This is a genomic window from Alistipes finegoldii DSM 17242 (genome assembly GCF_000265365.1).
In the GTDB taxonomy this organism is placed as follows: domain Bacteria; phylum Bacteroidota; class Bacteroidia; order Bacteroidales; family Rikenellaceae; genus Alistipes; species Alistipes finegoldii.
In genome coordinates, this window is sequence record NC_018011.1 from 1612356 (window position 1) to 1670026 (window position 57671).

The window sequence follows — 57671 nt, forward strand, 5'->3', positions numbered from 1 at the left end:
TGGTCAGCTCGGCCGACAAGGGCGCCGTACGCATCGTCGATGAAGAATAAGTAAAACAGCAGCAATCATGGATACGACGCAAACAAACATGTCCGAACCGCAGCCCGGTCCCTCCGTCACGGGAGCGCAGGCCCTGATCGAATCGTTCCTGCGCGAGGGCGTCGATACGATTTTCGGCTACCCCGGCGGGGCGATCATCCCCGTCTACGACGCACTCTACGACTACCGCGACCGCCTGCGCCACATCCTCGTGCGGCACGAACAGGGCGCCGTACACGCCGCGCAGGGCTACGCCCGCGTCAGCGGCCGCGTGGGGGTCTGTCTGGTCACCTCCGGCCCCGGCGCCACCAATACCGTGACGGGACTCGCCGACGCGCTGATGGACTCCACGCCGCTGGTGCTCGTAACCGGACAGGTCGGTTCGTCGCTGCTGGGCACCGACGCCTTTCAGGAGACCAATTTCGTGGGCATCACGCAGGCCGTCACCAAATGGAACTGTCAGGTCAAGCGCACCGAAGAGATTCCGGGCGCCATCGCCAAGGCGTTCTACATCGCCCGTTCGGGCCGCCCCGGCCCCGTGGTCGTGGACATCACCAAGGACGCCCAGTGCGGAACGGCCCCGTTCAGCTACGAGAAAGTGGCTTCGATCCGCAGCTATGTCCCCGCATCGGTTCCCTCCGAAGAGCGCATCGCCGAAGCGGCAAGGCTGATCGACGCCACACAGCGGCCGCTGGTCATGGTCGGGCAGGGCGTGATCCTGAGCGGCGGCGAAGCGGAGCTGCGCGCCTTCCTCGACAAGAGCGGCATGCCCGCCGCATCGACCCTGCTGGGGCTTTCGGCCCTGCCGACCGACTCGCCGCAGTACGTCGGCATGCTGGGCATGCACGGCAACTACGGTCCCAACATCAAAAACCGGGACTGCGACCTGCTCCTCGCCGTGGGCATGCGCTTCGACGACCGCGTGACGGGCAATCCGGGCTGTTTCGGGGCGAACGCCAAGATCATCCACCTCGAAATCGATCCCGCCGAGATCGGCAAGATCGTCCCGGCCGACGTTGCGCTGGTCGGCGACGTGAAACAGACCCTTCCGCTGCTCACCGGGCGCATACAAGCCCGCAGCCACCGGGCATGGATCGACGAATTCCGCGCCTGCGACAAGATCGAATACGAGAAGGTGATCCGCCGGGCGGTCCATCCCGCCGAAGGCCGTATCCGCATGGGCGAAGCGGTCGCCGCCGTGGCCCGCGCCTACGACAACGACGCGGTGCTGGTGACCGACGTGGGTCAGCAGCAGATGTTCGCGGCCCGTTATTTCGGGTTCCGCCGCAGCCGGAGCATGGTGACTTCGGGCGGGCTGGGAACGATGGGTTTCGGGCTTCCCGCGGCCATCGGGGCCAAGCTGGGCGCCCCCGACCGCGAAGTGTGCCTTTTCGTGGGCGACGGCGGTCTGCAGATGACCATTCAGGAGCTGGGCACGATCTTCCAGTCGCAGGTGGCCGTGAAGATCGTCCTGCTGAACAACTCGTTTCTGGGCATGGTCCGCCAGTGGCAGGAGCTTTTCTACGACCGCCGCTATTCGTTCACCGAGCTGAAAAACCCCGATTTCGGGCTGATCGCCCGCGGCAACGGCATCGCCTACCGCTGCGTCGAGCGGCGCGGGGAGCTTTCCGACGCCATCGCCGAGATGCAGGCCTGCCGGGGCGCATACCTGCTCGAAGTGCGCGTCGAGGGCGAAGACAACGTATTTCCCATGGTGCCGGCCGGCGCGCCCGTCGCAGCGATCCGGCTGGAGTAAAACCCGAACGAGAATGGAAGAACAAGAGTATATCATCACCGTATTTTCGGAAAACAAGGTGGGTCTGCTGAACCAGATCACCACGGTTTTCACCAGCCGCGACGTCAATATCGAGAGCCTCACGACCTCCGAGTCGGCGCTGGCGGGCATCCATAAGTTCACGATCGTCGTCCGCACCGGACCGGACCGGGTCGAAAAGCTGGTGCGGCAGATCGAAAAGAAGATCGACGTGCTGAAGACTTTCGTCTACACCTCCGACGAAGTGGTGCAGCAGGAGATCGCCCTCTACAAGGTGACGCGCAGCCGCAGCGTCGAGCGCCTCGTGCGCCAGCACAACGTCCGTATCCTCGAAATCGACGACGACTACATCGTGGTCGAGAAGACGGGCCACAAGGCCGAGACCAAGGAGCTGTTCTGCCTGCTGCAGCCCTACGGCGTGCAGCAGTTCGTGCGCAGCGGCATCGTAGCCATCATCAAATCGCGGCGCGAACTGCTCAACGAGTACCTCGAAGAGCTGGAACGCAGCCGACGGCAGACGAATTCAAATCACTTTTAAATCATACTAATTATGGCAAAGATCAATTTCGGCGGAGTCGAAGAAAATGTTGTTACGCGCGAGGAGTTCCCCTTGGAGAAGGCCCGCGAAGTCCTGAAAAACGAAACCATCGCCGTCATCGGCTACGGCGTGCAGGGTCCGGGGCAGTCGCTCAACCTCAGGGACAACGGCCTGAACGTCATCGTCGGCCAGCGCGAGGGCAGCAAGAGCTGGGAGAAGGCCGTCGCCGACGGCTGGGAGCCGGGCAAGACGCTCTTCGGCATCGAAGAGGCCGCCGAGCGCGCGACGATCATCCAGTACCTGCTGTCCGACGCGGGTCAGATCGCCGTATGGCCCACCATCGAAAAACACCTCACGCCGGGCAAGGCGCTCTACTTCTCGCACGGCTTCGGCATCACCTACAAGGAACGCACGGGTATCGTGCCCCCGGCCGACGTGGACGTGATCCTGATCGCCCCCAAAGGTTCGGGCACCTCGCTGCGGCGCATGTTCCTGCAGGGCCGGGGACTCAATTCGAGCTATGCGGTCTTCCAAGACGCCACGGGCCGCGCCTTCGAGCGCGTGGTGGCGCTGGGCATCGGCGTAGGTTCGGGCTACCTGTTCGAAACCGACTTCAAACGCGAGGTCTACTCCGACCTGACGGGCGAGCGCGGCACGCTGATGGGCGCCATTCAGGGCATTTTCGCCGCCCAGTACGAGACGCTTCGCGCCAACGGCCACACCCCCTCGGAAGCCTTCAACGAGACGGTCGAGGAGCTGACGCAGTCGCTCATGCCGCTGGTCGCCGAGAACGGCATGGACTGGATGTACGCCAACTGCTCGACCACGGCCCAGCGCGGCGCGCTGGATTGGTGGAAACGTTTCCGCGACGCCACGAAACCCGTCTTCGAGGAGCTTTACCGCGAAGTCGCCGCCGGCAACGAGGCCCAGCGTTCGATCGACCTCAACAGCAAGCCCGACTACCGCGAGAAGCTCGACGAAGAGCTGCGCCAGATGCGTGAGAGCGAGATGTGGCAGACCGGCGCCGTGGTGCGCAAGCTGCGCCCCGAAAACAACTGACGCAATGCGGGCGACGCCGGGGAGGTGCGGCACAAAGTACGTCCCCGGCATCGGCCCGCCCGCCGGCGGCGCACGCCCGGCTTATCCTATTGACAAACCCCGGAACCGCCTATTCCAAGGGAGGGTTCCATGACAACAAACGAACAGAAAATGTGTGGATTCGTAGGACTGTTTGACATCCGGCAGAAATCGGATGCGCTGCGCACGCAGGTGCTGAAAATGTCGAAAAATATCCGCCACCGGGGACCCGACTGGTCGGGCGTCTACTGCGGCGAACGGGCGATTCTCTCCCACGAGCGGCTTTCGATCGTCGATCCCCAGTCGGGCGGACAGCCCCTTTTCAGCCGCGACGGGAAACTGGTGCTGGCTGTCAACGGCGAGATATACAACCATCGGGAAATCCGCGACGAGCTGGCCGGGGAGTACGATTTCCGGACAGGCTCGGACTGCGAGGTGATCCTGCCACTTTACCAAAAAATGGGCGTCGGACTGCTCGAAAAGATCAGCGGCATCTTCGCTTTCGCGCTGTACGACATCGAAAACGACGAATACCTGATCGCCCGCGATCCGATCGGCGTCATCCCGCTCTACATCGGCTGGGACCGCGACGGGCAGTTCTACGTGGCCTCGGAGCTGAAAGCCCTCGAAGGGGTCTGCACCACGATCCAGCCCTTCCTGCCGGGCCACTACTGGTCGAGCAAAGAGGGAAAAATGGTCCGCTGGTACGACCGCGACTGGTTCGAATACGACGCCGTGAAAGAGACCGGCGCCGACATTCCGGCCCTGCGCGCCGCCCTCGAAGCGGCCGTCAAGCGGCAGCTGATGTCCGACGTGCCCTACGGCGTGCTGCTGTCGGGAGGTCTCGACTCGTCGATCATCTCGGCCGTGGCGCGGAAATTCGCCGACCGGCGCGTCGAATCGCACGACCGCGACCGGGCGTGGTGGCCCCGGCTCCACTCCTTCGCCATCGGACTCGAAGGCTCCCCCGACCTCGCGGCGGCCCGCAAGGTGGCCGACCGGATCGGCACTGTGCACCACGAAATCCACTATACTATTCAGGAGGGTCTGGACGCCTTGCGCGACGTGATCTACTTCATCGAGACGTACGACGTGACCACCGTGCGGGCGTCTACGCCGATGTACCTGCTGGCGCGCGTCATCAAATCCATGGGCATCAAGATGGTGCTTTCGGGCGAGGGCGCCGACGAAGTCTTCGGCGGCTATCTCTATTTCCACAAGGCCCCGAACGCCCGCGCATTCCACGAGGAGACCGTGCGCAAGGTCGGCAAGCTCCACCTCTACGACTGCCTGCGGGCCAACAAATCGCTCTCCGCATGGGGCGTCGAGGGACGCGTGCCGTTCCTCGACAAGGAGTTTCTGGACGTGGCCATGCGCATCGATCCCGAAGCGAAAATGGCTAAGGACGGGCGTATCGAGAAGTGGATTCTGCGCAAGGCTTTCGAGGATCTGCTTCCCGAAGAGATCGTCTGGCGGCAGAAGGAGCAGTTCTCCGACGGCGTGGGCTACGGCTGGATCGACACCCTGAAACGAATCACCTCCGAAGCGGTCTCCGACCGCGAAATGGAACACGCCGCCGAGCGGTTCCCGATCAATCCGCCCCGCAACAAGGAGGAGTACTATTACCGCACGATCTTCGAAGAGCACTTCCCGTCGCAGACCGCGGCCCAGTGCGTTCCTTCGGTGCCCTCCGTGGCGTGCAGCACCGCCGAGGCGCTGGCTTGGGACGCGGCGTTCCGCGACAGGAACGACCCGTCGGGCCGCGCCGTGCTGGGCGTCCACAACACCGACCTGACGCACGGTTAGCACCGCATACGCTTAAAACACTTCACCGACCGAACCTTCCGAAAACTTCAGCATGTTTTAAGCAGAGGGAGGCCCCGGAATCCGGGGCCTCCCTAAATTTATCCGAAAGCACGCTTGCGAAGCACTCCCGGCAGCTTTCGCCGCCGAAACGCAGCGCCGCGGTCCGGCATGCCGGAGGCGGTTATTCGATGCCGCGGATATGCTTCTCCCATTTCCACGCCGCAGCCAGCGTCTGGTCGAGCGAACGTTCGGCCTTCCAACCCAGTTCGTCGTTGGCATACGACGGATCGGCCCAGATCGCCACGATGTCGCCCGCACGGCGGCCCACGATCTTGTAGTTGAGTTTCAGGTTGTTCACCTCTTCGAACTTACGCACCAGTTCGAGCACCGAAACGCCGCGTCCCGTGCCGATGTTGAAGATTTCGTACTTCTCCCTGTTCTTGCCCTCGATCATGCGCGCGATCGCCGTCACATGGGCTTTGGCGAGGTCCACCACGTCGATATAGTCGCGGATGTTCGAGCCGTCGGGCGTCGGATAGTCGTCGCCGAAGACCGAAAGGCATTCGCGGAGTCCGGCGGCCGTCTGCGTGATGTAGGGGACCAGATTCTGCGGCACGCCGCGCGGCAGTTCGCCGATCAGGGCCGAAGGATGCGCGCCGATGGGGTTGAAATAGCGCAGGGCGATGCCCTTCATGCCCTCGTAGGCCGCCAGCGAATCGCGCAGGATGTCCTCGCACATCTGCTTGGTGTTGCCGTAGGGCGAGGTCGCAGGCTTGCGGGGCGTCTGCTCCGTCACGGGCAGCTTGTCGGCCTCGCCGTAAACCGTACACGACGACGAGAAGACGATGTTGTGACGTCCGAACTCACGCATGAGGTCGATGACGTTCATAAACGAAACGAGGTTGTTGCGGTAGTATTCCAGCGGCTTGCCGACCGACTCGCCCACGGCCTTCGACGCCGCGAAATGAATCACCGAGTCGAAGTCGTACTTTTCGAACACTTTGCGAAAAGCGTCGCGGTCGCAGCAGTCCGCCTTTTCGAACGGCACTTCGACGCCCGTGATCCTGCGGACTCCCTCGACGGCGTCCATGTCGCTGTTCGAGAGATTATCGACGATCACCACGTCGTAACCGGCGCCTATCAGTTCCACGGCGGTATGCGAACCGATATAACCGGCGCCGCCGCTGACTAAAACACACGATTTTTTCATAAGTTGAGGTTTTTATTTGAGTCACAAATATAACAAGAAAAAGCGGTTATCCCTCAAAACCGCCCGAAATCCTGAACCTCCGGCGCGAAAAAACCCGCTCCGGGACTTCTCGCCGAAGTCCGGAGCGGGCCGTATAAATCCGGAAGGGGTCCCGAAAGCCGCCGGAAAAATTTGCCGGACGCCGCCCAAATGTGTGCCGGACACCGCCCCAATGCGCGCCGACCGCCGGAAAAATTTGCCGGGTCAGAATTTTTCGCCCAGCTCGCGCGGCAGGTAGAACGTGTCGTTGCGGTCGATATAGACCACTGCCGAGCGCAGTTTCAGGGGCTTGCCGTCGAGGTAGGCGACCGAACCGTAGGCCGGTACGCGTAGCGTACGGCGCCCCTTGCGAACCGTCAGGCAGGGCATCTGCCCTTCGGCCGCCGAAATCGAGCACTTCGCGCCGCGGAACACCTCGGTATGCGGTGCGAACAGTTCGCCGGTCAATTCAGCCAACGGACGCTCCAAACCGAGCAGGTCGGCCATGTAGGCATGAATCTCCGTATTGGTATTGCGCCCCACGGGCAGGTCGCCCTCCGGGTGGTAAGCCGCCAGAAAGACGTCTTCGGCGGTATGGCTGCCGCTGAGGAACCCGAAATGGGTGCGGGAGGTCACGATGCGGGCAATGCTCGATACCATGTTCACGCTGTTGGCGACCTTCATGTAGTCGGCCTCGGTATAGTTGCGCGAACTCCGGAGCAGGGCCACTTCATCGTCCGTAAGCTCGATGCCCGTGTATTCGCGGAACAGGGGCCGGATCTGTTCCGGCCGCGCCTTGAGCAGTATTTTTTCGAGTCCCGAAGCCGTGCGGCGCACCTTCGAGATATTCATATAGGCCGAATCGAGTCCCTTGGAGGCGTAATCCTTATAGGCCCCGTCGCCGAAACTCAGCCCCGAAGTGCCGTGGTCGGGCATGATGACAACGGCCGTCCGCCCGTCGCGGCGGGCGAAATCGAGCGCCACGCCCACGGCCTTGTCGAAGGCCAGCATCTCGGTAATCACCCCCACGGGGTCCTTGGCATGCGCCGCCATATCGACGCGGCTGCCCTCAACCATCAGGAAAAAGCCGTTTTCATGCCTGTCCAGCACCTCCAGCGCCTTGGCCGTCATCTCGGCCAGCGACGGCTGTTCGGCATCGTTCCGGTCGAGGTCGTAACTCATGTTCCCCTGCGCGAAGAGCGACCACACGGGGCCTTTGCCGTCGTAGGCGCGGAACGCCGCGGCATCCTGCTCGATAAGCGTCGCGCCGCTGCCGCGCAAATACGCCCGCATGGCGTCCGAGACCTGCTTCCGGCCGCCGCCGAACATCACGTCCAAGTCGTTGCCCGCCATCTGCGCCGCCAGCGCGGAATAGGCGTGGCGGGAGTAGTGGTGCGAAGCGCAGGCGGCGGGCGTCGCATGGCAGAAATCGACCGTCACGACGAGTCCCGCAGCCTTTCCCCGGTCGTGCTTGGCCGCTTCGAGCAGCGTCGCCAGCGGCTGACAGGCCCGTCCGGATTCGACCTCGACGATATCCTGCGCGGGATTGGCCGCCGGATAGACCGAAACGTTGCCCGCCTGCTGGGGCATGCCCGTCATGTAGGCCGACATGGCCGGGGCCGAGCAGGGAATCGGCGAATCGGACGAGAAGCTCCCGACCAGCCCGCAAAGGCAGGAATCGAGGTTGAGCGTCCGCTGCGAAGGGTCGTTGTAGAATTTATACCAGCGCGCCGCGGCGAGGACGCTCGTGGAGGTCCCGTCGGGAATCATCACGATGACGTTGCGCACCGGGGCGACGGGTTTGCGGTAGAAGGGCTGCGCCCCGGCCGCCGGCGCGGCGAAGAGCAGAAGCAGCAGAATTGCACTTTTTTTCATCATTGTATATTTGTAATTAGTTAATTAAATTTGAATAGTTAAGACATCAGAGTATGGAATAAGTCCGATCTCTCATTGGTTTTCTAAACCGGGAATTATGTTCTGACCCCATACTCTTTACATCAGAATCCGGATAGTTCGTAAGGTGTCTGAGCCCGTATTCGCAATGAAGGACCAAGATGTAAGCGATGTCGTTAAAACCAAAAAATGAACGGCCATGAGGTACATTGGAATCGACGTGAGCAAGGCTACATTCGTGGTAGCTTACTCCTCCGACAAAGGCGGGGAGATCCGTACTTTTAACAACACGACCGCTGGTATCAGACAGTTTATCGGGACTCTCCCCAAAGACGGCAGTATCCACTGTGTTATGGAGGCGACAGGGAATTACAGCGCCTTGCTGCTGTATATGCTCAATGTCGCCGGAATTACTGTCAGCATGGAGAATCCGCTGAAGGTAAAGAACTTCGCCAAAGCCTTGCTCTCTACGGTCAAGACCGATAAGAGCGATGCACGACTCATTACCTTGTACGGAGAGAAGATGAACCCGCGTCCTTTCAAGGTACAGGGAGAGGCCATCCTGCGGCTCCGACAGAAAAGAACCGTCATTCGCCAACTTACTAAGCAGATTACCGCCATGTCGAACCTTCGTGGCTCTCTTGCATGTCTGCCTGTCCCGGACAAAGGTGCAACTCATACCGTAGACGAAACTATCAAGTTCCTTGAAAAGAAGCGTGACAGGCTCCAGGCGGAACTCACGGATCTTGTCGAAGTGGAGTTCAGCCGACAACTCGCGCTGCTGACGACCATCAAAGGGATAGGCATAACGCTTGCCACGGCGCTCATCATCACTACTGGAGGCTTTACCTACTTCCAAAATGCCAAGCAGGTGTCCCGGTATCTCGGAATTTGTCCCACTTACGAACAGTCCGGAACTTCGGTAAACATCAAAGGGCATATCAACCGAAACGGAGACGCATACACTAGAGGACTTCTCTATATCGCCGCTTGGCCTGCCAGTAGGTTCAATGCCCAATGCAAAGAGACCTATACGAGGCTCAGGCAAAACGGAAAATCGGGAAAACTCGCTATGATCGCTGTCGCAAACAAGCTCATCAGGCAGGCTTTTGCTGTTGTCGCGCACGATAAAGAGTATATCGACGGATTCGTCTCCAACAGACCTTAGTAGGAACCATTCTCCGATATTATTACTCTTTTTCCGCATTTTTTAATATAGTTCGTAATTCATTGCGGTTTTACGGGCGTTGACCGGACGGCGAACGACGGCGAAGGTGTCTCGCATCATTGGAATCGGCCTGTCGGGCAAAAACGGTAGTAAAGGTACGAAAAAACAAGAGAACGGGAAAGAATACGAAAAAAATAAGCAAATCCGGACCCGAAAATCGCCGGGAGTACGGGAGATCCGCCGCACAAAAAAACCTCGGCCCCGCCGCACGGAAGGAGTGAACTGAGGGGCTGCGCAGGCCCGGCGGAGGCCGCAAGACGAAGCGGACTAACAATTCGTAACCCCAATCGTGAAAAAGAGCGCGGAAGAATGTCTGTTTTCAGAAATTAATCGTATATTTGCTAACAGATTGACACCTCCCGCACCGGAAATTCATCAAACCATAAACGGATATGTACGGAAAAATCAAAGAACATCTGCAGCAGGAACTTGCCGAAATCAAGGCTGCAGGGCTCTACAAGAGCGAACGGGTCATCGAATCGCCGCAGCGCGCGGAGATCGAAGTTGCAGGTCGTAAGGTACTTAATTTCTGCGCCAACAACTACCTCGGACTTTCGGACAACCCGCGGCTGATCGAAGCCGCGAAACGGGCCATGGACAACCGCGGCTACGGCATGTCGTCGGTGCGTTTCATCTGCGGCTGTCAGGACATCCACAAACAGCTCGAAAAAGCCATAGCCGACTACTTCGGCACCGAGGACACGATCCTCTACGCCGCCTGCTTCGACGCCAACGGAGGCGTCTTCGAACCGATTTTCGGTCAGGAGGACGCCATTATCTCCGACTCGCTGAACCATGCGTCGATCATCGACGGCGTGCGTTTGTGCAAGGCCGTGCGCTACCGCTACGCCAACGCCGACATGGCCGAGCTGGAGGAGTGTCTCAAGCAAGCGCAGGCGCAGCGTTTCCGCATCATCTGCACAGATGGGGTCTTCTCGATGGACGGCAATGCCGCGCCGCTGGACAAGATCTGCGCGCTGGCCGAGAAATACGACGCGCTGGTGATGGTGGACGAGTGCCACTCGGCGGGCGTGCTGGGCAAAACCGGCCGCGGCATCACCGAACTCTACGACCTGCGCGGTCAGGTGGACATCCTCACCGGCACGCTCGGCAAAGCCTTCGGCGGCGCCGTAGGCGGCTTCACGACGGGCCGCAGGGAGATTATCGAGATGCTCCGCCAGCGTTCGCGCCCCTACCTCTTCTCCAACTCGCTGCCCCCTGCCGTCGTCGGCGCCGGAATCGAAATGTTCCGCATGCTGGGCGAAAGCAACGAACTGCACGACCGTCTGGTGGCCAACGTGGAGCACTTCCGCGAAGGCATGATGGCCGCAGGTTTCGACATCAAACCCACGCAGTCGGCCATCTGCGCCGTGATGCTCTACGACGCCAAGCTGTCGCAGGACTTCGCCGCCCGGTTGCAGGACGAAGGGGTTTTCGTGACGGGCTTCTACTATCCGGTCGTGCCGAAGGGTCAGGCCCGCATCCGCGTGCAGGTCTCCGCAGGCCACACGACCGAACAGCTCGACCGCTGCATCGCCGCCTTCATCAAGGTCGGCAAAGAATTGAATGTCATCAAATAAAACCCTCAAGCCTATGCCGAAAACATCCTTAGACGCGATTGACCGCAAAATCCTCAAATACCTGATCAAGAACGCCCGCATGCCCTTTCTTGAGATCGCCCGCGAATGCGGCATCTCAGGCGCCGCGATCCATCAGCGCATCCGCAAACTCGACGATTCGGGCGTGATTCTGGGCAGCCGGCTGATCGTCGATCCCAAAATGATGGGCTTCGACGTCTGCGCCCACATCAGCATCACGCTCAAGGACCCGCAGCTGCTCAAGCAAACCGTGGAACAGCTCAAGGAGATTCCCGAAATCGTGGAGGCGCACTTCATCACCGGTTCGGGCAATATCCTCGTGAAGCTCTACTGCGTGGACAACGAGCACCTCATGCGCACGATTTTCGACGGCATCCTGCGCATTCAGGGCGTCTCCTCGACCGAGACCCAGATCTCGCTGCAGGAAGCGTTCCAGCGGCAGGTGAACATCGATTTTATCGAGGAATAGCATCCGGCGGAGAATCATCCGCTCTCCCCGCACGACGGAGACCCGATCGGGTCTCCGTTTTTTCGTGCCTGCGAGGGAAAGGGTGCAACCCGATTCGTTATCATATCCCGGAAAAACCCGCCGGGCCCTGATTTTCCGTACCTGCCGGGCGCCAGAACCGACATCCTGCAATATACCCCGAAAACCGCCCGCCCCCGGCCAAACGCCGAACCTGCCGGCACAAAAGGAAAGCGCCCCGCCTGAAAACAGGCGGGGCACCCCGGCAAACAATTGTTTAACTGATGATTATCCCGGAAGCCTATTCGGCGGACGAAGCCGGTGCTTCCGATGCGGAGGAGGAGTTACCCTCACTTGACCCTTCACTCTCAACCTTACTCTCCTCCTTTGCGGATTCTCCGGCAGTCGAATCCGTCTTTTCCGCATCGTCAGCCGCCGATTTCTCCTGCGTGTCGGCAGCCGGAGCCGCAGCTTCGGTCGCCTCTCTCTTTTCGGGCTGCTGGGCGCAAGCCATCGCTCCGCCAGCCATCAGCAGCAAAGCTGCCATCGTTACAATTGTCTTTTTCATCGCTTTTAAAATTAAAAGGTTCCTTTTCACTTCTTCGGTTCGGATATGTCTCGCCAACCGTTCTGATAAAATGGAGTTCAAGCGGCGTGCCATCCGGATAAAAAACGGCAAACCGCTGATAGACAGCGGTCGGCAAGGCACGCCGGAATCGTCCGGAGTGTGGAAAGGTGTGGAATCGCGCTACAAAGTGTGGAAATAATCCACACCCGGCGGCTATTCGATGCCGTAAAGATGCAACTTGTTGTAGAGGGTCTTGCGGTCGATGCCGAGCAGTTTGGCTGCCTGCGACTTGTTGCCCCCGGCCATCGCCAGCGCGCGCCGGATCTGCTCCTCCTCGCCGGCCGGATTGCGCAGCGGCACCGCAGGAGTTTCGGGGGCCTCGGACAACTCGGCGGGCAGTTCGCGGCAGGTGATGTAATCCCCTGTGCAGAGCAGCGTCGCGGACATCACCGCGTTCTTCATCTGCCGCAGGTTTCCGGGCCAGTCGTAGCGGGTCATGGCCGCGGCGGCCTGCGGGTCGAAGCCCACGATCCGCTTGTCCAGCTCCCGGTTCGCCGCATCGAGAAAGAAGTCGGCGAAAAGCATGATGTCCCCGCGCATCTGCCGCAGTTCGGGCATGCGGAGCGTGAATTCGTTGATGCGGTGATAGAGATCGGCGCGGAACGCACCGCGCGCGATGGCGGCTTCGAGGTCCTCGTTCGTCGCGGCGATCAGCCGGATATCGACCGGAATTTCGCGGCTGCCGCCCACGGGACGAATGCGCCGCTCCTGCAGGGCGCGGAGCAGCTGCACCTGCGTTTCATAGCTCAGGTTGCCGACCTCGTCCAGAAAGAGCGTGCCGCCGTTCGCGGCTTCGAAGGCGCCCGTCTTGTCGCCCACGGCTCCCGTAAACGAACCCTTGACGTGGCCGAAAAACTCCGAGGCGGCCAGTTCGCGCGGAACGGCGCCGCAGTCCACGGCCACGAAAGGCTTCCCGGCACGCCTGCTTTCGCGGTGAATCAGCTGGGCCACATGCTCCTTGCCCGTGCCGCTGGCGCCGGTCACCAGCACCGACATGTTGGTCGGCGCAACGAGCCGGACATATTCGTAAAGCCGCTGCGCGGCATCGCTGCGGCCCTCGATGTAATTGGGACGCTCCTCCCGCGGTTTCTTCGCCGAAGCGGCGGGAACGGGAGGCTTCTCACTGCCGGCAGCCGGGACGTCGAGCGCTTCGCGGATCTTTTTCAGCAGTTCGTCGGGATTGACCGGCTTGGCCACGTAATCCCGCGCGCCCAGCTTCATGCAGCGCACGGCGTTCTGTATCTCGGCGTAGCTCGTCATCACGATCACCGGAATCTCCATATGCTGCCCGGACATCCACTGCAGCAGGGCGATGCCGTCCTCGTCGGGCAGGCGCATATCGCTCAGCACGAGCGAGAATCCGCCCTCCGCGAGCGCCGTACGGGCCGCCGCGACGCTCGCCGCCGTCTCGGTTTGGAAGCCCTTTTTCGAGAGCCACGTCTTGAGCATCAGGGCGAAGGTGATATCGTCGTCTATGATTAAAATCCGTTCCATACTCAGGGCAAAGATACCTTTTTTTGCGCTTCCGCGACAATCGCGCGGATATTTTCCGCCGCCGCGCCGATCTCGCCGCGCAGGGCGTCGGTCAGCGGACCTTCCCAGCTTTCGGCCGTGCGCAGCGTCGCGGCAATGCCGGCCGCCCCCAGCATCGTGAAGATCGGCAGCATCTTGTGCGCCACGGCTTTCAGCGCGGCAATGTCGCCGCTGCCGAGCGCCTCTTCGAGCAACCGGCAATTCGCGGCGCTCTGTTCGGCGAAGGATTCCAGAATCCCGCGCGCCGCTTCCGCATCGTCGCCCGCATAGGCCGTCAGGGGGCCGAAATTCACACCGCCCTCCGAAACCTCCGGCGCATTGTCCGCCGCACCGTCCGCTCCCCTCTTGCCGACATGCCTCCCCGCACTGACGGGTTCTCCCGCGCCGACGACAATTCCCGCAGCGCCGCTCTTCTCCGCGCCTTCCGCATCCTCTGCGCTTCGGGCCTTTCCCGCGCCGCAAACGGCGTCCAGCACGGCAATCAGCTCGTTAGCCGTAAAGGGCTTGCGCAGGCATCCCGCAAAGCCGCGGTCCGAGAAATCCCCGGCTTCCAACTCCCCGCGTGCCGAAACCGCCACCACGGGAAGCGCGGAATTCACGCCGCGCACCGCCGCAAGGACGCTGAAACCGTCGGCCGACGGCATCTGTATATCGGTCAGCACCACGTCGAAGCCGCCGTCCGCGACCAGTTTCGCGGCATATTCGGGGTACTGACAGCACTCGGCTCCGACACCCGCCTGACGGCACATCGCGGCGGTCATTTCGAGCTGCAGAGGATCGTCGTCGATCAGCAGCGCCTTCACGCCGCCACGCACCGCCGGCACGCACGCTTCCGCAGGCCGCAGTTTGCGGCCCTCTCCGCCCGAAACGGGTCCCACCGGGATCGAAACGATGAATTTGCTCCCTTCGCCCAAACGGCTTTCGAGCGATATGGTCCCCTTCAGCAGTTTCACGAGCCGATCGACGATCGACAGCCCCAGTCCGAATCCATCGACGCCCTGCGCCGAGCGCAGACGCACGAATTCCTGAAAAATCCGCTCCTTCTCTTCGCGTCCGATGCCGCGTCCCGTATCGCGGACCGAGAAGACGAGCCGGCCCTGCACCACATCGACACGGATCGTCACCGAGCCTTCGTCAGTAAATTTCAGCGCGTTGGAGATCAGGTTGTCGGCGATCTGCCGGATACGGAACGGATCGCCCGCCACCTCGCGCCCGGCCGCCGGTTCGACGTCGAGCGTCAGCCCGATGCCCTTCGCCCCGGCCTGCGCCGCAAATCCGGCGCGGATCGTTTCGAACAGCTGCGCCGGGCAGAACGCGACCTTATCGACGTCCACCTTGTTGATATCGAGGCGGTAGAAGTCCAGCAGGCTGTTCACCAGCGCCAGCAGATGTTCCGACGACTCCTTCATGTTATGCAGGTACAGCTCCTCGCGCTTGTCGCCGGTCAGGCGCGAAAGCAGGTCGATATAGCCCATCACCGAACCCAGCGGCGCCTTGATGTCGTGCGTGATGGCCAGCATCAGCTTCTCGCGCGCCGCCAGCAGCGCTTCGTTGTCGCGGTTGGCCCGCTCCAGCGCCCGCCGGTAGCGGTTGCTGCGGTTGATGTCGCGCCACAGGATGCCGACGAACAGCAGCATGAGCACCACGGCCGCGACGGCGATCACGCCCAGCGTCAGCGACGAACGGCGGCGGATGGCCTCCGTCTGCTCGAAGCGGTTCATCAGAAAAGCCGTATCCTCGGCTTCGAAATCCATGATAAGGCGGTATATCTTCGTGTTCACCAGCTCGTTGCTGTACCGCAGGCGCATCCCTTCGTTCCACGCCCGGTCGTAGATGCCGATGCGGTCGCTGGTCACCCGGTCCTGCAGCGTCCGCAGCACCACCGCGATCGTATCCTTCACCTCCGGCGCAGGCAGCGAATCCACGACCCGTTCGTGACGGGAAATGATCATCCCGGCCTCCTCCTTCGGCGGGCTGAACAGGTCGGCGAAGCGGCGGAAGAACTTGCGCTTGCGCCGCGGGACGGTCACCGTATCCTGCACGACCACGCGCGAAGCGACGGTGTCCGCCGCCCGTACGACGACGCTGTCCCCGCGCGCCGCGCTGTCCGCCGGACCGATCAGCTCGCGGATATTCTTGTCCAGCAGGCTGGACGTGGCGGCCGAACGGATCGTCCGCCGCAGGCTCATCGTCCGCCGCTCCTTGTCGGCCAGAAGACGCACGATGCTGTCCAGACGCATCGTCTGCAGCGAATCCTCCGCAGCGGTCAGCCCCCGCAGCGAGTCGATCAGGCCGCGCACGGTGCGCAGCTCGCGTTTGTAACGGGACTCGTAGGACTGGTATCCGGCGATCATCAGCTGACCGTAACTCTCGGCCTGATAAAGATGGTAGAGCGTCTGTCCCGCGACGCTGCGTTTGGTATGGAGCAGGGAATAGCTGCCGTCGGGAGTCGAAAAACGCACCACCGTCCGGTAGACATAGCCTACCGAAAGGACGCAGACCGCGATCAGGATCGCATATCCCGCGAAAATCTTGGTTTTGACGAATTTCGACTCTTTCATGCCTTCAAAGACAAAGGATGCGGAGCGACATTCGGCGGAAATCTACGTTTGCACACTCCCCGATCGCCGGACCCTTTCGGACAAAGATACGAAAAACCCGCGAATCCGGAATCTCTTTCGTTCCCGGATCGCAAATCCGTCCCGCCCCGAAAACAAGCCGGGCCGTACGACGTCGTACGGCCCGGTATTTTCAGCGATCGCGGTACGGACTAGTACTTGTACCGAATCCACTTGTAAAGCTCCTTGAACGTCGGCTTTTTGCCGTACATGAAGATTCCCACGCGGTAGATCTTGGCCGCCAGCCACACCATCGCGGTAAACGAGGCGTAAAGGATCGCCAGCGAAAGGATCACCTCCCAGAGGGGAATGCCGTACGGAATACGCGCCATCATCACCACGGGCGAGGTGAAGGGGATCATCGAGAACCAGAAAGCCATCTGCGAATTGGGGTCGTTGATGACGGTTATCATCACCAGCAGGGCGAGGATGATCGGAATGGTGATCGGCGTCTGCAACTGCTGGGCGTCCTGAATGCTGTCCACGGCCGAACCCACGGCGGCGAACATCGCCGAGTAGAAGAGGTATCCGCCGAAGACGAACAGCAGCAGGTAGGCGAAGATGCGGAGGATATAGCCGAAATCGGTCACGGCGGCCATCACCTGCAGCATCTCCGGATTCATGTCTATCGACGCCGCGGCGTCGGGAACCCCTTGCTGCATGGCCTGCACCCCGGCCAGCACGTCGGCCGGCATCATGTGTACCGCCACGGCCGCGCCGACGGCGCAGAGCACGCCCCAGATCAGCACCTGCACCACGGCCACCGAAGCCACGCCGAGTATCTTGCCCAGCATCAGGTCGAAGGGCCGCACCGACGACACCATCACCTCCAGCACGCGGCTGTTCTTCTCCTCGATGACCGACTGCATGACCATCGACCCGTAAATGAGCAGGAACATGTAGAGGATCATGCCCAGCACGAACCCGACGCCGGTGGCGATGACCGACGACTTGGCCTGCGACTCCTCCTCCTGCGACTCGTCGTTGCGGAAGGTCTGCATGCCGACCGTGGTCTTCACCTCCTGCAGAATCTGCGAGAGGTTCTCGATATTGTACGACTTGAGTTTTTCGGCCTCGATGATCTCTTCGAGCTGCCCCGTGATATTGCTCTCGACCGTCAGCGACGACGACGAATTGACGTAAAGCTTCACGTTGTTGGGGTTGGTGAGGATGTCCGAGCCGATATAGAGCACGCCGAACTTGTCGGTCAGCTCCTTACGGGCCGCTTCGGTCGAGAGGTCCGTAGTCTGGAAGACCAGCTCTTCGCCGCTCTGCAGCTTCGGAGCGACCAGCCCGCTTTCGTCGATGACGGCGATCTGCTTCTCGTCGCCGCGCGAATACTTCATGATGAGCATCGGGGCGAACATCAGGCCGATCATCAGCAGGGGCATGAGCAGCGTGGTGATGATGAAGGATTTTTTGCGGACGCGCTCGTTGAATTCGCGCCCTATGATAATGCTGACTTGTGACATGATCGTATCGTTTTAAAGGTTTCCGTTTACGGCGCGGATGAAAATATCGTTCATCGAGGGAATGATCTCCTGAAACGAGCGCAGTTCGACGGCGTCGTTCACCGCGGCGATCACTCCGCGCACCTCTTCGTCGCGCTCGACGTGCAGTTTGAGCGAGGTGTAGACCGCCTGCGCCTGCGAGCCTTCCAGAATCTCGCAACGGCCGTCGACGGCATTGCGCAGCGCCTGTTCGTCGCCGCGGTAGAACACTTCGAAGATGTTGCTTCCATGACGGCGGCGAATGTCGTCCACACGGCCCGAAAGAATATTGCGAGACTTGTTTATCAGCGTGATATGGTCGCAGATCTCCTCGACGGACGACATGTTGTGCGTCGAGAAGATGATCGTCGCCCCCTTGTCGCGCAGCGCCAGTATCTCGTCCTTCAGCAGGTTGGCGTTGATCGGGTCGAAACCCGAAAAAGGCTCGTCGAAGATCAGCAGTTCGGGTTCGTGCAGCACCGTGACGATGAACTGCACTTTCTGGGCCATGCCCTTCGACAACTCCTCGATCTTCTTGTCCCACCAGTCCTGAATGCCGAACTTCACGAACCACTGCTTGAGCCGTACGACGGCCTCGCGGCGCGAAAGGCCCTTCAGCCGGGCGAAGAAGACGGCCTGTTCGCCGACCTTCATCTTCTTGTAAAGTCCGCGCTCCTCAGGCAGGTAGCCGATGCGGTAAACATCCTCAGGCGAAATTTCGCGGCCGCCGAACATCACACGACCGCTGTCGGGCGCCGTAATGCGGTTGATGATGCGGATCAGGGTCGTCTTTCCGGCGCCGTTGGGACCGAGCAGGCCGTATACCGAACCCTTGGGGATGGCAAGCGATACGTCGTCGAGGGCCTTGTGCCCGGCGTACTGCTTGGTGACATGTTCTACTGTAAGTAAATCCATAGTCGCTGCGAGTTATTTTTGGGGTTTGTTCAGCGACAAATATAACAACAATTTTTGAATATCAAAAAATATTTATCGTTTTTCGATAATTCACATCCGCCGCATACCCGCCCGCCACAAGGCGGCGGACCGGAGAGACCGGCCAGCCCCTCTGTAAAAGAAATCCCTAAAATCCCTATAAAAAAGGCGGCCGGGAGTCCCGGCCGCCTTCGATCGCAGGATGTTTCATCCCGCCGGACGATACCCTACCAGACGATCACACGCTCCTGTTCGGGCATGAACATGGCCCCGTCGGTAATGTCGAACGCATCGTAGAACGTCTGCAGGTTGCGCAGCGTGGCGTTCACGCGCCACTTGCCCAGCGAGTGCACGTCGATCTTGGTGAGACGGGCGATCTCCTCGTCGCGGATGTTCTGTGCCCACAAGGCCGCATAGGCCAGATAGAAACGCTGGTCGGCCGTGAAGTTGTCGATCGGCGCAGGCTCCGCGCCGTTCAGCGAGTTGTGGAACGCCGTGTACGCCACGCGCAGGCCGCCCTGATCGGCGATGTTCTCGCCCAGACTGAGCGAACCGTTGGCCATGACGGCAGGCTGGCCCTCCTTGGCGGGCAGCACCTCGATCGCATCGAACTGTTTCACGAGAATATCGGTCTTGGCCTTGAACGCCTCGGCATCCGCCTCGGTCCACCAGTTGTTCATGTTGCCGTCCTTGTCGAAGTTGCGGCCCTGATCGTCGAATCCGTGGGTCATCTCGTGGCCGATCACCACGCCGATGGCACCGTAATTCACCGCGTCGTCGGCGTCGGGGTTGTAGAACGGCGGCTGGAGAATGGCGGCCGGGAAGCAGATCTCGTTGGTCGTGGGGTTGTAGTAGGCGTTCACCGTCTGGGGCGACATGTGCCACTTCTCCTTATCCACGGGCTTGCCGAGTTCCGAGATATTGTCGGCCGTATACCAGCGGTTGGCATTGACGATGTTCTCCCAATAGCTCTTCGAGGGGTCGATCTCCAGCGTCGAATAGTCCTTCCACTTGTCGGGATAGCCGATCTTCACCGTAAAGGCGGCCAGCTTCTCCTGCGCCTTGGCCTTGGTGGCGTCCGACATCCAGTCGAGCGCCGCGATGTGCTGGCCGAGCGCCGTCTGCAGGTTCTTCACCAGCGTCAGCATGCGCTCCTTGTCCTTGGCGGGGAAGTATTTGGCGACGTACATCTCGCCGACAGCCTCCGACAACGTGCCGTTGGGCACCGACATCGCGCGCTTCCAGCGGGGTTTCATCTCCTGCTGGCCCGACATCACCTTGCCGTAGAAGTCGAACGACGCCTGCTGGAAGTCGTCGCTCAGGTAGGGTGCCGCAGCGTCGATATACTGCGCCGCGAGGTAGTAGCGGATATCCTCCAGCGGGGCGTTTTTCAGCAGGTCGTTGGCGTTGGCGACGGCCGACGGCGTGGTGACGATGATCGTCTCGAAGTCGCCGATGCCCATAGCCTTATAGTAGGCCTCCCAGTCTACGGCGTCGTAAATCTTCTCGAAATCGGCCTTCGCCGTGGGGTTGTACTGCGCGGGAATGTTGCGCAGCTCGACGTTCGACCACGACTTCTCGGCCAGCTTCATCTCGACGTTCATCACGCCGGCGACCGCCTTTTCGACGTCGGCTTCGGGAATGCCCGCAAAACGGAATATCCTGCCCAGATACTCCTTGTAGCCCTTGCGGATATGCTCGTTCTCAGGATCGAGGTAGTAGTCGCGGTTGCCCATCGTCAGCCCCGACTGCGAGATATAGAGGGCGTTGATGTCGCTGTTCATCAGATCGGCCTGCACGCCCACGCCGAAGAACGGATTGGCTACCGTCGTGTGGAGTTTGGCCACGATGCCGGTCAGCTGTCCGCGGTCCTCGACGGAGAGGATCTCCCCGACGGCGCTCTTCAGCGGCGCGGCGCCCTCGGCGTTCAGGCGCGTAGAATCGAGACCCATCTTGTAGAGGTCCGAAATCTTCTGCTCGACGCTTCCCGGTGCGGCGCTGATCTTGGTCATCTCCGAGAAAAGCTCGTTGATGCGCTTCTCGTTGTTGTCGCGCAGCACGTCGAACGAGCCGTAACGCGAATATTCGGGCTTCAGCGGGTTGTTCTTCTGCCATCCGCCCGTGGCGTACTGGTAAAAATCGGCGTCGGGAGCGACCGAAAGGTCGAAATTGGCCATGTCGATAGCCGGCGTCTTGGATGTATTCTGACAACTTGCCATACAAGCTACTGTTGCTGCAAAAATGAAAATCTTTTTCATAGGTTCGGGTTTTTAGTGACGACAGGGGTGTCCGTACTTGCCGGAGCACCCCTGTCTGTTCGTATCTCGTTCGGAAGCCCGGCTTATTTGCGGATGGCCGCAACGCCCGGAAGCTCCTTGCCCTCCATGTACTCCAGCAGGGCGCCGCCGCCCGTCGAGACATAGGAAACCTTGTCGGCCAGTCCGAACTTGTTGATGCAGGCTACCGAGTCGCCGCCGCCGATGAGCGAGTAGGCGCCCTTCGAAGTGGCTTCGGCGATCGCTTCGGCCACGGCGCGCGAACCGGTCGCGAATTTGTCGATCTCGAACACGCCCACAGGACCGTTCCAGAGGATCGTCTTGCACTTGAGAATCTCCTCGCGGAAGACCTTCTTGCCCTCGTCGGCGATGTCCACGCCTTCCCAGCCGTCGGGAATGTTGTTGGCCGGAGCGACGTTCGTATTGGCGTCGGCCGAGAATGCGTCGGCGATCAGCGCGTCGGGCGACATCACGACCTTCACGCCCTTCTCCTTGGCCTTGGCCAGAATGTCGAGCGCCGTCTGGAACTGATCCGGCTCGCAGATCGAGTTGCCGACCTTGCCGCCCTCCGCAGCCGCGAAGGTATAGGTCATACCGCCGCCCAGCACCAGCACGTCGACCTTTTCGAGCAGATTCTCGATGATGGTGATCTTGGTCGAAACCTTCGAACCGCCCAGAATGGCGCAGAACGGACGCTCCGGATTGAGCATGATGCCGTCGATGGCCTTCAGCTCGTTCTCCATCACGTAGCCGAACATCTTGTCGTTGGGGAAATAGTCGGCGATCAGGGCCGTCGAGGCGTGTGCGCGGTGCGCCGTGCCGAACGCGTCGTTGATGTAGCAGTCGGCATACGATGCGAGCTTCTTGACGAACTCCTTCTGCGGACCCTCCTTCAGCGCCTTCTTGGCGGCCTTCTTCTCCTCGTCGGTGGCGTCTTCGGCCAGACCGCGGGGCTTGCCCTCCTCCTCGGCGTAGAAACGCAGGTTCTCCAGCAGCATCACCTCGCCGGGCTTGAGGTTCTTGGCCATCTCGGCGGCCTTCTCGCCCATGCAGTCGCCGGCGAACATCACCTTCACGCCCAGACGCTTCTCGATGGCGGGAACGATCTGCTCCAGCGAGAACTTGGGATCGGGATTCTTCTTGGGACGTCCCAGATGCGACATCAGGATCACCGAACCGCCCTTTTCGAGCACTTTCTTGATCGTGGGGATCGCCGCACGGATACGGGTGTCGTCCGTCACCTCGCCCTTTTCGTTGAGGGGCACATTGAAATCCACGCGGATGATTGCGCGCTTGCCTTTGAAATCGTAATTGTCGATTGCGAACATAGCTCTTTGATTTTGAATTATTTTGATGAATTGATCTTTCAGTTCCTTATTCCGGGGCAAATTTATGAAAAATCTCTGGAATAACCTCGAAAAACGGGAGAAATGACGCTAAACGACTTAATATCAGAGTTGCTACGGTGTCAAATGATGACAAGCCGAAAAATCGGAAAACGCAAAGAAAAGCGGATTTAAGAAGAAGAATGGTTTGCAAATCATTACCCGTGAAAGAGTAAGATTTAACATATGAGAGATGCTATTGCACCGTTTGTCACCGATTTGCGTATCAAGGTCTAACTCGTTGATATTTAACTTTGCAAACAAAAAAACGAGTATGGCAAGAAGTACATTCAAAGTGCTGTTCTACGTGAACGGCAGCAAGGAGAAAGACGGTATTGTCCCCATCATGGGACGAGTGACAATCAACGGTACTGTGGCGCAGTTCAGTTGCAAGCAGACCATCCCGAAAACCCTTTGGGATGCGAAAGGCAACCGAGCCAAAGGCAAGAGCGCCGAAGCACGGAACATCAATCTGGCATTGGACAACATCAAGGCGCAAATCATCAAGCACTATCAGCGCATATCCGACCGAGAGGCATACGTAACGGCTGAAATGGTGCGCAATGCCTACCAAGGGGTAGGAAGCGAGTATGAGACACTGATAAAGGCTTTTGACAAGGATTGCGCCAACTTCCTGAAACGTGTCGGCAAAGACCGCAGCATCGGCACATACAAGGTCATGGTAAGGGCAAGGAACTATGTCGCAGCCTTTATCAAGTCATTCTACAGACGGACGGATATGTCCATGCTGGAACTTACACCCGACTTCATCAAGGAGTTTGCGGCTTATCTTACGGCTGAACGGGGACTGAAAAACGCCACCATCTGGCTGAACTGCATGTGGCTGAAAGGCGTGGTCATGCGTGCGCACTATAACGGACTGATACCGAGAAATCCGTTTGCGCAGTTCCATATCAGCCCGAATGTTAAGGAACGGGAATATCTGACAGAGGACGAAATCAAAAGAATCATGGCGCACGAGTTTGACAACCCCACCCTCGCATTGGTGCGAGACCTGTTCATTTTCGCCTGCTTCACCGCCTTGTCTTTCGTGGATATGAAAGAACTCACAACGGATGAAATAGTGGAGGTGAACGGTGAGAAATGGATATTGTCGAAACGGCACAAGACAAATGTCCCGTTCCAAGTGAAGCTGCTGGATATTCCCTTGCAGATAATCGAACGGTACAAGTATCTGTCGGAAGACAAGCTGGTTTTCGGAAAAATCAACTATTGGACGATGTGCAAACAGCTGAAAAAGGTAATGGCGGAATGCGGAATAGAGAAGCAAATCTCCTACCATTGTGCACGTCATACGTTTGGGACACTGGCTCTTAGCAAGGGGATGCCCATTGAAAGCGTGAGCCGTGTTTTGGGACACACGAACATTGTCACGACTCAAATCTATGCGAAGATAACCACACAGAAACTTGACAATGACCTGACGATGTTCGGCAACAAGCTGAACGCATCGTTCGGAAGTGTAACCCCATAACCAAGCATAGCCATGAAACGAAGCATCATCACAACGGACGGCAACGGCAACATCACCTTGCCGACCGATATAGGCGCAACCGCCATGAACGAATGGGAACTTTGCGACCTGTTCGGAGTAACCGCCCCGACATTCCGTGCTGGGGTAAAGGCTCTTTGCAAGAACGGAGTTTTAAGGGAATACGGAACAAGGCGAAACATACGGGTATCCGATAATTGCTGTATGGAGGTTTACAACCTTGAAGCGATAGTTGCCCTCGCTTTCCATATCGGCACATTCGGAGCGGAAAGGGTACGCAATGCCGTTCTTGAAAGACTGTACCTGCGAAAAGAGAAAACAAGCATCTTCTTCTCGCTGAATACCAACAGTATATCCAAATCCGAATACTTCTCGTAGCTGAATGCCTGACATAATTCACTCGGTAAGTCAGTAATTCATTAAGTCAGTACGACAGAACGACAGACGCTCTGGTTTTTTCTCCCGAAAAGCGTAATCCGACATTCGCTTTTCGGGAGTTTTTCCGTTTGCACAACCCGTTTCCTGTCCCAAACCATTGAAAGTTTTTGTTTCGGGGGCTATTTGTCACCATTCTGCCGTGTTTTGCATAACAACCTATCCGATAATTGATTATATTTTTGCAGCTGGTAATTTTCAAACTTAAAACCATTTGATTATGTCAGCTATCGAACAACAGGACAGCCACAGACCGCCATCGGATGGCGGCATGGCAAAGGAAGAATTTATCCGTGTCGGGACAACGCTCTACAAGATTGTGGAGCAACCGAGACTGAACGGAGGGTATGTGAAGAAACGCATCGCATGGAACAACGAGACCCTGCGACAGGATTACGGCAAGGATTACATCGGCAGCGTTCCCAAGTATGACGGCTTCTGCACCGTACCCGAACACATCGGCTACCGTTCCGTGGTCGGCAAGTTCCTTAACCTTTACGAACCGATAGACCACCGACCGCAGGAGGGCGATTTATCGCATATCCAATCTTTGGTACGGCACATCTTCGGGGAACAATACGAGTTGGGGATGGACTATCCGCAACTGCTCTACCTGCAACCGATTCAGAAGTTGCCTATCCTGCTGTTGGTGTCGGAAGAACGCAACACGGGCAAAAGCACCTTCCTGAACTTTCTGAAAGCCCTTTTTCAGAACAATGTGACTTTCAACACCAACGAGGATTTCCGCAGCCAGTTCAATTCCGACTGGGCTGGCAAGTTGCTTATCGTGGTGGATGAGGTGCTTCTCAACCGCAGGGAGGACAGCGAGCGGTTGAAGAACCTCAGCACCACACTTTCCTATAAGGTGGAAGCCAAAGGCAAAGACCGTGACGAGATTGCGTTCTTCGCCAAATTCGTGCTGTGTTCCAACAACGAGTACCTGCCCGTAATCATAGACGCAGGGGAAACACGCTATTGGGTGCGCAAGATAGACCGCTTGCAGTCCGATGATACCGACTTCCTGCAAAAGCTGAAAGCGGAGATACCCGCCTTTCTCCATTTCCTGCAACACAGAAAACTGTTCACCGAAAAGGAAAGCCGGATGTGGTTCAACCCCACATTGCTGCATACAGAAGCCTTGCAGAAGATTATCCGCAGCAACCGTAACCGGTTGGAGATAGAGATGCACGAACTTGTCCTTGACATCATGGACAGTGTCGGCACGGATACATTCTCTTTCTGTTACAGCGACATTCTTCTTTTGCTGGTACACTCACAGGTAAAGGTGGAGAAACACCAAGTCCGAAAAGTGTTGCAGGAATGTTGGAAACTGACCCCTGCGCCAAACGGACTGACTTATACCACCTACCAGTTCAACTGCAATCGGGAGTGTCGGTATGAGCCGATAAGGAGAGTGGGACGCTTCTACACCGTCACAAGGGAGCAACTTGAATCCCTGTAATATTATCATTTTTCTGTTGAATTGTTGAATATGGGTATAAATACACTGACAATAAACGATATACATTCTCAACAAAATCTCAACAAGCCAAAAGAGAAGTTGAGAGACCACCGACACCCGTTTGTTGATTTCTCTTTTGGCGAGTGGTTTGTTGAGAAGATGTTGAGAGGTTACGAGGCTGTATATAAATATATTACATTGACAATTCATCAAATCAACAAATTTTCATCAACTTCAAAACCGTATGTAATATGACAATCCAAGATGTAAAGCAAATCAAACTGGCAGACTATCTGCAAAGTCTGGGCTATACGCCTGTAAAGCAACAAGGCAAGAACCTGTGGTATAAATCACCGCTACGGGAAGAAACGGACGCATCGTTCAAGGTAAACACCGAGCTTGAAAAATGGTACGACTTCGGCATCGGCAAAGGCGGAAACATCCTCGCATTGGCAGCGGAACTCTACCGTTCGGAAGATGTAGCCTATCTGCTGAAACGCATAGGGGAGCGGACAGCATACATCCGCCCTGCATCGTTCTCTTTTGGCAGACAGCATTCCGACAATCAGCCTTATCAGGGATTAAGGGTTGGTGAGTTGTCCTCTCCTGCTCTTATAGCCTATCTGCAAGAAAGGGGAATAAACATCGGACTTGCCAAAAGAGAATGCAGGGAGCTTCGGTTTATGAATGCCGACAAACCCTATTTTGCCATCGGCTTTCCGAACATGGCAGGAGGATATGAAGTGCGCAACAGATACTTCAAGGGATGTGTCGCCCCGAAAGACATCACCCATATCCGACAGCAGGACGGACAACGATGTATGTGTTACCTGTTCGAGGGGTTCATGGATTACCTCTCATTCCTTACCATCCGAGTAAGAAACAATCCGCAATACCCACGATTGGACACGCAGGACTATGTCATACTGAACTCCGTTTCCAATCTTGCGAAAGCGGAAAGCATATTGGAGACCTACACCCGAATCGGCTGTTTCCTTGATAACGACACGGCTGGACGGAGCACCTGCAAGAAGCTGAAAGAGAAGTTCGGGGAACGGCTGCTTGATAAGTCGCTGTACTATCGTGATTATAAGGACTTGAACGACTACCTGTGCGGTAAGCCCTTGTCCCAATCGGCAGAGCCGATAAAGGAGAAAAAGCAAGTCCAATCCGAAAGACGGATGATGCAGCCACCGAAAAAGAAAGGGGGATTTCATCTGTAATATGCACGTCCGCTCTCCCAAGGTATTTAGACAGAAATACCATAGCTTAATAGAGCGTTTTCTTCACGCATTACTCCGTAACGCTAAAAACACCCTATCGAGCCAAAGGGAAATCCCTTTGGAAACCCTGTGCAAACGAGAGCAGAAGCCAAACTCGTTTGGATTATGCCGAGTGCAGCAATGGTTCATTTGCATAATAAACCCTGTGAGCCGATGTCACAGGCAGAGAGAAGAGACATAACGATAACCGCAAAAATAGAAATAATATGGGATATTTTTCATTGGACATAAAGAAAGCAAAGGGTACATCGGACACCACGCAGTCCGACCATATAGAGAGAAAGATAATACCTAAAAACGCCGACCCGACAAGAACGCATCTGAACAGGGTGCTTGTCGAATACCCCAATGGCGTTCACGGCAGGGATGAAGCGATTGCCCACAGGCTGAACACGGCAGGCATCAGACGGAAAATCACACACGACCAAGTCCGTGTCGTTCGGGTGGTTTTGTCGGGTACGCACGAGGACATGATGAACATACAGGAAAAAGGAGAACTCGATGAATGGTGCAGCGACAGCATCCAATGGCTGCAAGCCACATTCGGCAAAGACAATGTGGTTGCCGCACATCTACACATGGACGAGAAGACTCCGCACATCCACGCAGCCGTTGTTCCCATCGTGACGGGTGAAAGGCGCAAAGCCAAGAAAGAACAGGCTGATGGCAAGCGCAAGTACCGCAAGAAAACAAATTCCGTCCGTTTGTGTGCCGATGACCTGTTCAACCGCCAGACCCTGGTCGCCTACCACGACAATTACGCAAGGGTGATGGCGAAATACGGATTGCAGCGTGGGGTACGGGGTTCGGAAGCACGGCACACCACCACCATGCAGTATTATAGGGACTTGAAAAAGAAGAATGAAGTCCTCGAAACTGAAACCAGACTGTTGCAGGAGAAGAAAGCCAAGGCGCAGGAGGAACTGAAGCAGGTGAAAGCGGAAATCCGTACCGACAAGCTCAAAAGCGCAGCCACCGATACGGCAACCGCCCTTGCAAGCAGTGTGGGCTCTCTTTTCGGAAGTGGAAAGATGAAATCGTTGGAACGCAGGAACGAGGACTTGCAAGACCGCATCCTTGAACTTGAAGACGAAGCCCGACAACGGGAACGGCAACAAGCCAAGCAGATACAGGAGATAAGAAACGCTTACGAGCAACAGCACCGCAAGCTGTCGGAGTTTGCGGATTTTGTCAGACGCTACTTTCCGTATGTGGAGAAGCTGATGCCCGTGATAAGTTTCCTGCGTGAACGTTTGGGCTTTAATGACGGGATAATCAGAAGACTGTGCGAGTTCAAGGAGGTCGGGATAAAAGGCGAACTCTATTCTTCCGAATTTAACCGAAGTTTTGATACCCGACATTCCGTCTGCTCCATCAAACAGGATGAAAACGGTAAATTCGATTTCAAGATAGACGGGGTTTCACACGTGAGCTGGTTCAGAAAGAAGATGAATGAGTTCAGAGAAGCTATCGGAATACCGAAGCCAAGACAGAATAGAAGTATGAAACTGTAAATCAAAAAAATCCGTGATAGTAGAATGGTATATCACGGATTTTTCATACTTTTGTATTGGATTGAGGCAACTCTTTCCAAGACATACGAAAAAAAGAAGAAGCGTTATGCTTATCTTGTACTTGAAAACGTAGGAAATTTTCAATTAGATGCAAGGATAGCATAGTGGTTCTCACGCATATAGCGTGGGCTGCTATTGTTACATCTGCATCTATGGTTTCCTACGACCTTCAAGTAAAGAATGTGGCATACAGTTCCACGCTTCTTTAATAGGTTAAATTCCTTTGGGAACTGGAGATTAAAAAAATGTAGTGTATGAGCGTAATAAAAAAATGGTTATTAGCTATTTGTGCCATTATATTAATGAATGGATGTGCACCACTTCGAATGCCTGTAATAGTGAGGAATGCTCCTATTGAAATGTATAAATACGCATACATTTCCCCAACAAAGGAATTGACATCAAGCACAGGAGGTACATATGGTGGGCAATACGGTATCTATGGTTCTTCAACCACCAAAAGTGTTAATCCAAGTGATGTAATAGCAGGAATACTAATAAAAGAAGGATATATCATATTACCCGAACTTAAACCCGAATTATCTAATGAAACTCTAATCGTCAATTATGGTGAGAGTGGCAGGCGTAATAGAGGTTTAGGTTACACAATAGAAGTAACTATACAGTTTAGCTCTGCAAAAACTAATGAAATGATATGTTCTTGTACAGCAGAAGGACAAGGCGAAACAGAAGCTGATGATATCCGTCAAGCCATTAGAAGAGCCTTAACAAGTTTATTCCCTGAGAAATAACCCAATAATACGACAGATTATGAAAAAGTTTTTAGTATTATCCGCTTTAGTTATAACTTCTTGTACACTCTCTAACGAGGAAAAAGCTGAGAAATTGGTTAAAGAGACGCTTAAAGACTATCTCTATCACCCTGATTCTTATGAGCCAATATCAACAAGAGTTGATAGTATGTTTATTGATGTAACTACTATCGAGCCTATTATGAAAATTAGCGATGAAATCAAGAATTTGATATCTAAAATAAATCGCTGTGAGAGAAAAATTGAATCAGCAGAATCTTCTATGGATATTTTTGCCCCCAATGGTTATTCTTCTCAATACTCTCGTGGAGAGTATTCACGAGCAAAAAAAGAAAAGGAAGAAGCCAAATCTGATTTGAACAAATACACCAAGAAACTTTCAGAACAACTTGCTTTTCTAAAAGAAAATGTCGCTAAATATCACAAAGGAGAATTTACAGGTTGGGCAGTAAGCCATAGATTTAGGAGTCTTAATGGAGCAGGCTCAATGACCATTCCGGGAGAAATGATTTTCTTTTGCGATGAAGAATTTACAACTTGTGGGGGTTATGAAACAGATAAGTTTGAGGACTTCGTAAAAATTTTAAACGCAGTAGATGAAGCAACTTCGGATGAAGATGTAATAGATTATTTTAAAGAAAATAATTTTTTGCTATAAATTCCGTATTTCCGTAGTACGCTAATTTTTATGCAAAGCAAATATTATCAACTGCTTTTTTTTAATATGCAATGGGCGTTTATTTTGGTTATTTGTATAATTGCTATTTCGGTTATTGTAATAGCGATGGTACGAACACGCCTAAAAAACAAATCCAAAGAGCTTGCAGAAAAGCTAAACCATATATCTGCATATAGCGAGAAATCAAATTATGAGCAAGCAAGAGAGAGATTATCGGCTCTTAATGAGAGGGCGTTTATAGATATTCCCTCAGACTTGAATAATGGCTTTTCTGGCAGGGTAATCTCCGCAACGCAAGAAAAAAATTTCATCAATCATTATAAGGTACATTTCCAAGAGGCATATTCACTTCTGAAGAAACTTGAAGCCTTTAACATCACTCCATCAGAAACCATATCCAAATTCATTAACGACTTTGGAAGAATCAACAAACTTGTAAAACAACATAATGATGGTGTTATAACCTTTCTACTTGACACGCACAGGGACTTTTTCGACCATTGCCTAAAATACCCATTAGACAAGCAACAAAGACGCTCAATAGTTTCAGAAGAGGATAATTGTTTAGTAGTCAGCAGTGCAGGTAGTGGTAAAACCTCTTCAATTGTCGGTAAGGTTAAATATCTCACCGAAATCAAGGGTATCGCACCTGAAAGAATTTTACTTATCAGTTATACCAACAAAGCAGCAGCCGAACTAACCGAAAGAATGGCGACCAATGGATTGAAAGGTTACACATTCCATAAGTTAGCCATTGATATTATAGGCAAAACAACAGGCACAAAACCATCGATTTGCGACAATACAGATTCATTGTTTGTTAATATATATCACAAATTGTTAGATAAATCGTCTTTCAAAAAAAGTATAGTGGAATACTTTGTTGATTACCAAACGAATGAAGCCGATTGGGAACAACGCAAGAATGAAAGACGAGAGCAATTATCAGAGCAAAAGAATGTGCAGCTAAAGGCGATGTTCCCCGATATGGACGGCAGAGCCATATATGTGAGAAGTGAACAAGAACAAAAAATATGCTTTGCTTTGTCCTCGCTGGGAGTGAAATTCAGATATGAAGAACCATACGAACATCAATTAGCAGATGAGATGCACTCACAATATCGTCCCGACTTCTCAATATATTTTAAGCAAGGAGGAGTAACCAAACGCATCTATCTTGAACATTTCGGAGTTGATGAACACGGGCTTGTTCCTGCTTGGTTCGCAAAAGACAAGGGTATAACCTACGAAGAAGCCAATCAGAAATACAATGATGGTATAACTTGGAAAAAAGCGGCTCACGAGAAATTTGGTACACAACTTTTAGTGACATCAAGTGCAGATTTCCATTATTCTGATATTAGGGATAAACTCCGTAAACTATTAGCTGAAGCAGGTGTACCAATTCAAGAAAAGACCGATGAGGAGTTATACGATTTAGTACTACCCAAAGGTAGCAAGCAGGAAAAGGCGTTTATACGACTTGTTGTTACTTTCGTTACATTGGTAAAATCAAGTTGTAAATCAGTTAAAGAGGTTTTGAAACAAGCCAAAAATGCAGATGATGAACGAAGTGTGTTTATCATCAAGAATATATTTCAACCTGTATATGAACACTACATAAATGCGTTAAGCGATAGTGACCAAATTGATTTTACCGATGCTATTCTTCAAGCCACTGAGATATGTCGTACTTCACACCCTGTTGAATATGATTATATCATAGTGGATGAGTTTCAAGATATTTCTGTTGACCGTTACAACTTCTTGAAAGTATTGCGAGAGGGTAATCCTCCTGCAAAGTTGTATTGTGTGGGTGATGATTGGCAGTCTATTTATCGTTTTTCGGGAAGTGATATGGCTCTATTCAATCAATTCCCCGAATATTTTGGAGCAACGGAGATAAACAAGATTGAAACTACATACAGGTTTGGAGAGCCTTTGGTTTCTTTATCGTCGAACTTTATACAACGCAATAAAGCCCAAATACAAAAGAATATCCATTCGTTCAGCTCAGAAATGAGAACCGAGTTGGAATTCTATGCTTATGATAGACGAGATTACTGCAATACGATAGGGCAACTTGTGGCTTCTATTCCATCGGATAAATCAATATTCCTATTGGGGCGTTACTCTTTTGATGATTACTACCTCTCTTTTATGTACCAATCAATTAAAGAGGGTAATAGATTCTACTATGTGATAGGAGGACGAAAAATAGAGTTTTTAACCGTACATAAGTCAAAAGGTCTTGAAGCGAATTATGTAATACTCTTACAATGCAATAAAGATACATACGGTTTCCCATCACAGGTGAGTGACGACCCTGTGCTTAACTATGTGCTCACTAAGAGCGACCAATTCCCATACGGAGAAGAAAGAAGATTATTCTATGTTGCAATAACAAGGGCTAAGATAAAAACGCTTGTATTATACGATAAGCGTTTCCCGTCTGTATTTGTGGATGAATTCTTGCACCCCGAAAAGGTGTCAGAAGAAAGCTATGTAAAGCACCCTAACGCCAATAAAAGATGGACAAGAAGAGCAGACCAATTTTTATTGAAACTGCACAATGAAGGTAAGAGTGTCAAATATATTGCAAACAAAATGGGTAGAAGTCAAACTTCGATTGTAATGCGATTAAACAAACTAAACAAATAGTCGAACTTTTTCTTTGATGTACCTTGTGTGCATCGGACTATTCTATTATTTTTGTACACAGAAACGAGTTACTTGAAAGCAATTCAAGGTAGAACGCAGCAGATTGTACCGTTGCCAAGTCGTTACCTCAAAAACGGGTAATTATCCCAAAGTCCTTTGTATAAGGTACTAACAGAAGTTTTCCAGAATTACATAAATATTTTAGAAATCTGTTATTCCGATAACAGAAAAAATGATGCGGAACCGGGTCCGGAAGGCCGGAAATCCTTCCGCCGGCGCTTCGCCGGCAGGGGCCGCTCCACCCCGCGGGCCGTCAATAGAAGGTTCCCTTCGGGGCGAAGATCGCATAGCCGAAGTTGAACGTCAGGTACATGTTCTTCCAGTTACGCAGGTCGTATTTCGTGAGCGCGAGACTCACCGGACCGATCGGGGTGTGATAGACCAGCGACGCCTCGGCGATATAGTGCCAGCGTTCGTCCGCGGTCGTGCTCAGCGATCCGGGCACATAGTCGCGTTTGGCGCGGAACATCGTATAGAAACCCGTGCGGAAGAAGAAGTTGGGCATCAGGTCGAAGGTCGGCATCACGCCGCCCGCGACGAAACGCTTGCCCCGGAAGTCGGGCATGTAGATCATCTGCGCATGCGAAACCGGCGTATAGGCAGGCATCGACATCAGCGTCGCGCCTCCCGTGGTGAATTCGGGATGGTTGGTAATCACGCCGTCGACGTTGACGCCCAGCGAGAACCACCCCGTGCCGGGCATGTCGAAATACTTGTCCCACGTGAAACGCGCCCCGACCCACCGGCGGGTGGTCCGCGACAGGAACCGGTCGGCATTGAAAGGCTCGTACTTGTCGCGGCCCGTCACGAAAATGCCCGAAAGCCGCATGTCGGAGCCTTTGCGCGGATAGAGGAACTTGTCGAGGGTGTTGCGGGCCAGCTCGGCCTTGAGACCGAAGAACGAATAGCGCGAATGGTCGGTGTCGTCGGCGAAAAGCACGTCGGAATCGTATCTGTAATTGATGTGTCCGCCGTTGGCGCGGAGCAGGAAGACCCCGCGGTGGGCGAGGGGCATGCCGGCGGCCACCGAGAAGAAGCTCTCGCTGTTCTTGACCTGCTGGGTGTTGTCGATCTTGGTGAGGTTGCCGAAGGCGCCGTGCCGGAAGTTGCGCACCGCGAAATTATAGGAGTAGTCGAGGAACACCGGCTTCCACATGTAGAAATCCGTACGTCCGCCGATCGCGCCCCACGTATAGATCGGCCCCAGATAGAGATCGGCGCCCAGCTGCTGGCCCACGCGGCCGATCGTCTCGTAGTTGACGCCGATATAGGCTTGGTTGAAGGCCGTGGAGGAGATGTTGCCGCCGATGGTCAGTTTGAAGTTTGGCTTGGTGTGGAACTGCGCGGCGAACGAATAGCTCCCCCGGAGCGAGTCGTAGCGCACATGCGGGAAATCCATCGTGAAATCGCCGCCGGCGAGCACCGCATACAAGTTGTCGCGCAGCTCTTCGAATCCCATCGGGCGCTGGCGTCCGGGCGTGCGCCGGTCCACCTTCACGAAGTCGCGGATGTAAGACTCCGGCGCTTCGGCCAGCCCCTCCAGCTTATAGTCGCTGAACCACAGCGGCGGCCATTTGGCACGGAACTCCTCGCGTCGCTCGGCGTAACGTTCGGGCGACCAGCGTTCGGAAACGCGTTCCAGTATCTGCGGCATGGCCGCCGTCGCATCGGCATAGCCGGCGTCCATGATCGCCACGGCGCTGTTGAAATCGAGCATGTTGACATCCACGGCGCGGCGCACCGTCACGCTGCGCCCTTTGGGCAGGTCGTAGTCGGTGTCGTGCATCGCCAGCATGAAAGCCTGATCGAGGATGCTGCTGTTTTCGCTCGGCGGGGCGTTTCCCGCGGTGCAGATACTGCCCACGATCAGATCGGGGCGGAATCCCACGTCGAGGGGCCGCCACGGAAAGTTATCGTAGATGCCACCGTCGTAGAGCAGCATCGAATCCTTCTTCATCGGTTTGAAAACCAGCGGAATGGACATCGACGAACGCACCGCTTCGCTCAGGTCGCCGTTGCGCATCACCACGGGTTCGCGGGCGTTCATGTCGCTCGAAACGCACAGGAAAGGCACCATCAGGCGGTCGAAATCGCCCTCGGCGGCTGCCGTCGCCGGCGCGAAAAGCTCCGTCAGCGCCATGTCGATCGGCGTCGAGGAGAGCAGGTTCGTCACCCGGAACCGCTTGCCGGCGCCTCCCACGTTCATACGCACGCTCAGAAACGCCGGATTGTGCCCGATCTGCCGGTAATAGGGAGTATAGCGGGGGTCGATGCGCCCCGAAACCCAGTCCTTGACCACGCCCGACGCAACGATCTCGCGCATCTCGGCGGGCGAATAGCCCGCGGCGTACATCGCGGCGATGATCGAACCCATCGAGGTTCCGGCCACGTAGTCGATCGGCACGCCGTTCTCTTCGAGCGCTTCCAAAACGCCGATATGGTAAAGCCCCTTTGCGCCGCCGCCGCTCATCACGACGCCCACCGTACGGGGCCGCGCAGCCGGAGTCTCCGGATTCTGCGCCCCGGCAGCCCCTGCGCCCAGCAGCAGCACCGAGATAAATGAGAGGGTTTTACGCAACATATCTCAATTTTTTTATAACTTTGCACGTTATACGAGTGGTAAAAGTAGGGAAAAAGCGTAAACAAACAAAATATGACCGACAAAATCAATGAACTCCTCCGACGTGTCGAAGAGTTTAACCCCAAGGCAGCGGCCGAGATCGAGGAATTCCGCATCAAAATCCTCGGCAAGAAAGGCGAACTGAACGCCCTGATGGAAGATTTCAAAACGGTGGCTCCGGAACTCAAACGCGAGCTAGGCCAGCAGCTCAACAAACTCAAAACCACGGCGCTCGACCGCATCAACAGCCTGCGCGAACAGCTGCAGGACGCAGCCTCCGACGACGGCGCCGCAACCGAAGACATGACCCGCCCCGGTTCGGCCGAACAACTCGGTTCGCGCCATCCGATTTCGCTGGTCAAGAACCAGATCGTCGAGGTCTTCTCGCGGCTGGGCTACACCGTCGCCGACGGTCCCGAAATCGAGGACGACTGGCACGTCTTCTCGGCGCTCAACTTCCCGCCCGAACACCCGGCGCGCGACATGCAGGACACCTTCTTCATCGAGAAGAATCCCGACATCCTGCTGCGCACGCACACCTCGTCGATTCAGGTGCGCACCATGGAGCACCAGAAGCCGCCCATCCGCGTCATCTGCCCCGGCCGCGTCTTCCGCAACGAAGCCATCTCCTACCGCGCGCACTGCATCTTCCACCAGATCGAAGGACTCTACATCGACGAAGGAGTCTCGTTCGCCGACATGAAGCAGTCGCTGCTCTACTTCGCCAAGGAGGTCTTCGGCGAACAGACCGTCATCCGCATGCGTCCCTCGTACTTCCCCTTCACCGAGCCTTCGGCCGAGGTGGACGTGTCGTGCAACCTCTGCGGCGGCAAGGGCTGTCCGGTCTGCAAGGGCACGGGCTGGCTCGAAATCATGGGCTGCGGCATGGTCGATCCCAACGTACTGAAAGCAAACAACATAGACCCCGAAAAATATTCGGGATTCGCCTTCGGCATGGGTATTGAGCGCATCGCAATGCTCAAATACGGCGTGAAGGACCTGCGTCTCTATTTCGAAAACGACGTGCGGTTCCTCCACCAGTTCGACACGGCACTCTAAAACCGCGATCCATGAAGCGTCTGACAGCGACAACGGCACTCTGCGTACTCTTCTGCACGGCTTTCGCCGCGGGGAAGGGTCCCGCCGCGACCGTACCCGGCAGTTACCCCGATTCGCTGCGCAGCGTCTGGCTCTATACCGAGGGCATCAAACAGAATACCATTTTTCACGATACGGTCCGGGCGCGGGAATATCTCACCGAGGCGATCCGCGCCGATTCGACCTACGCGCCGGCTTATTACGAAATGGCGACCAACGGCATGTACTCCACGCCCGACGAGGCGGTGGAGCTGGCCCGCCGCGCCTACCGGCTCGACACGACGAACAAATGGTATCACCAGTTCCTCGGACAGGCCCTGATCTTCGCCCAGCGTTACCCCGAAGCCCTCGGCGTCTACAAGCGCCTGCGCGCCGCAGATCCGCAGAACCCCGACAACTACCGGCTTCTGGCGGCGCTCTACGAGCAGGTCCAGCAGCCCTATTCGGCCATCGCCACGCTCGACTCGGCGGAACTCCGCTTCGGGCGCATCCCGATGCTGAGCGCGATGAAACGCCAACTGCTGATCTCCACGCGGCAGCTGGACAAAGCCGTCGACGAAGCCAAGGCCATGGTCGAAGCCGCTCCCTACGAAGCGCAGCACCATGTGGTGCTGGCCGACCTCTATGCGATTCTGAACAAGGACTCGCTGGCCATGGCGGAGTACGACCGTGCCATGCAGATCGACTCGACCGACGTCGCCACGCTGATGTCGCTGGCCGACTACTACAACGGCCGCCGCGATTACCGGTCGGTACTCAACGTCACCCAGCGGCTCTTCGACTCGGACCAGATGCCGCTCGACGCCAAGATCAAACGCTTCGAGCAGCTCACCTCCGACATGCGGTTCTACCGCGAATACTACATCCAGCTCAACGCGCTGGCCTCGACGCTGGCCGTGCGCTATCCGCAGGACCGGCGCGTGGTGGAACTCTACGCCAAGCACCTGATCGCCTCAGGCGAACTGGAGCAGGCGCTGGCGCTCTACAAACTCCACCTCGACGACCAGCCGCCCGTCGAAAGCTACTACCGGTCGGTGATCGACATCGAGAGCTATCTCCAGCATCCCGACTCGGCGGCCCTCTACATCAACCGGGCGCTGGAGCTTTTCCCCGGAGAGATCGACTTCCAGCTCTCGAAAGGCCACGTGCTGAATTACACCAAAGAGTACGACAAAGCGATAAAAGCCTATCAGCAGTCGCTCCGTTACGCCCGCACCGATTCGCTGCGCGGCGCGATCTGGGGGCTGATCGGCGACACATGGCACCAGAAAGCCGCGGCGGGGGAGTCCGGCGACGAAGAGGATTTCGTGCTCATCAGCCGCAAGGGTTCGTTCCGTTCGGCCATGAAGCAGTGCTACAAAGCCTATGACAGGAGCCTGCGCTACGATCCCGACAACGCCATGGTGCTGAACAACTACGCCTATTTCCTCTCGCTTGAGGAGCGCGATCTGGAAAAGGCGCTCGCCATGGCCAGCCGCGCCACGGCCCTCACGGACAACAACCCCACCTACCTCGACACCCACGCTTGGGTGCTCTTCAAACTGGGACGTGTGGACGAAGCCCGGAAAATCATGCAGCAGGCCGTCGCCCTCGACGCACAGGAAAGCGCCGCGCTGCTGGTCCACTACGGCGACATACTGAAGGCGCTGGGCGAGAATTTCATGGCCGAGATATACTGGCGCAAAGCCCTCGAAAAGGGCTACGACGCCGGGCGCATCGAACGCCGGATAACGGAAAGCAAAGCGAAAAAAGAGTAACCCTGCAAATGCGATGAAGCCGACGAAAAGCTGCATACTGACCCTTTTCCTGCTGTTCGCCGCCCTTGCGCCCTCCGCTCAGGCCGACCGCAAGATCGAACAGCAGAAGCGGGTTATCGCGGCACTGGAGCAGAAAATCGCCGCCGAGGAGCGGGAGATTTCGAAGCTCAAGGAGGGCCGCGCCGCCACCGAGGAGCGCATACGGCGTCTGGCACGCCAGATAGATTCGCGGAACCAGCTGCTCGAAGAGACCGAGAAGCAGGCCCGCCTGCTGCGCGGGGAGATCGACCGCACGGACAGCGTCGCCGGAGACCTCGGCAGATCGCTGGACCGCAACCGTACCCAATACGCCGAAATGGTGCGCGAAGCCTATCGCAACTACCGGCACAACAATTATCTGACCTATATCTTCTCGTCGCGCGACTTCGCCGACATGGCCCGCAAGCTCACCAACCTGCGGGAAGTGGCGTCGATGCGCGAACGCAAACTGCAGGACATCGCGGCGCTCTCGAAGCAGGTCGCCGAGGAGAAGGAGCTGCTCGACCGCCGCAAACGGTCGCTCGACTCGGTAACGCTCAAACTGAAAGCCCAGAAACAGAAGCTCGAACGCGACGCCCGCAACGCCCGCACCAGCATCCGGCAGCTCTCCCAGAAGGAGAAAACGGCCCTCCAGCGCAAAATATCGCAGGAGCAGCAGCTCGACGTGGCCATCGGCGAACTGCGCAAACTGACCAAGGGCAACAAGGAGGGCGATTCGTTCTCGACCAAGACCACGGGCCTGCGGCTCCCCGTCACGGCGGGCCGCGTGAAGCGCTACAAGGAGAACATGGCCGAAATCACGGGTCCCAAGGGGGCGCACGTCATTTCGATCTATGACGGCAAGGTCGTGGACGTCAAGCGCAACCGCATAACCAACAAATACGACGTTTACGTGGCTCACGGCGAATATATAACCTCCTATGCCAACATGGGGTCGATCTGCGTCGAGAAGGGCCAGAAAGTAGCCAGAAACGCACAGTTGGGCACCATAGGTTCGGCGGTGAACATCATGACCATGGAAACGGAGTACAAACTCGTCTTCGGCATCTATCCGCCGAATCCGGGCCAGAAGCTCCGTGCCGAGAACTGTTTCAAAAAATAACATGAGGACGACATGCGACGGTGCGGTTTCCCGAAACCTGCTGCCGGCATCCGCAGGCAGACACCCGATTCCGGCAGTGGCCGGATCTCCGTCCAGCACCGGAAATCCGTGTCCCCAACGCCGAAAATCTCCGTCCAGCGCCGGAAATCCGCGTCCTCAGCAGCGAAACACCCCGGACGAAGGAGGAAGGACGTAAAATCTGAAAAATACGAAAAAATGGCTGTCAAATATTATACGGACGATTGCAGCTACCGGCTGCCCCAAAAACGGCTGACCGCGGAGTGGCTCCGCCGGGTCGCCGAAGCGGAAGGGTATGAACTGGGCGATGTGAGTTATATCTTCTGTTCGGCGCAGCGGCTGCTGGAGATGAACCGCCAGTACTTGGGGCACGACTATTTCACCGACGTCATCACGTTCGACTACAGCGACCGCAAAGGCGCCCGCGTGATTTCGGGCGACATCTTCATCGACGTCGAAACCGTCGCCGACAACGCCCGGCTGTACGGATTCTCGACGCTTCAGGAGATGCGCAGGGTAGTGGTCCACGGCGTACTGCACCTCTGCGGTCAGGGCGACAAAACCCCCCGCACCAACGCGCAGATGCACCGCAAAGAGGACAAATACCTGAAGTTCTGGGAGGAGCAATAACAGCCGTCTTTTGCGTGCGATTCCGGCAGGGCAGGGCCGAAAAAACGCCCCCAGCCGGAGAACCAAACAAGAATTGAGAACAGAGCAATGATTTTAGAATACGATATTATCGTCATCGGCGGCGGACACGCCGGATGCGAAGCGGCCTCGGCCGCCGCGCGTCTCGGCTCGCGCACGCTGCTGCTTACGATGGATATGACCAAAATGGCCTCGATGTCCTGCAACCCGGCAGTCGGCGGAGTCGCCAAAGGTCAGATTGTCAGAGAGATAGACGCTTTGGGCGGACAAATGGGCCGCATCACGGACCTCACGACCATCCAGTTCCGGATGCTCAACCGTTCGAAGGGCGCCGCCATGTGGAGTCCGCGCGCCCAGTGCGACAAATCGCGCTTCTCGGCCCAATGGCGGCACACGCTCGAAAACACCGTGAACCTCTACATCTGGCAGGATGCGGCGACGGAGCTCCTCTTCGACACCGCCGGGGTCAAACCCCGCATAAAGGGAGTAAGGACCCAAATGGGCATCGAGTTCGCCTGCCGCGCCGTCGTGCTGACTTCGGGAACCTTTCTCGGAGGAATGATGCACTGCGGCACTTCGCACGCCGAAGGGGGCAGGGCGGGGGATGCCGCTTCGCACGGAATCACGGAATCCCTGCGCGCCATAGGATTCGAAACGGGACGCATGAAAACAGGCACTCCGGCGCGTCTCGACGCACGCACGATCGACTTCGAATCGCTCGAACCGCAATACGGCGACGAAAATCCGGACAAGTTCTCTTTTTCACCTGATACACAACCTGTTAAGCATCAACTGCCTTGTTTTCTGGTCTACACTTCGGCCGAGGTGCACGACCTGCTGCGCACCGGTTTCGACCGTTCGCCTCTGTTCAACGGAACGATCAAAGGAATAGGTCCCCGCTACTGTCCCAGCATCGAAGACAAGCTCCGGACCTTTGCCGACAAGGATCAGCACCAGCTCTTTCTGGAGCCCGAAGGCGAGTCGACCAACGAATATTATCTCAACGGATTTTCATCGTCGCTGCCTTGGGACATACAGTGGGAAGCGCTGCACAAAATCCGGGGATTCGAAGATTTGCACATATTCCGCCCCGGTTACGCCATCGAATACGACTATTTTCCGCCTACGCAACTGCACCATTCGCTCGAAACGAAACTCGTTTCCGGCTTGTATTTCGCAGGTCAGGTCAACGGAACGACCGGATACGAAGAGGCCGCGGCGCAGGGACTCATAGCCGGAATCAACGCACACCGGGCGCTGAAAGGGGAAGAAGCCGTGGTATTGCAGCGCGACGAAGCCTACATCGGAGTACTGATCGACGATCTCGTTACCAAAGGCGTGGACGAACCCTACCGCATGTTTACCTCGCGTGCCGAATACCGCATTTTGCTCCGGCAGGACAATGCGGATCTCAGACTTACTCCGATCGGATATAAAATAGGGCTGATTTCACAAAAAAGATACGCCCATTTCACCGAAAAAAAAGCATCCGTAGAATCGCTTATTTCCTTCGCCCGCCGGCAGAGCATCAAAGCAGCCGAAATTAACGACTATTTAGAATCGGTAAATTCGGAACCTTTAACTCAGGGAAGGAAGCTATACGACATACTGATGCGCAATAATGTTACGTTCGAATCCCTCTCGGAAGCACTTCTAAAACTCCGAAAATTCATCTCGGACAACAACATTTCAGCCGAAGCAATCGAAGAAGCCGAAATTCAAATAAAATACAAAGGCTATATAGAACGTGAAAAATTCATCGCAGAAAAGCTTCACAGACTCGAAAACATTCGCATTCCCGAAGATTTCGACTTTCATTCGATGAACTCGCTGACGATAGAAGCCCGTCAGAAACTGACCCGGATACGCCCGGCAACAATAGGGCAGGCGTCCCGGATTCCGGGAGTTTCCCCGGCTGACGTCAATGTATTGTTGGTGAAATTCGGAAGATAAAACCAAAAGTGCTCAACACAGTTCCACGTGGAGCAATTTAGTGAACACAAACCCCTATATGATCACAAACCACAACACATAGTTCCACGTGGAACAAACTTAAAAGGCCGCTCGAATGAGCGGCCTTTTTGATTCAAATAAAGAGAATATCACTCTACAATTGTACACCAATTATACTTATCCTCGGCACGACCGTATTGAATATCCTGAAGACGTGTGTAAAGTTCCATACAAACCTTACCTACTTCAGTGCCATATTCATAAATATCATTCGTCTGCATATCGAAAATCTTCCCGATAGGGGAGATAACAGCCGCCGTTCCGCAGCCGCCGCACTCCTCGAAGGTAGGAAGCTCCTCTACAGGAATCAGACGGTCTTCGACCTCAAGCCCCATATCTCGCGCCAACTGCCGCAGACTCTTGTTGGTGATGGAAGGCAATACAGAAGAGGATTTTGGCGTAATATATTTACCCTCCTTAATACCGAAGAAATTGCAGGCTCCGCACTCTTCGATGTACTTATGCTCTGCGGCATCGAGATACATGATATTCGAATAGCCCAATTTATGGCCGTTTTCACCCGACAGCAGGCTGGAAGCATAGTTGCCGCCGACCTTCACGTCGCCTGTTCCACGTGGAGCAGCGCGGTCCTGTTCACGGTCTATGGCAACGGAGATAGGCTTGATGCCGTCTTTGAAATAAGCACCCACGGGAGAGCAATAAACGATCAGCAAAGCATCCTTGGCAGGTTTGACCCCCAATCCGGCAGTCGTACCGAACATAACGGGACGCAGATAGAGTGATGCGCCGGTACCATAGGGAGGAATATATTTTTCGTTACGTTTAACCACTTCGACGCAGGCCTTGACGATCATTTCGATCGTCGGGACGGGAAGGCAAAGACGTTCCGCCGAAGACTGCAACCGCTTGGCGTTCTCCTCTACACGGAAAAGACGGACTTTCCCATCGACGCCCCGAAAGGCTTTCAGCCCTTCGAACAGCTCGATACCGTAATGCAGACACGACGCCGACATGTGTATCTTGATATACTCGTCGCCCGTGACCTCCATCTCACTCCATTTGCCGTCCGTATAATAATAGCGAACGTTTGCGTCGGTCTTGCGATAATCGAATCCCAAGGCACCCCAATCCATATTTTCCATTATAATAAGTTTTAAAGGTTTTACAACATTATCCCACGACGGCGCCGCTGTTCGTCGCCTCATTCGGGCTCAGCAGACGCAGTTTTCCGGAGGCATCCTCGGCCATCAGAATCATACCGCGCGACAAAATCCCCTTCAATTCGCGGGGTTGCAGATTGACCAACACGAGCACCTGACGTCCGACCAACTCCTCAGGCGTGAAGTATTCGGCGATTCCTGATACTATTTCACGCTGATCTATACCCGTATCGACCGTCAATTTCAACAGTTTCTTCGTTTTCGCCACCTTTTCGGCCGCAAGAATCGTCGAAACTCGGATATCCATTTTCTGAAAATCGTCGAAACTTATCGCATCTTTCTGAGGTTCAACCTGTTGCGCTGCCTCAGCCGCTGCGTTGGCCTCTTTGGTCGCCGCAAGTTTGTCCAGCTGGCGCTGAATCACGTCGTCTTCGATTTTCTCGAACAGCAAAACCGGTTCCCCGATCTTATGCCCGGCGGCAATCAGATCCATCGTCCCCAACTGTTCCCATCCGAATTTCTCGACAGAGAGCATCTTCAGTATCTTCGCGGCGGAGAAGGGCATGAAAGGTTCGATCGCAATGGCCGTATTGGCCGTGATCTGCAACGCGATGTTGAGAATCGTCCCGACACGTTGGGGATCGGTCTTGACGACTTTCCACGGCTCGGTATCCGCAAGGTACTTGTTACCGATGCGGGCGATATTCATGGCGTCTTTCAGCGCTTCGCGGAAATGGTAATGTTCGATATTGGACTCCAGCGACGCCTTCACCGCAGCCACCTCGCCGACAGTCTGGCGGTCATAGTCATTCAGTTCGCCGCAGGCCGGAACTTCCCCGTCGTAATATTTCCGGGTCAGCACCAGCGCGCGATTCACGAAATTGCCCAGAACGGCAACCAGCTCGTTGTTGTTGCGGGCCTGAAAATCCTTCCACGTAAAGTCGTTGTCCTTGGTTTCAGGCGCATTGGCGCAGAGTACGTAACGAAGCACATCCTCCTTGCCCGGAAACTCTTCGAGGTATTCGTGCAACCACACGGCCCAGTTGCGCGAGGTCGAAATCTTGTCGCCTTCGAGATTCAGGAACTCATTCGCCGGCACGTTTTCGGGCAGGATATAGCCGCCGTGCGCCTTGAGCATCGACGGGAAGACGATGCAGTGGAAAACGATATTGTCTTTGCCGATAAAATGAACCATCTTGGTGTCCTCCGACTTCCAATAGGTCTCCCAATCGGGTGTAAGGTCCTTTGTAGCAGATATATAACCGATCGGAGCGTCGAACCAGACATAAAGCACCTTCCCTTCGGCGCCCTCCACCGGTACGGGAATGCCCCAATCGAGGTCGCGGCTTACGGCACGGGGCTGCAAACCTCCGTCCAGCCAGCTCTTGCACTGTCCGTAAACATTGCTTTTCCACTCTTTGTGCCCTTCGAGAATCCACTCGCGCAGGAATCCTTCGTACTGATCCAGCGGCAGATACCAGTGTTTCGTCTCACGCTTCACGGGCACGGAACCCGACACGGCGCTGTGCGGATCGATCAACTCGTCGGGCGAGAGGGTAGAGCCGCACTTCTCGCACTGGTCGCCGTAAGCGCGGTCGTTGCCGCATTTGGGACAGGTGCCGACGATATAACGGTCTGCGAGGAACGTCTGCGTCTCCTCGTCGTAATACTGCATCGAAGTCTGCTCGATGAACTTCCCCTCGTCGTACAACTTGCGGAAAAATTCCGAAGCGGTCTTGGCATGCGTCGCCGACGAAGTCCGCGAATAGATGTCGAACGACATTCCCAGCCCCTCGAACGACTTTTTGATCATATTGTGGTAACGGTCCACGATCTGCTGCGGCGTCACCCCCTCCTTGCGGGCCTTGATGGTGATTGGCACGCCGTGTTCATCGCTTCCGCAGACCGAAATCACGTCGCGGCCCCTGAGCCGCAGGTAACGGGTATAAATGTCCGAAGGTATGTAAACTCCCGCCAGATGGCCGATATGCACCGGACCGTTGGCATAGGGAAGAGCCGAGGTAACGAGATAACGCTTGAATTCTTTTGCCATAAAAACAGATACAGTATTACTAATTTCTGTCAAAATTAGTAATTTTTAGGCTAAAAAAAAGCAAAGCGCCATTATTTGTTTACAGATGGTAATAAACAAAAACCGGAACCTGAAATCAGGCCCCGGTTCAACGGTCGATTCCGCTTCGGTCAGTCGATCTCCAACTCGTCGATCAGCCATTTCGCGCCGGCGAACTTGTCGATGACGAAGAGCACGTAGCGGACATCCACGGCGATCGTGCGCTGCAGCTGCGGCTCGAAAGCCACGTCGCCCGACATCGCTTCCCAGTTGCCGTCGAACGCCAGACCGATCAGCTCGCCCTTGGCGTTCATCACCGGCGAACCCGAATTGCCGCCCGTAATATCGCAGTCGGCCAAAAAGGCCACCGGAAGTTCGCCCTCGGCGTTGGCATAACGTCCGAAATCCTTCGCGGCGTACAGCTCCTTGAGCTTGTCGGGAACCGTAAACTCCGTAGGATTCTTGGGATCTTCCTTCTCCATCACGCCCTTGAGCGTCGTATAATAGTTGTAGCGAATACCGTCCGCCGGATCGTAGGGCAGAACGCGGCCGTAAGTCAGGCGGATCGTAAAGTTCGCATCCGAAGCCCACGCCTTGTCGGGCTGCATGCGCATCAGACCGGCGATGTAGAGACGGTGCCCGTCCTTGAACCTGCGGTTATTCTCCCGCTGGGCATCCGCCAGTTCGAGCAGTTTCGCATCGAGCGAACGCACGAATACGACCGCCGGATCGGCATCGCGTTTTCCCACCGAAAAATCATCCACGAAGGCCAGCGTGCCTTCCTCGGTGGCGAAAACCGAGTTATCGTACAGATAATCGACATAAGCATCCGTATCGCCGCCGAACCGCTTGTCGATCACTTCGGCGAACACCGTCGGAAGGTCTCCGCATTTCTCCTTGACGATCTGCATCATGCGCTTGGCTACACGTCGGTCCGTCGCCGGGTTGTAATCCTTGTAGAAAGCCCTCATGGCCTCCTTCGAACGCGCCTGATCGGTGATCTTCTCCACGGCGAGGAACGAACGCGCCGGCGTCAGGATCTCCACGGCCCGGTAAAGCGCCTCCCTGAGCACCTGCTCGGCCGCAAAAGCGGAAGCGTTGCCTTCCACCGCTTCGCGGATGCGGTCCAGCGCATCCATATAGCCTTCGGTCGGCAGCGTATTGGCTTCGGCCCATTTCCGGAAAGCCGCCTCCTGCGCCTCTTTCTGCGCCTTGACGTTCAGTTTGCGGATACCGCGCGACATGCCGATCGAATTCTTCCAGTAATTCGACGACTGGGCGTATTTCGAAGCGTACTGAATCCGCACCTTGTCGCTTGCGGCCATATCCTCCTTGAGAATGGCCTGACGCTCGCCGCGGATGAAGATGCGCTGCGGATTCTCGATATCCAGCATGCGGTCGATCTCGAACGAAGTCATGTAACGCGACGTCGAACCGGGGAAACCCATGATCATCGCGAAGTCTCCCTCCTTGTATCCGTCCACCGAAACCTTCAGAAACTTGTCGGCCTTGTAAGGGCGGTTTTCGGGCGCGTAATCGGCCGGCTTGTTGTCGGGTCCGGCATAGACGCGAAAGACCGAGAAATCGCCCGTATGACGCGGCCACATCCAGTTGTCGGTGTCTCCGCCGAACTTGCCGATCGAAGTGGGGGGAGTTCCCACCAGACGCACGTCGCTGAAAACCTCGATCACGAAGGCGAAAAACTGGTTTCCGCCGAAGAAATCCTTCACCAGCACCTCCATGCCGGGATAGTCCTGCGCAATGCGGCTGCGCACGGCCGCCGCATGTTCGGCCACGATGCGCGCCCGCTCTTCGCCCGAAGCCACGTCGGGCACATATCCCAGAATGTCGGAAGTGACGTCCGAAATCTTGCGGATAAAACGCACCTTGAGTCCCGGAGCCGGGATCTCCTCTTCGCGCGACATGGCCCAGAAACCGTTTTTCAGGTAGTCGTGTTCGACGGACGACAGCGCCTGAATCGAACCGTAGCCGCAGTGGTGGTTGGTAAACAGCAGGCCGTCGGCCGAAACGATCTCGCCCGTACATCCGGGACCGAAGATCACGATGGCGTCCTTGAGCGAGGATTTGTTGACGCTGTAAATCTCCTCGGCCGAAAGCTTGCACCCGCGGGCCTTCATCTCCTTGATATTCATTTTCTGAAGGTAGGGCAGCAGCCACATTCCCTCGTCGGCCGCAGCGGTCAAAGAGGCGCACGCCGCGGCGATCAGTAAAAAGAGTTTCTTCATACAGGATTGTTATTTGATATTTATCATGTTCAGGATCGAACGCTCGGCCCTGCGCCGCACCTCTTCGTCGAGCACGATTTCGGGCGATTCGTTTTCGAGACACGCGCAGATGTTTTCGAGCGTCACCATCTTCATGTACTTGCAGTCGTTGCATCCGCAGGTCTCGTCGTCGGGGGGTGCCGGAATAAACGTCTTGCCGGGGTAACGCTTCTTCATCTCGGCGAGGATGCCCGATTCGGTTACCACGATGAACTCGTCGGCGCCGCTGCGGCCGCAGTAGTCGAGGATCGCCGCCGTAGACCCCACGAAGTCGGCCACTTCGACGATATAGGCCCGGCATTCGGGATGCACGACGACCTTGGCGGCCGGATGCTCCTTTTTGAGCTGCAGCAGCTTCTCCAGCGAAAATTCCTCGTGTACATGACATGCGCCGTCCCACAACACGATATTCTCGCGTCCCGTCAGCTTTTTGATATACCCTCCCAGATTGCGGTCGGGCGCGAAGATGATCGGTCGGTCGGCCGGGATCGACTGCACGACCTTCAGCGCATTGGACGAAGTGCAGCAGATATCGGTCAGGGCCTTGACGCCGACCGTGGTATTGACGTACGAAACGACCGTATGGCCGGGATATTTCGCCTTGAAGGCCGCAAAATCCTTCTCATCGCACGACTCGGCCAGCGAACATCCCGCTTCGGGGCAGGGAATCAGCACTTTCTTGTCGGGGCAGAGCACCTTGGCGGTCTCGGCCATGAAGTGCACGCCGGCGAACAGGATGATGTCGGCGTCTACCGACTGCGCCTTGACCGAGAGGGCCAGCGAGTCGCCCAGAAAGTCGGCCGCCTCCTGCACTTCGGGCGTGGTGTAGTAATGGGCCAGTATGACGGCGCGCTTGCGGCGCTTGAGTTCGTCGATCCGGCGGCGGATCTCCGCGGAGTTATTGATCTTCATTTTTTATTTTTACTATTTATTAATTTTAAATAAAGATATAAGAATAGAAATAATAGCTGTTGATACTGTTCACAAGTTCCCCCGCGATTTTTCTCTCAACATTTTCTCCTCTTCTTTTTCTTCCGTTTTTATTTCAATAATTTGATTGTCAATCCATAAAAATAATAATCGACAATTGTTCACAACTGTTTTCAACATTTCGACAGTCCTTTTTTGTGAACATTTCGTTGCTCTTTTGGGAGTCGGCCGCTGACTATAATTCGGCAAAACTTTTTTTGGTTTCGGCGAAAACTTGTATATACCCTCCCTGTTTCGGGATTTGCAACTCTTCGGGGCCGGAAGTTTTCATTATTTATCGTCGGTTATCAACAGGGTTTCTAACACGATTTCATCACCTTTTCGACAGTCTTTTCGGCGATTTCGCGGTACCATTTTTCGACCCTCGGATCGATGCCCGCCGCAGGGCGTCCCTCGTCGGAACCCTCCATGATGGACTGTACGATGGGTATTTCGCCCAGAAAATCCACGCCGTTCTCTTCGGCGTAACGGCGCGCGCCGCCTTTCCCGAAGATATAGTACCGGTTTTCGGGCAGTTCTTCGGGCGTGAACCACGCCATGTTTTCTATCACGCCCGCTACCGGGATGTTTACGTTTTCATTGCGGAACATCTCCACACCGCGTACCACGTCGGCGACCGCCACCTGCTGGGGCGTCGAGACGATCACCGCGGCGTCGATTTTCAGTTCGCCTATAATAGAGAGGTGTACGTCGCCCGTTCCGGGGGGCAGGTCCGCGAGCAGGAAATCGAGCGTTCCCCACTTGGTCTGGTGGATCATCTGCTTGAGGGCGCTGACCGCCATGGCGCCGCGCCACAAAAGGGCGTCGGTCGGTTTGATGAAGAATCCGATCGACATCAGCCGTATGTCCATCGACTCGGCCGGAACGATGCGGTCCGTTCCCTCCTCCTGCACCGCATCGGGCAGGTACCCCTCCACGCCGAACATCTTGGGCTGCGAGGGACCGTAAATATCGGCGTCGAGAATTCCGACGCGGTAACCCATGTTGCGCAGTGCGACGGCGAGGTTGGCTGTCACGGTGGACTTGCCTACCCCGCCTTTGCCCGACGCCACGGCGATCACTTTGGCGATGCCGCCGGTGGTCGTCTTGAGCTTGGGTTCGGGGCGCGGCGCGGCGCCGCCCTCCTTGATGACGACCATGACGTTTTGCTGCGGGAATTCACGCCGGAGAATCTCCTCGGCTTGGTTTTTGATTTTCACCGCGAACGGGTCGCGGGCCTTGGCGAAACGGAGTACGACGGTGATCTTGCCGGCTCCGGAGGCGATATGCTCGATAAAGCCGCTGCCGACGATGTCCTGTCCCGTTTCGGGATGGACGACGGACGTCAGCAGATGTCTGATTTTTTCTTCCATGATTCGTGTTGTGACTACAATCGCAAAGATAACGTATATTTTGCAGAATAAATATAGCAGGGCCTATTATTTTATCGAAAAACGATAAATTTTATTTGTTTTTCGTAAAATTTCCTTATATTTGCAAAGTAAATCCGGACGCGGAACGAAACAGGACAAACAATAAACGATACGTTATGAATTTTATCAAGACTTTTCTGGCTGCGATCCTCGCCTTCGTCGTGGGGTCGTTTCTGGTATTTTTTCTCTGGATATTCATTCTGCTGGGCATAGCCGGCTCGATGGAGAAGACGGTGGCCGTGCATGCGGAGTCGATCCTCAAGATCGACTTTTCGGATGTGCTGACCGACGCTCCGTCGAGCGATCCCTTCGCCGGGATCGACTTCGCCACGCTGCGCTCCACGCGCCAGCTTCCGCTGATGAAGGCTCTGCGCGCGCTCGAAGCCGCCAAGGACGACAGCCGCATCAAGGGCATTTACCTGCGCATGAACGGCAACGGCGGCGTGATGGGCGCGGCCCTGCTGGAAGAGCTGCGCGAAGCGGTCGTCGATTTTAAGCAGAGCGGCAAATTCGTCGTCGCTTACGACGAGACCTATTCGCAGGGGAAATATTACCTCGCTTCGGCGGCCGACAAAATCTACATGCAGCCCGAAGGCGCCATGGACTGGTCGGGTCTCGCGTTCAACCTGATGTTCTACAAGGGCCTGCTCGACAAACTCGACATCAAGGCCGAAGTCTTCCGCCCCACGGCCTGCAAATACAAGAGCGCCGTCGAGCCGTATATCCTTCCCAAAATGTCGGACGCCAACCGCGAGCAGATGCAGGCGCTCGTGAATTCGATGTGGAACACCATCGCCGGCTCGGTCGCCGAAGCCCGCGGCATCGACCTGAAGGAGCTGAACCGCATTACCGACAAACTGGAGGTTTCGCTGCCTGAGGATGCCCTCGAACACGGCTTCGTGGACAGCCTGATCTACGAGGATCAGATGAAGGACGTATTCGCCGAACTGGGCGTAGCGTCCGATTCCGACGGAGAGTATAATTTCATCACGCTGGGCGAATACGCTTCGCAGGTAGGCGCCGACCTCAAAAACATCTCGGCCGATCAGGTGGCCGTCGTCTATGCCGACGGCGCGATCGTCGACGGCGAAGGCTTCGGAAAGGAGATTTACGGCAATACGCTGGCTGCGACGCTGGCCGGCGTGCGCGACGACGAGAAGGTCAAGGCCGTGGTGCTGCGCGTGAACTCCCCCGGCGGCAGTGCACTGGCTTCGGACGTCATCTGGCGCGAAATGGAGCTGCTGAAAGCCGAGAAACCGGTGGTCGTTTCGATGGGCTCCTATGCCGCCAGCGGAGGTTATTACATTTCGTGTCCCGCCGACGTCATCGTGGCCGACAAACTGACCCTTACGGGTTCGATCGGTGTCTTCGGCATGTACCTCAACACCATCGACGCCTTTAAAAACAAGCTGGGAATCACGTTCGACGCCGTGAAGAGCAACACCTCGGCCGGTATGGGGGCGACCTCGCCGCTGACCGCCGCCGAACGGGCTTCGATCATGCGCGGCGTGGACAAGGTCTATGAGACCTTCACGACCCATGTAGCCGAAGGGCGCAACCTGCCGGTCGAGAAGGTGCTCGACATCGCCGGGGGCCGCGTCTGGTCGGGCGAAGATGCGCTCGGCATCGGTCTGATCGACACCTACGGAGGTCTGAAAACGGCCATCGCCATCGCCGTGGACAAGGCCGGTCTGGGCGACAGCTACCGGGTGACCGAGGTGATCGAGGAGCCGACGGGATTCGCCGCCTTCATCGCGTCGCTCAACATCAGCGTCCGCGAGGCCATGACCCGTTCGGAACTGGGACTGCTGATGAAGGAGTACAAGCAGGTGCAGGAGGCTACCAAACAGCAGGGAGTCGTCATGTACTACCCCTATAAGCTGGAGCTGCGTTGAGACCGCACCGCAAACCGATGGACTGAACCTGCGCGGACGCTGTCCCGCAAGCCGATACGAAAAGCGGCCCCCGTGCGGGGCCCGCTTTCTATTTTGACCGGGAAAGCGGGTTCAGATTACCTCTCCCCGTTTTCCGAAGAGGTCCCGGAGGGCGGATTTCCCCCCCCCTCGGACAAACTCCCGCCGTTGCGTAAATCGTCGAGTTTGCGGCCTATCTCCTCGACCTGCTTCCGGTCGGGTGAAATCACCGTCGAGCCGAATTTGCGCCGGTATTCGCCCGGCGCTGAGCCGATGCGCTCGCGGAAGGCGTGGTTGAAATTCGAGATGTTGTGGAATCCGCACCGGGTGCTGATTTCCGAAATCGGAGCGTCGGTCTCCACGATCATCTGCGCGGCGCGCACGATGCGAAACCCGTTGATATAGGTCCAGAGATTCTGGCAGGTGTTCTTCTTGAAATAGCGGCATACCGACGAAGGGGACATGCCCACTTCGGCGCCGATGTCTTCGAGCGTGATTTTGTTGTGGTAGTTGTTTTCCACGAACTGCAGGATTTTCTTGATGCGTTCGTTGCCGTCGGCCTGCGTCTTGTAATCCGTCGTTCCGATAATGTGCATTTCGTCCGGTCCCGCCGTGGCGAGGTCGTTGAGTATGTCCAGAAAGAGCGCCACCGACTCGAATCCCCGCAGTCCGGGCAGCTGCAGCAGCCGTTCGCGGACCCGGTCCACCACCATTTCGGAGAAATGAAGACCTGCGACGGGCAGGCTCAGCATCTTCTGAATGGGTTGCAGGTACTCGGTTTCGAAAAGCTGCCAGTTGGGCATGTCGCGGCTGAACTGCACAGCCACGGCTTCGCAGTCGATGTCGGCATAGGCTTCGTCGCGCGTGTAGCAGTGCGGAACGCCCGGAAAAATGATGATCAGGTCCTTTTCGGTGAAATCGTCAGCCGTACGGCCCGTGATGCGCGTGCCCCTGACGTTCAGGGTCAGGCTCAGCATGTAGTCCTCGTGAAAATGCAGCGGCGGATCCGACTGTTTGTCGGACCAGTACTGCGTGATGAACAAGTCTTTTTCAGGCCGTGGCGCAAGGTCTTTTAAAACATATTTCATATGTCGGGACTTTTAACAAATATACGAATTAATCGGATATAAAACGCAAACCCCGTGTGATTTAATCTGCCGGAAGGCGAAAATAAAATACGACGAACCCGTCTCCATGTTCGGAGACGGGTTCGTTGCGGATCATCTGGAAATCGTTCGTCGGTACGCGCGGCGGCTGTTTTCTAAGACATGGGAACAGCGCTCCGGCGTGCTGACGCCGCCCCTGCTCAGGGGATGTAGGAGGCGATGGATTTCCAAGTGAGGTTTTTCCATTGCTGCCCGGCGGCGGTCGGGTATTCCACGCCCGCCGCGTTGAGGAACAGGTTGCAGGCGGCGGGAACGTCGGCCGAGGTGAATGTGTCGTTGGCCAGCGTGATGGCCGTCGTCGCACCCAGCTTCAGGGTCGTCAGGGCGGTGCATTTGTCGAAAGCCTTGGTTCCGAGCGAGGTGGCTTTGGGAAGATCGACCTCCTTGAGCTTCGGGTTTTCGGCGAAACAGAAGTTTCCGACCTTCTCGACATTGGGAAGCGAGATGCTCTCCAGAGCGTCGCACCCGCGAATGGCATTCATACCCAGCTCTTTTGCGGCGGGCAGGTCGATTGCCGTCAGGCTCTTGCAGTTCTGGAACAGCGACGAGGGGACCGTTTCGAGCGTGGCCAAAAGAGGAACGTCATAACTCGTCAGGCCGGTCATTCCGCTGAATGCTCCGCCGTTATTGATAAAGGTCTCCAATGCGGGGAGTGAAATGGTGGTAACGAGGGCGCAGCCGTTGAAGACGGTTCCGCCGATACTTTTGACGTTCGGAAGGTTTATGGTTTTGATATTCACACAACCGCTGAATCCTCCGGCAATTATGGTCTCGACCGTGGGCATATCCACTTTCGTCAAACCTTCGCATTTGTTGAAAGAGAAGTTTTCCACCTTCTTGAGTACGGGCATATCTATGTCCGCAAGAGCGGTACATTCGGCGAACATATATAAGGACATGTTCTCCAATACCGGAGCGCTCACCTTGGTGATATTCTTGCATTCGCGGAAGAGGTATTTGCCGGGTGCGGTCAGCTTCGGCATGTTCAGCTCGCCCGTGAAACCCCAGCACCTGAAGAAGGCGTAATCGCCCGTTGTCGTGACATTGGAGAGATCCACGTTCTTGAGCGTGATACATTCGCGGAAGGCACGTTCGCCCACAGTCGTGACTTTGGAAAAGTCCACCACGTCTTCGAGCGCCTTGCACCCTTCGAATGCGCTCGTACCGATGGTCGTGATATTGGACAGGTCGATCGTCTTGAGCGTCGAGGTGCAGACGGAGGCCTGCGCGATGAAGAACATCTTGTCGCTGATGGCGGTGCACAGGGGGAAATTGACCTTTGTCAGCGATTCGCAGTCGATGAAGCAGCCGCTTCCGAAAGCCGTGGCCGCGGGGAACGAAACCTCCTTGAGGGCGTAACATCTTTCGAAGCACTGGGCGCCGACGGACTCGACTTTTTCTCCGCTGAAGCTCAGCAGGCCGTTGCAGGCGTACATGGCCATCTTCTCCAGCTTTTCCACATTGGGTATGTCGATTTGCGTCAGTTTGGTCGAATAGGCGAAACACGACTCTCCGGCCGTCTTGAGTTTGGGCAGCGAGATGCTCGTCAGAGCGCCGCAATAGAAGAAGGCGCTGCCCGCCTCTTCGAGATTGGGCATCGAGATCTCCGTGAGAGCGGTGCAGCTGTAGAATAACGAGTTGGGAGCATAGGTGAGTTTGGGCATCTCCGCCTTGGCCAGCGCTTTGTTCTGCGAGAAGGCCGATTCGCCCACTTCGGTCAGTTCGGGGAAGACAGCCTCTTCAAGCGTCCACAGGTCGCTGAACGCTCGTTCGCCGATGGTCTGCACCTTGGGAAGGTGAACGGTGCGGAGCGATGAATTGTTGACGGCGGTGAGGACGCTGTTGCGAAACGCATTCACGCCTACCGACGTTACCTCCGGCGCATTCAGCTCTTCGAGTTTGGTCTGTTTCGGTGCGCGTGAGCCGGCATCGTACATGAAATTGTCGGGAATGGCTTTGGCGTCGGTGAGTTCGAGGAAGAGAAGATTCTGGAATTTGTCGAAGATCGCGGCGGTTACCTCGTCCGTCAGGTCGCCGCCGACGGACAGTCTGGTTACCGTGGCCGCTTTCTCTGCGTCATACGCGATGATTTCGGAGGCTGCAAGTGAAAGCAGGTCGGTGAATTCGGCTCTGATTTCGATATTTCCCCCCCCCTCCGGCAGGGTGAACGTCGTCGGGTTTTCCGTCGGATTTTCCAGCTCGATACCGCCGCTGAGGACCGTCCATTTCAGGAAGAAGAAGTTCTCGGCAGGCGTTGCCGTCAGGGTTACCGTTTCGCCGGGAATGGCCGACGCGGGGTTGGCTTCGGCCGTGCCGTTGCCGTCGTCGGTTACGGTGATCTGGCTCGGAACGGCGGCGAACTCGGCTTTGATCTCGACGTTTGCGGCGGGCATCGCGAATGTCGTCGGGTTGGCCGTCGCACTTTTCAGTTCGGCGTCGCCGCTGACGACCGTCCATTTCGCGAACGAGAAATTTTCCTTGGGCGTCGCAGTCAGGGTTATCGTTTCGCCCGCGGCAGCCGACGCAGGAGTGGCTTCGGCCGTGCCGTTGCCGTCGTCGGTTACGGCAGTCGTGTACAGTTTCGGCTCTTTCGTCTCATCGGAACAAGAGGTGGCCGTCAATGTGCAAACCGTCGCTGCGTAGAGAAGCGCGGATTTCCAAAATTTCATAGCATAAGGGGTTTTTAGTTAAAAAATAGGGATAAAATATTGTTGATGGTGTTCGAGATGACATGGTGCCCGAATGATAATGTACTTTCGATTTGTTATTAAAAAACCGTATTTGGTAAAAATATCGTACTTTTTATGGAGAAATAGCGCGTGATTGTTCGTTCGGGCTGTGGTGTATCTTTCTCGTTATTAGTATTTTATTGTTGCAATGTAATAATAATTTCTGAAAGTGCAAATTTGTTACCGCATGTTTCGGCCGAAAATCGGTCCGGCACGGCGCGACCCGATACGGCGTTCCGGCGAACGCCGGAAACACCCTTCTGCCGTTGCGATTTCCTCCGTCCGGGGGCGGAGAAGCGGACGCGGGACGCTGAAAAATCAGAAATCCTTTCCGCCTTTCGCATTTAATGAATATCTTTGCACATATGACAGTGATCAGATTGACAAAAGAGTTCTCCTTCGAGGCGGCGCACGCTCTGGACGGATACGACGGGCCCTGCCGTGAGATTCACGGCCACTCCTACCGGCTTTTCGTGACCGTCAAGGGACGCCCTATGGCCGGCGAAGGAGACCCTAAATGCGGGATGGTGATGGATTTCGGGGTGTTGAAGCGCATCGTCAACGAAGAGATCGTGTCGCACTTCGACCACTCCCTCGTCCTGCGTCAGACGCCGTGCAACGCGTCGCTGCGGGCCATGCTCGCCGAACGTTTCGGCAATATCGTCACGGTGGACTACCAGCCGACCTGCGAGAATATGCTCGGCGATTTCGCCCGCCGCATTTCGCGCCGACTGCCGGAGGGCGTGGAGCTGCATTCGCTCCGCCTGCATGAAACCGCGACTTCGTTCGCCGAGTGGTTTGCCGAAGATAACCGGTAAGGTGTCTCATTCGGAACACATGCCGTATGCGCTTCGCTCCGTCCGGGCCGTGCGGCGTCATCCATGCGAAACTATTATTGACGCGACTTCTTATATATGAAAAAACTTTTTCTCGTTGACGCCTATGCGTTGATCTTCAAGTATTACTATGCTTTTCTGGGCCGTCCGATGCGCAACCGCGCGGGCATGAACACCTCGGTGGTGTTCGGCTTCGTCAAGTTCCTGCGCGACATTCAGAAGCGCGAACGGCCCGACCTGCTGGGCGTGGCGTTCGACCCCAAGGGCGGCAGTTTCCGCCGCGAGGTTTTTCCGGAGTACAAGGCCAACCGCGCCGAGACTCCCGAAGACATCCTGCTTTCGGTTCCTTATGTGAAACGGGTGCTGGAGGCGATGTGCATTCCGATTCTGGAGGTCGAAGGCTACGAGGCCGACGACGTGATCGGCACCCTGTCGCAGAAGGGCGTCGAAGCCGGTTACGAGGTCTTCATGGTGACCCCCGACAAGGACTACGGCCAGCTGGTGCGCGACAACTGTAAGATTTACAAGCAGAAAGGCGCGGACGGAAGCATCGAGATCGTGGACCGCGATTCGATCCGCGAGAAGTACGGCATCGACGATCCGGTCCTTGTGCGCGACATCCTCGCGTTGTGGGGCGACGCTTCGGACAACATTCCCGGCGTGCCGGGCATCGGCGAGAAGAGCGCCTGCAAACTGGTGCAGGAGTGGGGAACGGTGGAGAACATCCTCGACAACGTGTCGAAGATCAAGGGCAAGCAGGGCGAGAAAATCGCCGCGTGGGGCGATAAACTGCGTCTCGCCAAGCACCTGACCACGATCTGTCTCGACGTGCCGATTCCCTTCCGGCCTGAGGACCTTACGGTCTGCGATCCCCATATCGACGAACTCAAGGCCGTTTTCGCA

Annotated in this window: 41 protein-coding genes (2 of these 41 cut by a window edge); 25 read left to right on the forward strand and 16 right to left on the reverse strand. The window is 56.0% G+C overall.

What is annotated here, in order from left to right; genetic code table 11:
- The 5 genes from ilvD to asnB all read left to right on the forward strand — a co-directional run.
- Window positions 1–50, forward strand: the 3' end of a protein-coding gene (gene ilvD, locus ALFI_RS07140) for a dihydroxy-acid dehydratase (protein WP_014775325.1). The gene continues 1771 nt to the left of window position 1, outside the view; the window shows 50 of its 1821 coding nt (coding positions 1772–1821); the start codon falls outside the window, past its left edge; it ends in the stop codon at window positions 48–50.
- Between the two features lie 17 nt (window positions 51–67).
- On the forward strand, window positions 68–1795 hold the full coding sequence (gene ilvB, locus ALFI_RS07145; protein WP_014775326.1) for a biosynthetic-type acetolactate synthase large subunit: 1728 nt from the start codon (window positions 68–70) through the stop codon (window positions 1793–1795).
- A 13-nt stretch (window positions 1796–1808) separates the two neighbouring features.
- The gene (gene ilvN, locus ALFI_RS07150) at window positions 1809–2351 is read left to right on the forward strand and encodes an acetolactate synthase small subunit (protein ID WP_014775327.1); all 543 of its coding nucleotides are present in this window, start codon (window positions 1809–1811) and stop codon (window positions 2349–2351) included.
- Between the two features lie 12 nt (window positions 2352–2363).
- Window positions 2364–3410, forward strand: a complete 1047-nt coding sequence (ilvC, locus tag ALFI_RS07155) for a ketol-acid reductoisomerase (protein WP_014775328.1) — start codon at window positions 2364–2366, stop codon at window positions 3408–3410.
- Window positions 3411–3560: 150 nt separating this feature from the next.
- Window positions 3561–5234 (forward strand): asparagine synthase B, encoded by a 1674-nt coding sequence (gene asnB, locus ALFI_RS07160; protein WP_014775329.1) that lies wholly within the window; start codon window positions 3561–3563, stop codon window positions 5232–5234.
- A gap of 181 nt (window positions 5235–5415) precedes the next feature.
- On the opposite strand, the gene galE is transcribed toward asnB, so the two are convergent.
- Together galE and ALFI_RS07170 are read right to left on the reverse strand one after the other, a co-directional pair.
- Window positions 5416–6444 carry a UDP-glucose 4-epimerase GalE gene (gene galE, locus ALFI_RS07165; protein WP_014775330.1) on the reverse strand — a complete coding sequence of 343 codons (1029 nt, stop codon included), beginning with the start codon at window positions 6442–6444 and terminating at the stop codon, window positions 5416–5418.
- Window positions 6445–6687: 243 nt separating this feature from the next.
- A complete protein-coding gene (locus tag ALFI_RS07170) occupies window positions 6688–8337 on the reverse strand; it encodes an alkaline phosphatase (protein ID WP_244265023.1) in 1650 nt (549 codons plus the stop codon).
- 217 nt (window positions 8338–8554) lie between these two features.
- Here ALFI_RS07170 and ALFI_RS07175 point away from each other — a divergent pair, with 217 nt between their 5' ends.
- The 4 genes from ALFI_RS07175 to ALFI_RS16910 all read left to right on the forward strand — a co-directional run bounded on the left by ALFI_RS07175 (window position 8555) and on the right by ALFI_RS16910 (window position 12414).
- A complete protein-coding gene (locus tag ALFI_RS07175; protein ID WP_014774638.1) occupies window positions 8555–9523 on the forward strand; it encodes an IS110 family RNA-guided transposase in 969 nt (322 codons plus the stop codon).
- Between the two features lie 452 nt (window positions 9524–9975).
- Window positions 9976–11163, forward strand: coding sequence for a glycine C-acetyltransferase (gene kbl, locus ALFI_RS07180; protein WP_009598459.1), 1188 nt, complete (start codon window positions 9976–9978; stop codon window positions 11161–11163).
- 13 nt (window positions 11164–11176) lie between these two features.
- Entirely contained in the window at window positions 11177–11650 is a 474-nt protein-coding gene (locus tag ALFI_RS07185; RefSeq protein WP_009598456.1) for an Lrp/AsnC family transcriptional regulator, read from the forward strand.
- A 281-nt stretch (window positions 11651–11931) separates the two neighbouring features.
- On the forward strand, window positions 11932–12414 hold the full coding sequence (locus ALFI_RS16910; RefSeq protein ID WP_014775332.1) for a hypothetical protein: 483 nt from the start codon (window positions 11932–11934) through the stop codon (window positions 12412–12414).
- A gap of 14 nt (window positions 12415–12428) precedes the next feature.
- Here the strand turns inward: ALFI_RS16910 and ALFI_RS07195 are convergent, their stop codons facing one another.
- The 6 genes from ALFI_RS07195 to ALFI_RS07220 all read right to left on the reverse strand — a co-directional run bounded on the left by ALFI_RS07195 (window position 12429) and on the right by ALFI_RS07220 (window position 22453).
- Entirely contained in the window at window positions 12429–13769 is a 1341-nt protein-coding gene (locus ALFI_RS07195; RefSeq protein ID WP_014775333.1) for a sigma-54-dependent transcriptional regulator, read from the reverse strand.
- Window positions 13770–13771: 2 nt separating this feature from the next.
- Entirely contained in the window at window positions 13772–16369 is a 2598-nt protein-coding gene (locus tag ALFI_RS07200) for a hybrid sensor histidine kinase/response regulator (RefSeq protein WP_014775334.1), read from the reverse strand.
- A gap of 209 nt (window positions 16370–16578) precedes the next feature.
- On the reverse strand, window positions 16579–17898 hold the full coding sequence (locus ALFI_RS07205; RefSeq protein WP_014775335.1) for an ABC transporter permease: 1320 nt from the start codon (window positions 17896–17898) through the stop codon (window positions 16579–16581).
- Window positions 17899–17910: 12 nt separating this feature from the next.
- On the reverse strand, window positions 17911–18831 hold the full coding sequence (locus tag ALFI_RS07210) for an ABC transporter ATP-binding protein (protein ID WP_009598430.1): 921 nt from the start codon (window positions 18829–18831) through the stop codon (window positions 17911–17913).
- Window positions 18832–19076: 245 nt separating this feature from the next.
- The gene (locus ALFI_RS07215) at window positions 19077–21107 is read right to left on the reverse strand and encodes a M13 family metallopeptidase (RefSeq protein WP_014775336.1); all 2031 of its coding nucleotides are present in this window, start codon (window positions 21105–21107) and stop codon (window positions 19077–19079) included.
- A gap of 83 nt (window positions 21108–21190) precedes the next feature.
- On the reverse strand, window positions 21191–22453 hold the full coding sequence (locus ALFI_RS07220; RefSeq protein WP_009598440.1) for a phosphoglycerate kinase: 1263 nt from the start codon (window positions 22451–22453) through the stop codon (window positions 21191–21193).
- Between the two features lie 331 nt (window positions 22454–22784).
- Between ALFI_RS07220 and ALFI_RS07225 the strand changes: the two genes are divergently transcribed.
- From ALFI_RS07225 to ALFI_RS07255, 8 genes are all read left to right on the forward strand, one after another.
- Entirely contained in the window at window positions 22785–24005 is a 1221-nt protein-coding gene (locus tag ALFI_RS07225) for a site-specific integrase (protein ID WP_011966713.1), read from the forward strand.
- A gap of 12 nt (window positions 24006–24017) precedes the next feature.
- Entirely contained in the window at window positions 24018–24401 is a 384-nt protein-coding gene (locus ALFI_RS07230; protein WP_014775337.1) for a hypothetical protein, read from the forward strand.
- Window positions 24402–24678: 277 nt separating this feature from the next.
- Window positions 24679–25920: a primase-helicase family protein gene (locus ALFI_RS07235; protein ID WP_014775338.1), complete on the forward strand. Its 1242-nt coding sequence runs from the start codon at window positions 24679–24681 to the stop codon at window positions 25918–25920.
- Between the two features lie 251 nt (window positions 25921–26171).
- Window positions 26172–27143: a toprim domain-containing protein gene (locus tag ALFI_RS07240; protein ID WP_014775340.1), complete on the forward strand. Its 972-nt coding sequence runs from the start codon at window positions 26172–26174 to the stop codon at window positions 27141–27143.
- A 266-nt stretch (window positions 27144–27409) separates the two neighbouring features.
- Entirely contained in the window at window positions 27410–28717 is a 1308-nt protein-coding gene (mobV, locus tag ALFI_RS07245) for a MobV family relaxase (RefSeq protein ID WP_014775341.1), read from the forward strand.
- 314 nt (window positions 28718–29031) lie between these two features.
- Window positions 29032–29529 (forward strand): hypothetical protein, encoded by a 498-nt coding sequence (locus tag ALFI_RS16535; RefSeq protein WP_005941195.1) that lies wholly within the window; start codon window positions 29032–29034, stop codon window positions 29527–29529.
- Window positions 29530–29548: 19 nt separating this feature from the next.
- Window positions 29549–30208, forward strand: a complete 660-nt coding sequence (locus ALFI_RS07250; protein WP_005941197.1) for a hypothetical protein — start codon at window positions 29549–29551, stop codon at window positions 30206–30208.
- 66 nt (window positions 30209–30274) lie between these two features.
- A complete protein-coding gene (locus ALFI_RS07255; RefSeq protein WP_014775343.1) occupies window positions 30275–32890 on the forward strand; it encodes a UvrD-helicase domain-containing protein in 2616 nt (871 codons plus the stop codon).
- Between the two features lie 313 nt (window positions 32891–33203).
- On the opposite strand, the gene ALFI_RS07260 is transcribed toward ALFI_RS07255, so the two are convergent.
- Window positions 33204–35531, reverse strand: a complete 2328-nt coding sequence (locus ALFI_RS07260) for a patatin-like phospholipase family protein (RefSeq protein WP_014775344.1) — start codon at window positions 35529–35531, stop codon at window positions 33204–33206.
- 72 nt (window positions 35532–35603) lie between these two features.
- Here ALFI_RS07260 and pheS point away from each other — a divergent pair, with 72 nt between their 5' ends.
- From pheS to mnmG, 5 genes are all read left to right on the forward strand, one after another.
- Entirely contained in the window at window positions 35604–36629 is a 1026-nt protein-coding gene (gene pheS, locus ALFI_RS07265) for a phenylalanine--tRNA ligase subunit alpha (protein ID WP_014775345.1), read from the forward strand.
- Window positions 36630–36640: 11 nt separating this feature from the next.
- Window positions 36641–38425: a tetratricopeptide repeat protein gene (locus ALFI_RS07270; protein ID WP_014775346.1), complete on the forward strand. Its 1785-nt coding sequence runs from the start codon at window positions 36641–36643 to the stop codon at window positions 38423–38425.
- Between the two features lie 13 nt (window positions 38426–38438).
- Window positions 38439–39566, forward strand: a complete 1128-nt coding sequence (locus ALFI_RS07275) for a murein hydrolase activator EnvC family protein (RefSeq protein ID WP_014775347.1) — start codon at window positions 38439–38441, stop codon at window positions 39564–39566.
- A gap of 216 nt (window positions 39567–39782) precedes the next feature.
- Window positions 39783–40214, forward strand: coding sequence for an rRNA maturation RNase YbeY (gene ybeY / locus ALFI_RS07280; RefSeq protein ID WP_009598419.1), 432 nt, complete (start codon window positions 39783–39785; stop codon window positions 40212–40214).
- A gap of 87 nt (window positions 40215–40301) precedes the next feature.
- Entirely contained in the window at window positions 40302–42185 is a 1884-nt protein-coding gene (gene mnmG / locus ALFI_RS07285) for a tRNA uridine-5-carboxymethylaminomethyl(34) synthesis enzyme MnmG (RefSeq protein ID WP_009598461.1), read from the forward strand.
- A gap of 149 nt (window positions 42186–42334) precedes the next feature.
- Here mnmG and ALFI_RS07290 read toward each other — a convergent pair whose 3' ends face one another.
- The 5 genes from ALFI_RS07290 to ALFI_RS07310 form a co-directional block, all read right to left on the reverse strand.
- A complete protein-coding gene (locus tag ALFI_RS07290) occupies window positions 42335–43348 on the reverse strand; it encodes a branched-chain amino acid aminotransferase (protein ID WP_014775348.1) in 1014 nt (337 codons plus the stop codon).
- 28 nt (window positions 43349–43376) lie between these two features.
- Window positions 43377–45419, reverse strand: coding sequence for a methionine--tRNA ligase (gene metG / locus ALFI_RS07295; protein ID WP_014775349.1), 2043 nt, complete (start codon window positions 45417–45419; stop codon window positions 43377–43379).
- Window positions 45420–45568: 149 nt separating this feature from the next.
- Entirely contained in the window at window positions 45569–47683 is a 2115-nt protein-coding gene (locus ALFI_RS07300) for a S46 family peptidase (protein WP_014775350.1), read from the reverse strand.
- 9 nt (window positions 47684–47692) lie between these two features.
- Window positions 47693–48634 (reverse strand): quinolinate synthase NadA, encoded by a 942-nt coding sequence (gene nadA / locus ALFI_RS07305; protein WP_014775351.1) that lies wholly within the window; start codon window positions 48632–48634, stop codon window positions 47693–47695.
- A 377-nt stretch (window positions 48635–49011) separates the two neighbouring features.
- Complete coding sequence (locus ALFI_RS07310) at window positions 49012–50064, reverse strand: Mrp/NBP35 family ATP-binding protein (protein ID WP_009598444.1); 1053 nt, start codon at window positions 50062–50064, stop codon at window positions 49012–49014.
- A gap of 176 nt (window positions 50065–50240) precedes the next feature.
- Here ALFI_RS07310 and sppA point away from each other — a divergent pair, with 176 nt between their 5' ends.
- On the forward strand, window positions 50241–52019 hold the full coding sequence (sppA, locus tag ALFI_RS07315; RefSeq protein ID WP_014775352.1) for a signal peptide peptidase SppA: 1779 nt from the start codon (window positions 50241–50243) through the stop codon (window positions 52017–52019).
- Between the two features lie 116 nt (window positions 52020–52135).
- Here the strand turns inward: sppA and ALFI_RS07320 are convergent, their stop codons facing one another.
- Both ALFI_RS07320 and ALFI_RS07325 read right to left on the reverse strand, forming a co-directional pair.
- A complete protein-coding gene (locus tag ALFI_RS07320; RefSeq protein ID WP_014775353.1) occupies window positions 52136–53125 on the reverse strand; it encodes an AraC family transcriptional regulator in 990 nt (329 codons plus the stop codon).
- Window positions 53126–53343: 218 nt separating this feature from the next.
- Entirely contained in the window at window positions 53344–55872 is a 2529-nt protein-coding gene (locus tag ALFI_RS07325; protein WP_014775354.1) for a leucine-rich repeat protein, read from the reverse strand.
- A 425-nt stretch (window positions 55873–56297) separates the two neighbouring features.
- Between ALFI_RS07325 and ALFI_RS07330 the strand changes: the two genes are divergently transcribed.
- Both ALFI_RS07330 and polA read left to right on the forward strand, forming a co-directional pair.
- Window positions 56298–56750 (forward strand): 6-pyruvoyl trahydropterin synthase family protein, encoded by a 453-nt coding sequence (locus tag ALFI_RS07330; protein ID WP_014775355.1) that lies wholly within the window; start codon window positions 56298–56300, stop codon window positions 56748–56750.
- Window positions 56751–56846: 96 nt separating this feature from the next.
- On the forward strand, window positions 56847–57671 hold the beginning of the coding sequence (gene polA, locus ALFI_RS07335; RefSeq protein WP_014775356.1) for a DNA polymerase I. The gene runs 2046 nt beyond the window's last position; the window shows 825 of its 2871 coding nt (coding positions 1–825); the start codon lies at window positions 56847–56849; its stop codon lies beyond the right edge, outside the window.

Excerpts from the sequence above, each read along its gene's own strand:
- ALFI_RS16910 (WP_014775332.1), top strand. The coding sequence starts at position 11,932 with ATGATTATCCCGGAAGCCTATTCGGCGGACGAAGCCGGTGCTTCCGAT.
- ilvB (WP_014775326.1), top strand. The coding sequence starts at position 68 with ATGGATACGACGCAAACAAACATGTCCGAACCGCAGCCCGGTCCCTCC.
- ALFI_RS07225 (WP_011966713.1), top strand. The coding sequence starts at position 22,785 with ATGGCAAGAAGTACATTCAAAGTGCTGTTCTACGTGAACGGCAGCAAG.
- ilvN (WP_014775327.1), top strand. The coding sequence starts at position 1,809 with ATGGAAGAACAAGAGTATATCATCACCGTATTTTCGGAAAACAAGGTG.
- ALFI_RS07310 (WP_009598444.1), bottom strand. The coding sequence starts at position 50,064 with ATGGAAGAAAAAATCAGACATCTGCTGACGTCCGTCGTCCATCCCGAA.
- ALFI_RS07275 (WP_014775347.1), top strand. The coding sequence starts at position 38,439 with ATGAAGCCGACGAAAAGCTGCATACTGACCCTTTTCCTGCTGTTCGCC.
- ALFI_RS07195 (WP_014775333.1), bottom strand. The coding sequence starts at position 13,769 with ATGGAACGGATTTTAATCATAGACGACGATATCACCTTCGCCCTGATG.
- ALFI_RS07260 (WP_014775344.1), bottom strand. The coding sequence starts at position 35,531 with ATGTTGCGTAAAACCCTCTCATTTATCTCGGTGCTGCTGCTGGGCGCA.
- galE (WP_014775330.1), bottom strand. The coding sequence starts at position 6,444 with ATGAAAAAATCGTGTGTTTTAGTCAGCGGCGGCGCCGGTTATATCGGT.
- ALFI_RS07235 (WP_014775338.1), top strand. The coding sequence starts at position 24,679 with ATGTCAGCTATCGAACAACAGGACAGCCACAGACCGCCATCGGATGGC.
- ALFI_RS07185 (WP_009598456.1), top strand. The coding sequence starts at position 11,177 with ATGCCGAAAACATCCTTAGACGCGATTGACCGCAAAATCCTCAAATAC.
- pheS (WP_014775345.1), top strand. The coding sequence starts at position 35,604 with ATGACCGACAAAATCAATGAACTCCTCCGACGTGTCGAAGAGTTTAAC.
- ALFI_RS07255 (WP_014775343.1), top strand. The coding sequence starts at position 30,275 with ATGCAATGGGCGTTTATTTTGGTTATTTGTATAATTGCTATTTCGGTT.
- sppA (WP_014775352.1), top strand. The coding sequence starts at position 50,241 with ATGAATTTTATCAAGACTTTTCTGGCTGCGATCCTCGCCTTCGTCGTG.
- ALFI_RS07230 (WP_014775337.1), top strand. The coding sequence starts at position 24,018 with ATGAAACGAAGCATCATCACAACGGACGGCAACGGCAACATCACCTTG.
- ALFI_RS07330 (WP_014775355.1), top strand. The coding sequence starts at position 56,298 with ATGACAGTGATCAGATTGACAAAAGAGTTCTCCTTCGAGGCGGCGCAC.
- mobV (WP_014775341.1), top strand. The coding sequence starts at position 27,410 with ATGGGATATTTTTCATTGGACATAAAGAAAGCAAAGGGTACATCGGAC.
- ALFI_RS07240 (WP_014775340.1), top strand. The coding sequence starts at position 26,172 with ATGACAATCCAAGATGTAAAGCAAATCAAACTGGCAGACTATCTGCAA.
- metG (WP_014775349.1), bottom strand. The coding sequence starts at position 45,419 with ATGGCAAAAGAATTCAAGCGTTATCTCGTTACCTCGGCTCTTCCCTAT.
- ilvC (WP_014775328.1), top strand. The coding sequence starts at position 2,364 with ATGGCAAAGATCAATTTCGGCGGAGTCGAAGAAAATGTTGTTACGCGC.
- nadA (WP_014775351.1), bottom strand. The coding sequence starts at position 48,634 with ATGAAGATCAATAACTCCGCGGAGATCCGCCGCCGGATCGACGAACTC.
- ALFI_RS07170 (WP_244265023.1), bottom strand. The coding sequence starts at position 8,337 with ATGAAAAAAAGTGCAATTCTGCTGCTTCTGCTCTTCGCCGCGCCGGCG.
- ALFI_RS07175 (WP_014774638.1), top strand. The coding sequence starts at position 8,555 with ATGAGGTACATTGGAATCGACGTGAGCAAGGCTACATTCGTGGTAGCT.
- ALFI_RS07320 (WP_014775353.1), bottom strand. The coding sequence starts at position 53,125 with ATGAAATATGTTTTAAAAGACCTTGCGCCACGGCCTGAAAAAGACTTG.
- kbl (WP_009598459.1), top strand. The coding sequence starts at position 9,976 with ATGTACGGAAAAATCAAAGAACATCTGCAGCAGGAACTTGCCGAAATC.
- ybeY (WP_009598419.1), top strand. The coding sequence starts at position 39,783 with ATGGCTGTCAAATATTATACGGACGATTGCAGCTACCGGCTGCCCCAA.
- ALFI_RS07220 (WP_009598440.1), bottom strand. The coding sequence starts at position 22,453 with ATGTTCGCAATCGACAATTACGATTTCAAAGGCAAGCGCGCAATCATC.
- asnB (WP_014775329.1), top strand. The coding sequence starts at position 3,561 with ATGTGTGGATTCGTAGGACTGTTTGACATCCGGCAGAAATCGGATGCG.
- ALFI_RS07325 (WP_014775354.1), bottom strand. The coding sequence starts at position 55,872 with ATGAAATTTTGGAAATCCGCGCTTCTCTACGCAGCGACGGTTTGCACA.
- ALFI_RS07200 (WP_014775334.1), bottom strand. The coding sequence starts at position 16,369 with ATGAAAGAGTCGAAATTCGTCAAAACCAAGATTTTCGCGGGATATGCG.
- ALFI_RS07210 (WP_009598430.1), bottom strand. The coding sequence starts at position 18,831 with ATGGATTTACTTACAGTAGAACATGTCACCAAGCAGTACGCCGGGCAC.
- ALFI_RS07215 (WP_014775336.1), bottom strand. The coding sequence starts at position 21,107 with ATGAAAAAGATTTTCATTTTTGCAGCAACAGTAGCTTGTATGGCAAGT.
- ALFI_RS07205 (WP_014775335.1), bottom strand. The coding sequence starts at position 17,898 with ATGTCACAAGTCAGCATTATCATAGGGCGCGAATTCAACGAGCGCGTC.
- ALFI_RS07270 (WP_014775346.1), top strand. The coding sequence starts at position 36,641 with ATGAAGCGTCTGACAGCGACAACGGCACTCTGCGTACTCTTCTGCACG.
- ALFI_RS16535 (WP_005941195.1), top strand. The coding sequence starts at position 29,032 with ATGAGCGTAATAAAAAAATGGTTATTAGCTATTTGTGCCATTATATTA.
- ALFI_RS07250 (WP_005941197.1), top strand. The coding sequence starts at position 29,549 with ATGAAAAAGTTTTTAGTATTATCCGCTTTAGTTATAACTTCTTGTACA.
- ALFI_RS07290 (WP_014775348.1), bottom strand. The coding sequence starts at position 43,348 with ATGGAAAATATGGATTGGGGTGCCTTGGGATTCGATTATCGCAAGACC.
- mnmG (WP_009598461.1), top strand. The coding sequence starts at position 40,302 with ATGATTTTAGAATACGATATTATCGTCATCGGCGGCGGACACGCCGGA.
- ALFI_RS07300 (WP_014775350.1), bottom strand. The coding sequence starts at position 47,683 with ATGAAGAAACTCTTTTTACTGATCGCCGCGGCGTGCGCCTCTTTGACC.